We start from the raw sequence: 57,671 nt of genomic DNA on the forward strand, positions 1-57,671 counted from the left end.
GCTAGATTTAGGCTCTAGTGCCTTCGGGCGTAAGGGTTCAAGTCCCTTCTTGCGCACCAGCTTAAGATCAACTTTTAGTTGATTTTTTTATTTTTATAATAATGGTTACATTCCTTTATAAGCCAAAAAATATTAGTTCTGCGACTTTTTTAAGAAAATGAGCAAAAATAAACTCAATCAAAAAAGCAGGTCACTCAGGAACTCTCGATCCTTTTGCATCTGGTCTGTTATTAGTCGCTACTGATGATGATACAAAATTATTGCCTTATTTAGATCAAGAAAACAAAACTTACATTGCGCAAGTTAATTTCGGTTTTTATTCAACAACTTTTGATGTAGATGGGGAAATTTTTGCCTGTAAATCTGGAGCTTGGGTCACAAAAACAATGCTCGAGTCCAAATTGCTTGAATTAGAACAGCTAGAATTACAGGTTCCGCCGATTTTTTCAAGCAAAAAAATTAGCGGCAAACGTGCTTATGAATATGCGCGAAATGGTAAAGATATAGAATTAGCTCCTATTAAAATAAAAATATCTAAAACCATTTTATTAGAATTTAATGAAAAAAAACAAATTGCAACAATACTCTGAGAAGTTTCAAAGGGTTGTTATATTCGTTCACTCGCCAATGATTTAGGTAAAATGTTGAAAACGGGTGGATATTTGTCTGAATTAGAGCGTGTTAAAATCGGTAATTTTGATTTTTCATTTGTGAATTTACCTTTAAAAATACAGAATTTCCTTGATTTTCCACAAATTTTAGTCAATTCGGGTCAACTTATTGAACTTTTAAATGGTAAGAAAATTAATTATTTTACCAAAGACAGCGAATTTATTCAGCTTGTTTTTGATGAACATTTAGTTGGTTTTGGCAAAATAATTAATAATGAACTAATACCAAAAAAAATTTTTGGTAACAAAGTTAAAAACTTAATAAAAATTTAGGCTTATAATGAATAAATTTAAAATTTTTGCAACAGATATTGATGATACAATTGTGCCCCATGGTGGTCAAGAAATTCCTGAAAAAATAAATTTGCTTTTTGCAAAATTAAAAGAGAAAAATATTATCACAACTTTTGTAACTGGCCGTGATTTTGTTACAATTGGGGAATTAATTAATGCAAAAAATGTCGATTACTTCATTGGAGCCAACGGTGCTTTCATTTTTGATTTCAAAAAAAAGCAAATGATTTATGAAAATCCTATTAAAATCAGTGATTTTTTAAAAATTGTTGAGTTTTTCGATCAGCACAAAATTCGCTACATAATTATGGACTCTGAGTGAATTTATACCTCAAACTACTTTCCGGGGCATTCTTCAAAGTTTTTAAGTCCATATTTTGATCGAATGAAACCATTAAAAATGTGTAATTTTAAAAATAATTTCCACATTTTTACAGTTGTTGATGATCAGGACACAACTTCTGAAATACAGTTAAAATTTGAAGAATTTGCCGAAAAAAATAATCTAAATGTTAGCGTCAGCTCAAGGTGATCATGAGGATTTTTCATTGGCGCAAAAAACGTTGACAAAATGCAAACTTTGGAAATTCTTGCAAAAATGCATAATGTTGAAATTCACGAAATTATTGCCTTTGGTGATTCACGAAATGACACAAAAATGCTAAAAAACGTTGGTTTCGGTATTGCAATGGAAAACTCAACAGTTCCAGAGGTAAAAAAAGCTGCAAAAGATATTGCCCCACCTGTTGATTCTTTTGGCGTTTACCTTAAAGCAATAGAATTAAACATAATTGATTAAAATGACAAAAGTCTTTTATTATCCAAGCTCAAAATTTGATTTTGCTGATCCTGTTTTTGTTCTGGGTGGATTTGAATCATTTCATTTAGGTCACCTTGAACTCCTTAAAAATGCAACAATTTTAGGGCAAAATATTATCTTAATGCTGATTAGAGATCCGTCAAAACTACCAAAAAATACAGGCAAAAATTTCACTGATCTTGATGCTCGTATTCAAATGATGGCTAATTCTGGCGTTAAAAATATTTTAATTTTTGACTTTGACTCCAAAATGCAAGAACTTGATGGCCAAGAATTTATTGAAATTTTTTTAAATTATGGTGCTAAATTTTTTGTTGTTGGCAAAAATTTTAGTTTTGGCAAAAACGCTAGTTGAAATTCGAAGAAATTGCAAAATTTCTTCCCCAAAACTAAAATTATTGATCATTTAGCCGAAAATAATAAAAAAATTTCAACAAAAAATTTAAAACTTTTCCTTGAATTTGGTGACTTTGAAAATTTAAATAAGTTTTTGGCTTCAAATTTTTTAGTTAGCACCTCAATTAGTCCAGAAGGAAAATTTACTTGAGATCCAACATTAATTTGTCCTGCTCCAGGGATTTATCTTGGCTATTTTGTTAATATAAATGAAAATATAAAATTTCCGGTCATTATTCATATAGAATTTGATAGCCCGACCGGAAAAGTTCATTTTTTTGAACAGCCAAATGCACATTCATGTTTTCTCGAGATTATCAAACAGATTCGCCTTATTTATTCACAAAAAAACAATGTCTTGAAAGATCAAGACATTGAAAATGCAAAACAATTATTCAAAGAAAAACACACAAAAATTAGTCAAATTTAGTTTTTCTATGTCAAACACGCATAAATTCGGTATATAAATCTGAGCGGTTAACATTTAGTTCTCTTTGAAGTTTTGTAGTTAATAAGTCTGCCACAAAAAGTTGGGATATTTTTGCACCAATTGAAAAAAGACTATTATTTTGCTCTAAATTATCAATATAAACAACTTCTGAATATTGAGTCGGCTCGAGTGAAATATTAGAAGTAATAAAAATAGTGTAAATTTGTTGTTGCTTTAATAGTTTAGCAATCGCAAGTGCACTTTTTGAGGTCATAGAAGTTGAAAAAATAAATAAACAAGTATTCATAGGCGAATCAACTCAGGCAGCAATATCAGTGATTGAATTAGCCCTAAAAGCATTTAAGTGTAAATTTCTTAAATTATGTGTAAATTCAGTTGCGGCAACTACGGATGCGCCCGCACCAAAAACAATAATTTTATCCATTTTTAACATCAAATTAGCAATGCGATTAATTTGATTAACATCTAAAATTGCCAAAGTTTTTTCAATACTGTGAGCATAAAGAAGATTTATGTTCTCAATTTCATCATTTTCGTTATATAAATTGTTTTCTTTATCGATTTTTAGTCATTCAATTACGAATTTTTTTAGTTCTTTAAAATTATTAAAGCCAAGTTTTTTAGTTAATTGAGTAATTGTTCCGACGCTAATAAATAAAATTGCAGCAAGTTCGTTAATTGTCAGTTCCACAAATTTTTGTGGTTTTGTTTCTATGAAACGAATTATTAGTTTTTCAATATGTGTTAATTTAAAATTTTTCGAAATAGTAAGTACACTCATAATAATTTAATTATACTAAAAAAATAAAAAAAATTATATAAATTTTATAAATTTTTATACTATTAAAAAAATTTATAAAATCAAGGGCTAAAACTCCGAAAAAATTATTTTCAAACACAATTATAAAGTAAATTTAGCACATTTTTTTATATTTCATTAAAGTTTATCTCACATTTTATGATTCAACCTTAATTTTTATAAATTTAATATCAGCAAACCATTTTTCAACAAAATTTTCTGAACTAAATTCGCTTTTGATATGATCTTCAGGTTAAATTCACCAAAACTTTTACTCTTTTGGCGCTTCTTTTCCTTTCTTTTTATAAGCTAATGATTTTATTCCTAAAAATTCGTAGTGTTTTTGAAATACGTACGTGGATACAAAATTTCCCTCATTTTTGTAAATCTTATATAGGGCGTCGCGCCCTTTTGCTTTTCGATTTAAAATGAAAGTTTTACGAATTCACTCAAGTAACTTTTCATCATAAATCATTTCCTTTGGTGGTTTTTTCACCCTTATTTTTTCATAAATCGAAGTACGATTAACATTTAAAATACTAGAAATTCTAGTGCTATTTTCGATTTTATCTTTATATTTTTCTTGTTCTTGTTTTCGTTTTTTAAGCTCCTCAACAACAATTGCGTGCTTAATCCCTGATCTTCTAAGAACATTTTCCACTATTTCTTGATAAATTACACGATCATTTTCAGAAAGATCGTTAATTGTATATTTCTTTTTTGGTTTGCGTGGAGATTTGTTTTTCCCACCAGCACTTATTGGACTTTTCATACCATTATTATAATACTTTTTTTGCCAATTTACTATCAAATTATTACCATATATATGCAAATTTCATTCTTTATGCAGATTTTTACTTTTTGATTTATTTTGTAAATTTGTCTAAATTTTTCTTTAAAAGGTAAAATTCAATTTTTAATCCTTTAGTTTTGGCAATTTTAATGTATTTAAATTTCTCTTCAACTGCGAATTTGTATTGTTTCATTTTGACACACCTTTTTTCGAATGCGTCTAAAATTCGTATACTAAATTACTTACTTTTTTTTTTTTTTATTGTATAATTTCTTATTAGAATAAAACAAAATAATACTGACACTACATTTTTACACTTATAGATTTAAGCTATAAATTAGTAAAAAAATGAACAATTTCATAATTTGGAGGACTTAACTAAATAATGAAAACATTTAAAATAAACGAGCGATTATATCTTAAACCTACAGACTCATATCAAGTTGCTTATGAACAGTGGTATGCATTCGAAAAAAAGTTATCGTATTAAAACCTTATAACCTTACTTATCAACAATTACAAAGTACACCTATTAGAATAGCATTTTGTGAGGTTTATTTTGATGGACTTATTGCCGAAGTTAGAATTACCCGCCAAACCCAAATTATCGAACTTTTTAAAATACTTCAACGCTTAAATTTTTCTGGAAATTTAATTACTAATGTTTTAAACGCAATACTAAAGAATTGAGAAGATCAATTTAAAAATAAAGACCTAGAACTTGTAACTTTCGCAAATACACCAGGTGAATTTTACAAATCAGTATTTAATGAAAAACATGAACCTTTTCCAAAAGGTCGTATTGATCTCGAATTCTACTAACGAGCTAGTTATTGCATTCGCTTTTAAAACCCAGACTGTAATAAATAATAAGTAGGCAAAAAGCTATTTAATGAACACTGCATGTAAAGAGGCATATAAGTAGAACCAAACTTACAAAATAGAAATAGACCACATCCAGACTATTAAAAACAGAATATTTTATTTTAATAGTACTAATTTTGACCTAAGTACTATTAAAACATTTTTTGACTATCTATTTCATTTAAGAGCTACACAAAAATAAATATATTTTTTCATAATTTAAAGAATTTTAATGATTTTTTGTGAGTGTTTATAATTTTGTGTTTTAAATTTTTATGCATTTTTCAAATAGAAATCTAATTTAATTTTGCATTATTTAACAAACTAGGGAAAATAATTTCAAATTGTTTTTTAATTATGTGGCAATTTCTTTCCTGCATTTGTCATTTTTTAGATCCGTTTTGGAGCGTTAAATAAGTTATTTTTGAAAGGCAATTCACACTTTGAATTCCCCTTTTATTTTTGTATTTTCCTAATTAATTTATTCACTGATTCAATTGAATTTGTCGTATAAATTCCTTGCCTTAATTCATATGGATATTTAAAAAATGTCGTTAATTCAACCAAATTTACATACCAAGATTTGATAATTTAATTATATTTTTGGTATAATTTTTTCGCAAATTCACCAAGATTTTGCATTGCAAATTCTTGATTATTTGCTTGATAAATCTTTTTCATATAAGAGGTAAAGTTCTTTTTTGTCCTTGTTAGAAACTTTTAAAAGTGGTTTTTAATTTGGTGAACAACACATTTTAACATATGCTTGTGGGAAAACCTCTTCAATTGCTTGACTAATTCCGTTTAGATTATCACAAGAAATTATTAGAACATCTTCCAGACCGCGAGTTTTTAGTTCGCTAAAAACATCAAGTCAATTACTTTCTGATTCGGTATTTTTAATCCAAAATCCCAGTACTTTTTTATTGCCTTGCCAATCAATTGCAAGAATAAGATAAAGTGATTTTTTGACAAAAACACCGTTTTCTTTAACATCAAAAAACATGTCATCAATATACAAAATTGGATAGCAATTCTCAATTTTTTGCGATTTTCACTTTTCAATTTCGGGTAATAATTTGTCAGTAATTGAAGAAATTCAGGTGCTACTTATTTCATTTTTATAGATATTTTTTATTGTGTCAACTATATTTTCATATGACATCCCTGATGCAAAAAGCGAAAAGACTTGCTCTTCGATATCTCCTAAATTCTTTTGGTATTTACCGGTGAATTTATTCTGAAAAGTGCCATTTCGATCTCTTGGTATTTTTAGACGAATATTATTACTATTATAATTCACAGTTTTGACCGAAAACCCGTTTCGCTTATTGGGTCTATGCACACCTTTTTTACTTCGGTTGTGTGTTTCATAGCCTAAATGTTGGCTTAATTCCACATTTAAGAGCATCTCAACAAAAGTTTTAAACATATGCGAAATTTCGTTGTGAAAATCTTCTTTTTTTAATTTTTTATAATCAGCGTATTTGCTAGCAATTTTTTCAACTTTTAACTGCGATGGAGATAAATTTTTTTGCTCTTTTTTCATATTTTGGTCCTTTACATAAATTTTATCAAAAAAGATTTACATTAGAACACAAAATAACTTAATATTATCGAAATTGATGGGCAAAAAATTTCTTTTTTTACTTGATAAGGTAAAAAAAGAAATTTTTTATTTTATACATTGATATTTTTAAAGGGTGTGTTCATAATCTTGTGTTTTAAATTTTTATGGATTTTTCAAATAGAAATGTAATCTAATTTAATTTTACATTATTTAACCGATTAGGGAAAATAATTTCTAATTGTTTTTTAATCATGAATCAATTTCTTACCTTTTGTCATTTTGTAGATGCGTTTTGGAGAGTTAAATAAGTTATTTTTGAAAGGTAATTTACACTTTGAATTCCGCCTTTTGTTTTTGTATTTTTCCTAATTATTCTATTCATTGACTCAATTAAATTTGTCGTATAAATTGCTTGCCTCAATTCATATGGATATTTAAAAAATGTCGTTAGTTCAACGAAATTTGTATACCAAGACTTGATAATTGAAGGATATTTTTGGCCTCATTTTTCCGCAAATTTATCAAGATTTTGCATTGCAAATTCTTGATTAGCCGCTTGATAAATCTTTTTCATATCAAGGACAAACTCTTTTTTGTCTTTGTTAGAAACTTTTAAAAGCGAGTTTCTAATTTGGTGAACAACACATTTTTGAACATCTGTTTGCGGGAAAACCGCTTCAATTGCTTGACTAATTCCGCTTAGATTATCGCAAGAAATTATTAGAACATCTTCCAGCCCGCGAGTTTTTAGTTCGTTAAAAACATCAAGTCAATTACTTGCTGATTCGGTATTTTTAATCCAAAATCCCAGTGCTTTTTTATTTCCGTCCCAATCAATTGCAAGAATAAGATAAAGTGATTTTTTGACAAAAACACCGTTTTCTTTAACATTAAAAAACATCCCATCAATGTACAAAATTGGATAGGAATTCTCAATTTTTCGCGATTTTCACTTTTCAATTTCAGGCAATAATTTGTCAGTAACTGAAGAAATTCAGGCATTACTTATTTCTTTTTTATAGATACTTTTTATCCCGAGTTTCCCAGTTTCATAAGGTAATTTTAAAAAAGTATCCGGTTTTAGGGACTTTTTTAAGTTTTTTGGTAAAAGTTGGTTACAATTTTATTAGTGATTTATTAAGATATCAAAGTAAAAATCATATCTATTTCAAATGTTTGGATCGCTAGGGACACCATCGTGTTTTTTAAATATAATTTGCTGATCTAAAGTGTTAAATTCAACCCTTTGTCTTAATTTTTGCAACATCGATACTAAACCAACTTAGTTAATTTTTGTTTTTTCATAATTTATAATTATACCATAAAATTACTTAAAATGCTACCAAATGCTACTTATAAAATTAAGGTTTTACATTAAAAAAACACCGATTTACGGGTGTTTCTTCATATTTATATTCACTAAAAAGTGAATTTTTGTCTTAAAACTGGGAAACTCGGGAATAAGATAAAGTGATTTTTTGACAAAAACACCGTTTTCTTTAACATTAAAAAACATCCCATCAATGTACAAAATTGGATAGGAATTCTCAATTTTTCGCGATTTTCACTTTTCAATTTCAGGCAATAATTTGTCAGTAACTGAAGAAATTCAGGCATTACTTATTTCTTTTTTATAGATACTTTTTATTGTGTTAACAATATTTTCATATGACATTCCTGATGCAAAAAGTGAAAACACTTGCTCTTCGATATCGCCTAAATTTGTTTCGTATTTACCGAGTAATTTGTTCTCAAAAGTGCCATTTCGATCTCTTGGTATTTTTAGACGAAAACTATTATGATTATAATTCACAGTTTTGTCCGAAAATCCGTTTCGCTTATTTGGCCTATGCACGCCTTTTTTGCTTCGGTTACTTTTTTCATAGCCTAAATGTTGGCTTAATTCCGCCCTTAAGAGCGCCTCAGTAAAAGTTTTAAACATATGCGAAATTTCGTTGTGAAAATCTTCTTTTTTTATTTTTTTATAATCAGCGTATTTGTCAACAAGTTTTTTAGCTTCTAACTCAAATGGGGATAATGTTTTTTGCTGTTTTTTCATATTTTGGTCCTTCATAATAAATTTTATCAAAATAAATTTACTTTAAAAACACAAAATATTTAACATTACCTTTTTAAAATTTTAGACAAAAATCGAATTTTTCAGCTAAATTTTGGTCTAAATTATGCAAAACTAACAAGACGGTAACATCTTGCTCAAGTAGCCAATTTATAAGATTATTAATATTTGATTTGTCAAGATTTGAAAAACCTTCATCAATAATTAATATTTTTTTTGTTTCAAAAACATGACTTGCAAAATTAATTAACTGTTTTTGGCCAACTGATAGATCTGTTTTTTCTTGGTAATTAATTAAATTTTTATTTTTTAGCTCATTTAAATTAACTAAATTAATTAATTCATTGATTTTTCCAAGATCAGTTTTTGAATAAAAACTGATATTTTCAGCTAAATTACCCTCAATTAAGGACGGACTATTATCAATAAAACTTATATTTTGAACAATATTTTTATCAGAAATTGTTTTTAAATTAGTTGAATTGAAAAAAATCTCACCTTCATAATCGCGCTCGATACCCATTAAAATCTTTAAAAATGTCGATTTTCCAGAGCCATTATCGCCTTGAAGCAAATATTTTTTGCCGCCTATAATTTCAAAATTAATATTTTCTAGCACTTTTTTGTCTTCATAGTCAAAATTCAAGTTTTTGACGCTAATTTTATGAATTTTTTCTGTAAAATCATCAAAATTCAAGTTTGTTTTAGGTTTATTTTCATTTAATTTAGAATCTTTAAATTGTTTTTTCAGTGATAAATATTGAACACTCACAACAATAAAGGTGTTAAAATTACTGATAAATAACTGATTGGCACTATTGATAGTTACCAATGCAATAATTGTTGATGCAGGATTTTCATAATAAATTCCCAAAAAAATGATTGCTAAATCCGTTAAAATTAAAAATAATTTGCGAATTGTTAAATTTATATTTGTATTAAATTGATCCCACAATCTATATTTTCTTTGCATAAAACTTGCGTTTTTTGATGTTGGTGTTAGGATTTTTTTTAGTAAATGAATTTTACCGAAAAATAAAAATGCCTCAAATTTATTTAGTTTTTCGCTAAATTCGCTGTTTAAATTTTCAAGCGAATCTAGTTGTTGTCTAATTTTTTCACTAAAAAATTTTCTAAAAAAAACGGGAAAACTAATTCAAGCCAAAGTCAAACCAAAAACTATTGATCCAATTATTGGATTTATATAAAAAATAGTTGCCAAAATTGCTATAATTGGAAAAATTAAAGAAATAATATAAAATAAAAATGCAAAAAGTGTCTCGCCCTTTGTGAAAGCCTCATTAAAAAACAATGAAAAATAGTTTCCAGGCGTATTTTTAACATATTCCTTATATGATAAATTGTTAAATATACTCAATTTTTCTTTAATTAATTTTACCGCACTTAATTGTCCAAAAATTCTTGAAAAAAGTGAATTATAAATAACGGATAAAAGAGAACTAATTATAATTGCAAACATATCTAACCCTAACCAAATTCACATTTTAATTTGATTATTGTCTGATAAAGCCTGGTATAAAAATCTTTTTGTAACTACTGAAAGACCAACGATACAAAATATAAAAAGTGAATAAAAAATATTAAAAATATGCAATTTAACTATTTTTTTCATGATTATTTTTCTCCAGGTTAATTATTTCATCAAAGCCTAATTTTTGCAAATCACTTATATGATGACTAACAAAAATAATAGTTAATTCGGGGGTTTTTTAACAATTGACCTATTAAAATATTTGAATAATCCTTCTGAATATTGTCAAAAGCTTCATCAATTAGTCAAAATTTAATAGGAGAATATTGGAGCCGTGCAAAAACAATTTTTTGTTTTTGGCCTTCTGAAAGACTATTAGTACTAATTTGGGTCTCAAGGTCAAAGTCAATTTCTAGTGATTTCAGAATTGAATTTAGCTTTTGATAATCTGGATTTTCTGCAAATAAAGTAATGTTGTTTTTGAGACTTGTATTAAAAATCAAATTTTGGTTATCAATAAGTCCAATTTGGTCTCTTAGATATTTTTGGCTCAATTCTTTTTGCTCATAGTTATTATTTATTAAGATTTTGCCTTCATAAGTGTCATAAACTCCAGAAATTATTTTAATTAGTGTGGATTTGCCGGCGCCATTTGGTGCTGAAATCAAGTATTTTTTATTTTTTTCGAAAATAAAATTGAAATTATCAACTATAGTTTTATCTTCAAATTTAAAACTAACATTTTGAAAATTAATACTATTAATAGGTTCTTCAATAATTATTTTTTGTTCTGACAAATTATTATCTTCAACAATTTTGTCATACAAAAATGACGATTGTTTGAATGAAAATAATCCGAGGACAATTTCTCCAATGTCAGAATGCAATTGATTTGAGTATAAAAGTAGTGATAGAAAAATCGTCAAACTATAAAAATTATAAAATGTTAAAACTGATATTTCCATTATAATAAATGCTATTGAAATACTAAATAAAAAATTTAATCAAACATTTAACTTTGTCAGTTTTTTATACTCTTTTATTTGTTTTTTGGAAAAATTTTTATAACTTGTGTAAAATAATTGTTTAAATTTTTCTATTTTATTGTGAAAATAGAATGATTTAAATGAATTAAGAAGTCCTAAATTATACTGTGAAAAAATTTCGCTATCTCTTGATAGATTCATGACAGGTTCTGATGCAAAATTGTTAATTTTTTGTTGAAAAAATAGCAAAACGAAACTTAAAATCATGGTCGATAAAATTAAAATTCAACTTCAATTTAATGACAAAACTATCATTAATGAGATTCCGCCAAAAATTGATATAAGTGGAGTTATTATGTTTAAAAAGTTACCAATTATTTCTAAAGCAAGTCTAAGATCGTAATTAAACCAGGAAATCATAGAATTTCTGTTAAATTTCAAGTTAAAATAGTGACTGTTTTGAATTTTTTTAATAATAATATCGCTTAATTTATTCCTGATATCCATTTCTAAAAGACTAAAAATCCAACCTTTTAGAAATGAAAAAAGGATAAAAATTCCAAGTGGTGCTATAAGCATAACCAAGGTGAAACCTAAATTAAGGGTAGGTTTTTCTTCAGCAAAAAATTCAATAACAAATTTATAACTAAAAATGTGAACTAGAAGACCTACTTCTTTTATAAATATTATAAAAATTATTAGTATGAATTTTGCTCTTGCTAGGTTGAATAATTTGAAAATGTTCATTTTTTCTCCACAATTATTCTAATTAAGATAGTATAAACATTTAGGGCAAGTAATTAAGCGAATAGTTCTGAAATTATTATTATAGAGGTATAAATTTTTGACTTATAATTATTAATTTTTAAATTTTTTTGGGGAATATTAACTAAAAAATCAGAAGTTTTATTAAAAAACTTGTCATTAAATAATGAAATTTTACTTAATATTTTTTCTGTTTTAGAACTTAAACATATAAAGTTTCTAGAAAATTTGTCTAACATGCCCAAAAAATGTAGTTTTGTCTGATTGTGGTAATAAAATTAAATGTAGGAATTTCATCGCATACACCCGCAATATTTTTTTGATAATTTTAACATTTTAATATAATTTTAAAAAGAAAAAACTAATAAAATTTTCTATGCTTTTTATTGGTTATAGGCATTAAATAAAACTAACTAAATCAAAAAAACTATGAATCTGTTGCATGTTATTAATCTTTCAGTATTTCAAATTAAAACTTAAAAATAATAAATAATATCTAATTTACTAAAAAACGAGACATTTTTTCTTGGCTTTAATAGTAATTTGTTTTTTTTAATCTTTACTAGTGTGAAGAAAATCTCCTTTTGCTTAAAAATTAAAAAGTTAAATTTTTTGTGCTAATTCAATGCAGCATTTTCGTATTAACTTAAAAATGTTTTCTTACAAATTATTATGCTAATTTTTTAACAATTTATAGGAAAAAATGAAATTTATGGTATAATTTGTTATCAAAGGAAAAATTATGCCAAAATATATTTTTGTCAGCGGTGGAGTTTTATCCGGGATTGGTAAAGGTGTTTCAGTTGCTTCGGTTGCTAATTTATTAAAAAATTGCGGCTATTCGGTTTATATTTTGAAACTGGATCCATATTTAAATGTTGATCCAGGGGTTTTATCACCTTATGAACATGGTGAAGTTTTTGTAACCGCCGATGGTGGTGAAACTGATTTAGATTTAGGTCATTACGAGCGATTTGTTGGTCAAAATTTTTCAAAAGATTCAAATCACACAAGTGGTAAAATTTTACTTTCAATTATTAAGAAAGAAAGAAAAGGTTTTTATCAAGGAAAAACTGTCCAAATAATTCCGCATGTAATTGATGAAATTATTTCGCGAATCAAAAGTGTTGGTAATAAATACCAAAGTGATTTTATTTTAGTTGAAATTGGTGGGACTGTTGGTGATATGGAATCAAATCCGTTTTTCTTTGCAGCTTCACAGATGGCCGCTGAGTCAAATTTTAAAAATGTGTTTTTTATTCACACAACCTACATTCCTTTTTTGAATGCTTCTAATGAATTTAAAACTAAACCGGCTCAGTTTTCTATAGCTGAATTAAATTCGCGCGGAATTCGTGCAAATGCGATTTTTTTGCGTCTTGAACATGATCAAATTGATGATCATGTTGCAAAAAAAGTTGCAAAAAGTGCCTTTTTGCCATTAGAAAATGTTATTGTAATTCCGAATCTTAAAAATATCTACCAACTTCCGTTGTTATTAGAAAAAAGTAACCTATTAAATGCTATTTTTTCACATTTTGAATTAGAACATAGACAACCTAAATTAGACAAATGGCGAGATTTTACTAATTTATTATTAAAAAAATGAGATAAAACAATAAAAATAGGTGCACTTGGAAAATACACACAATTTTTAGATGCTTATAAGTCAATTTTAGAAGCGCTAAAAATAACAGCCGCCTACCAAAAAATAAATTTAGAATTAGAATTTATTAATACCGCTGATCTAAACTTTTCAACTAGTCAGTTAGAAAAATTTGATGGAATAATAATTTTACCAGGTTTTGGTTTTCGTGGATTTGAAAATAAAGTAGAATCTGCTATTTTTACTTATCAAAATAATATTCCAACATTTGGAATTTGCCTTGGAATGCAAGCAATGACAGTTGCAATTGCGCGACTAAATGGGATTAAAAACGCACATTCAGCTGAATTTTTAGCAGAAAAACCTAACCAAACAAGTGTTCTTGATTATAATAAAATTGATGGTTCTAAACTTCAAATTGGTGGAACTCTCAGACTTGGTGAGTATAAGGTTGTTTTTGCGCAAAATTCCAGAATTGCCCAAATTTATGGAACTTCTTTTGCATATGAAAGACACCGTCATCGATTTGAAGTTGTTCAAAAATATGTTAACCAACTTGAGAATTCTGACTTTAGTTTTACTGGCCGAGATTCAGTTTCTAATTTAATTGAAGTTTGTGAATCTAAATCTCATATTTTTTATATTGGTGTCCAATATCATCCTGAATTTGTAACAAGACCGCTAGAATCTCACCCGCTTTTTAATAGCTTCTTTGAAACAATTATTAAAAATAAGTACTAAATTATTGTTTTTTTACTAATTTAAAAACAGGGGCAACATAATAAATCCCAGAAATCACTGATATAATTGCTGCAAAAATAGTTGTTAAATTAAATAAATAATAGTGTTTTATAAAAATTTCAGTACTAATTGAGTATCCAAGGAAAATAATAATAATCGCTAAAATTTGTAAAACTGTCTTTAGTTTTCCTAAAAAATTAGCAGCTACGTTAATATTTTTTTTCGCAAGAAAAATACGAAAGCCATCAACAATAATGTCGCGCAAAACAAAAACCAAAACAAGATATCACGGCGTTAATTCTAAATAAGATAAGAGAAAAAAGGTTGTGGTTGTCAGTATTTTATCAGTTATTGGGTCAAAAATTTTGCCTAATTCTGACTCAAGTCTAAATTTTCGGGCAAGGTAACCATCAAGAAAATCGGTCAAACTTGAAGCAACAAAAAAGAAAAACGCTATATAAAATAGCGAAAAATAATTATATTTGGAAAAAAGAAAGAGTAAAATAAAAATTATTAAGCCGCCAAGAAGACGAAAAAAAGTTAAAAAATTAATAAAATAAAATAAAATATCTATTTTTTTCTTCATTTTTTTCAAAAAGGTAGCTTAATCGGTTTTGTCGGAATGCGATTTTGATCAAAATATTGCTGACTTAATGTTGAGAGATCGTCAATTTTAACTTTTTTTTGTTTTAAATCAGCAATTAAATGACTATAGTATTTCAAAAAGCGGATTTTTTCGTCATTATATAATCCAAGGATAGTTTTGTCAAATTTTTTCAAATAACTAGCAAAATCAGTAAAATAATTAAGTTCCTTAGTATTATGTTTTGCTCATAAATTTGATTTACTTTTGGATAAAATATTTATATTATTGAAAAAAATTTTTTCAGTTTCATACCCTGTTTGAATAATTTGGGACACAACTTGATCATTTTGGAGAACCTCAAGGTGAACGCGTGCTAAATTGTTTACATCTGACATTTTAAGATTAGCGCCAACAACAAAATTTGATACTAAATCAATATTTTTTTCAATTATTACAATAATTCGTGCTAAAAAAATTGCTAAGGTTTTGTTGCTTAATTCCTTAAGTTCAGCTTTTTCTATCTTTAGTCGCCTTAATTTAAGACGATTTGAAATAAAACCATAGGCTAAAAATCCTATGATTAGTGTTGTGAGCAGTGCAATTACGACTATTAAATTAGTATCAACCATAAATAAAAATTAAAAAATATAGCTATCTATTTTGTTTTTTTCTTAAATTTTGCCTTAAAATTATAGGTATTTTTGCTTTCAGGATCAGGTTTTAGAAAGCGACATTTAGGAAAACCACTACATGCAATAAAACGCTGTGAAGTTTTTCGATTGTAACGATAAACCAAATCCATACTGCATTCAGGACATTTTTCACCAGTTGTTTCAATTTCCATAACTATTTTTTCAAGCGGTTTTGATGAATCTGTAATTTGCTCTATTTTTGTCCAAAAATTATCAAGAAATTCTTTATAATCTTGTTTTCCTTGAGCAATCAAGTCAAGTTCTTCTTCAATTTTAGCCGTAAAATTAGTATTAATAATATCTGGTGAAATTTTTAAAAGATTTTCCAAAACTATTCGCCCAAATTCGCTCGGAATTAACGCTTTTGACTCACTTTGAACATATAAGTGATCTTTAAGTTTTTTCACTGAGATTGCAAAAGTTGATGGACGGCCAACTTTGATATCATCTAACTTTTCAATTAAAGTACCATCATTAAATCTTGCCGGTGGTTGGGTTTCATGCCTGGATTCTTTAATAGTTTTCTCAAAATTTGACTCAACTTCAAATTTTGAGTCAACTAAATTATCTAATGATTCAAATTCAGGTTTGAATTTTAATTCAGGAAGTTCAGTTGCCTTGAAGTATCCATCAAATACAAATTCTGAAAATGAATAAGTAAAATTGTGTTTTTTTGAGGATGTTTTAAATAATAGACGGGTAATTTTCCGAACAGGAACTTCCATCATTGCTGCAAGTGTTGTATTATAAACTAATTGGTAAATTTGGAAATCTAGTTGACTTAAAGGATATTTTTCTTTTGCTTGTTCAGGGCTAAGTTCTAAATCTGTTGGTCTAATGGCCTCGTGGGCATCTTGATCACCAGCAAAACCTTTGATTGATTTAGCTATATAATCTTTACCAAAATTTTTTGAAATAAATTCGCGTCCTTTTTGAAGAAAAGTTTCACTAAGACGAGTTGAATCAGTTCTTGGATAGGAAATTAAACCATGATCTCCAAAACCTTCATAAAGTTTTTGTAGTGATAATGAAACAGAAGAAGACGAATACTGCGACATCTTTTTAAAAACAGTCGCTTGTTTTAAAGGTGAAATTTTAGCATCCTTTTTTTGGGAAACCTTAAATTCATCAAGAATTAGAAACGGATTAGCTTTAATTTCATTTGTGATTTCTGCCAGAGATTCTTGGGAAAAAATCCAGTCAGCTTTTTTGGACTCATTTTCAGGATTATAGTAATTAACCTCAAAAGAATTGTGTTTTTCATCTTTTAATAGAATTGAAAGATTAAAATAAACCTCGGGAATAAAAGCTTTAATTTCTTCTTCCCTTTCAACAACTAACTTTAGTCCAATAGATTGGACACGTCCAGCAGCAGGAATTTTAGGTGCATTTTGAATTTTAGTTTTTAACAACGAAGAAAGACGAAAGCCAATAATTCGATCAAGCATTCGTCTAGTTTGCTGGGAATTTACCAAATTTTGATTGATACGATCCGGATTTTCAAGAGCAGAAATAATTGCTGGTTTTGTAATTTCGTTATATTTTATCCGTTCATATTTATCACCGACATCTAGATATTCAACAAGTGAAGCACCAATTGCCTCACCCTCGCGATCAGCATCGGTTGCTATAATGACTGTTTTAGCTTTTTTTGCTAATTTTTTTAATTCAGTTACAGTTTTTCTCTTAGTTTTATCAATTACATAAGAAGGTGTTCAGGTTTTTAAATTAATTCCAAGCCCAAATTCACCGGTTTTAGCCAAATTTGTAATGTGACCAACACAAGATGTTACTGTATAAGATGAATCTAGATAAGATGAAATCGTATTGATTTTATTTGGAGATTCAACAATTATTAGCTTTTCCACGATTTAAGGACAATTTTAACTTTTTAATTCTTTTCTTTTAATTTCTTTAAGACGTGCAGATTTTCCAGAACGTTCCTTCATATAATATAATTTTGCGCGACGAACTTTGTTTGAACGGACAACTTCAATTTTGTCAACAAGTGGAGAATGAAGTAAAAATGTTCTCTCAACACCAACGCCGTGGGAAATTTTACGAACCACAAAGCTTGAAGATAGCCCATTTTTCTTAAATTTAATTACTAAACCTTCAAAAATTTGAATTCTACTTTTATTACCTTCTTGAATTTTAACGTGAACACGAACGTTATCGCCTGGCTGAAAAGTTTGGAAATCACGTATTTGGGTTGCTTCAACAATTTCCATTAATCTTGTTTGCATGTCTTACTCCTTAAAAATTTTTTTGTTGATTTATAAATTATAATAAAAAAAATTTATTTAACTATTTTTTTTCTTTAAATTTTATATACTTCTCTCATAAATCAGGGCGTTTTTTTTGGGTATTAATTTCTCTTTGCTTTTGACGCCAGGATTCAATTTCTTTATGATTGCCTGAAATTAAAACTTCAGGAACTAATAACCCACGAAAATTTGCTGGTCGAGAATATTGAGGATAATCTAATAAAAAATTATTAAAAGTTTCATTATCTAAAGAATTTGGGTTTATTACGTTTGGCTGTAAACGCGAAATTGCATCAATTATTGCCATTGCAGCTATTTCGCCCCCAGTTAAAACAAAATCACCTAAAGACAATTCAAAATCGATGAAATTATCAATAATTCTTTGATCAAAACCTTCATAATGACCACATAAAAGAGTTATTTCTGGCTCTTTTGCTAATTTTTTTGCAATATTTTGGTCAAATTTTTTACCTTGAGGGCTCAGAGCTATTTTTATGCCTCCAACCTTTTCAAGAGCATCAACAACTGGCTGAATTTGCAAAAGTAAACCAGGGCCACCGCCATAAACATAATCATCTACTTTTTGATGCTTATTTTGACTAAAATCGCGAAAATTAATAATATTAACTGATATATCTCCTCTTTGAATTGCCTTTCCAATGATTGATTCAGAAGTAAAGGTTTCAAAATAGCGGGGAAACAATGTTAAAACATTAATTTTCATCTTTTAAGTTTTGAAAGAACTTTATGCTGAATGTTTTTGTTCTAAAAAAGTTTCAAAAATACCTTTTTTAGAAAAAATAGTTCGCACAGTGTTTGTTGTTTGAGCGCCTATATGCAATCAACGATATGTTTTTTCTAAATTAACCCTAGCAACTTTTTTCTGAGGATCATAAAATCCAAGTGATTCAATAAAACGACCATCACGAGGTGCACGCACATCTGCGACAACTATTTTATAAATTGGACTAAATTTAGAGCCCATTCTTTGAAGACGAATTTTTACCATTTTAGTTCCTTTACTAGCTTTTTTGGGTTATTTTCATTAAGCAATTAAATAATTATATCATAAAATAATAAAAAAACAAATTTTTAAATAATTTTTGAGCGTGAAAAATCTAAAAAGATTAGCAAACACAGTTAATTTTATTGTTTCTTGAAATATATTAAATATTTAGTTAAAATATTCTCTAAGAAAAGTGGTTCTAATTTTTTTTAACAGTTGATTGTTGCGTTATAGCGATAAATTTTGTTTTTTTATGGTTATTTACTAAAACAAAGGAACTTTTTTCGAAGCTTTTCATCATAGGATTGATGTGGCTAGTTTTGCAAAAATCTTTGTTGATAAAATTATTTAAATCTAAATTGTTTCATAAATTTCCAAATTAGAATTGAATAAAGATATTTTACCATAAAATCTAAATTTTTTAAATTTAAACATAAAAATTTTAACTTAAAAAGTAAAATTACAAAATTTTTAAACTGCTTTTTAGTTAAAATACTGGCAAAAATCATAAAAAAAACTACTATTTAAACTCAATGCAAATAGAAAACTCGTTTTTATTTGCGTCGAGCCTAAAAAAACATATGAAGTTTTGAAAGAACAAAAACCAAAAGCCATAAATTTGTAGATTTCTAAACGGTTAAATTTAAGGCATTCCATCATATTTAAAAATATAATGGATAATTCGCACTGTCTGATTTTATTAGACAAAAAACATAACTAAGTCCCCCTTAATTCTAAAATCCAAATTTATTAATTATTCTTAGTTAGATTTATTATAACATAATTTTATTTTAGACCAAGCATTTTTTTTTTTTTTTGCAGAAGGTTAATTTTAGAATAATAAAATTAAGATTTTAGCGTCAAAAAACGTGATTTAGCGGTATTTTTGCGTATTTATATTCGCTAAAAAGTGAATTTTTGGCATCAAACTGTAAAACTCAGGAGTTTTGTTAATTATTCTTTTGTGGTTAAATATTAACAAAAGGTCTACTATAATTTCAAGGCGGTAAATTCTTTATTAAATAAAATTTAGTCACCCAATGAAATTAAAAATTCGGAAAAATATTGCAAAAATTTCAAATTGTGCTATAATTATTTTGCATTTTTAAATTAACAGCATTAAATATTGTTAAAAAAAATTCAAAATTTGTCAAGATTTGTGAGTATCCTGCTGTTGGTGAAAACATTAGATTTTGAATTCATTTAATAAATATTTAGTTTTCTCTTTTTAGTCTAAAAATGCAAATTAAATTAGTAAAAGGAGAAAAAATGTCACGCTATACAGGCCCAATTTTTAAAAAATCACGTCGTGTTGGCTTTTCTATTCTTGAAACTGGAAAAGAATTTGCAAAAGGTAAACAACGAAAATACGCACCAGGGCAACATGGTCAAAGACGTTCAAAACTTTCTGACTACGGTGTTCACCTTCGTGAAAAACAAAAAGTCCGTTTTATGTACGGTTTATCAGAAAAACAGTTTAGAAATACATATAAAAAAGCAACTAAAAAAACTGGTATTGCCGGAACTTTATTCTTACAGGCGCTCGAATCTCGACTTGATAATTCCGTATATCGCGCAGGATTTGCCGAAACTCGTCGTCAAGCTCGTCAATTAGTTAGCCACGGTCATTTTTTGGTTAATGGAAAAAAAGTTAATATTCCATCATATCAATTAAGACAAGGTGATACATTTGAATTAACTAAGTTAAAAAATGAAAAAATCCGTAAAAACGAGCAAATTTTAACAGCATTGGAAACAAAAACAGCCGCACCTTGGCTTGAAGTCGATAAACAAAATTTCAAAGTTGTTTTTTCTCGTCGTCCGGAACGTTCTGAGTTAAATCAGGAAATTAAAGAATCACTAATTGTTGAGTTCTACAGTAAATAATCTAATATTCTATATAATTGAAAAATCCAAACCTTGATTAGTTTGGATTTTTTTTGTTAAAAATGGTATAATTTAACAAAAAATAAGGGGGAAAAATGCCAAAAAAATTTGCTATATCTTCTGATCATGCTGGTTTTGAGAGAAAAAAAGAAATAATTCAATATCTTGAATCCTTAGGTCATCAAGTTACCGACCTAGGGCCATATAATGATGAGTCAAGTTCTTATGCAATTTATGGGAAAAAATTAGCTAATTTTTTACTTGAAAATGAAAATCAGATCGGAATTGGAATTTGTGGAACAGGTCTTGGTATGTCTTATGCGCTAAATCGTTTTAAAGGAATTCGTGCCGCAAGAGTAACAAATGAAAATGATGCTTTTTTGGCCAAATTACATAATAATGCAAATGCTCTAGCTCTTTCAGGTAGATTTAATTCCCTTGAAGAATCTAAAAAAATTATTGATAAATTTTTAGAAGCCCACTACGAAGCTGGCCGGCACCAATCTCGAATTGACGAATTGGACAAATAAAATGCCTGAATTGCCAGAAGTTGTAACCGTTGTAAATGCCTTAAAAAACGAGATTATCGGTAAAAAAATAGTCAATGTTTTGGCTAAAGATGAAAGTTTTGTAAAAGAAATTTCATTTGTTGAATTTCAAAAAATATTGAAAAATTCAACTATAATTGATGTTCAAAATAGGGCTAAACATATTTTATTTTTCTTAGATAACCAAAAAGTTTTACTCTCACATTTACGAATGAACGGGAAATATTTTACTTATAAGTACCCAAAATGAAATAAATTTGACTATATTTCCTTTATTTTTTCAGATAATTCAGTTTTAAATTATAATGATAGTCGAAAATTCGGGACTTTTGTTATTAGAGATCGTTTTAATTTATTCAAAACTAAACCCTTAGTCGATTTAGGACCCGAACCTTTTTATATAAATGTTGAGGATTTTTACCAAAAAGTCAAAAAATCAGCTCGCTCAATCAAATCGATTTTACTTGATCAGAAAATAATGAGCGGGCTAGGAAATATTTATGCTGATGAGGTTTGTTTTGCGGCTAAAATTTCTCCAGACAAAATTGCTAACCAAATAACCTTAGAACAAGCAAAAATAATCGTTGAAAAGAGCAAAGAAATTCTGCAAAAATCAATCGAATTAGGCGGCTCAAGTATAAATTCATATACTTCTTTGAATGCTAAAGAAGGTAAATTTCAAAATTTTTTGAAAGTGCACACTAAAAAAAATTTACCTTGTACCAAGTGCAATGAAAAAATTATAAAAGTTGTTGTTGGTGGCAGAGGAACTTATTTTTGTCCAAATTGCCAAATTGAATAAAAAAACCTATAAATTCATAGGTTTTTTTATTCAATTTTACTTTTTATTAGCTCTCAAAATTCCCGAGTTTCCCAGTTTTAAGACAAAAATTCACTTTTTAGTGAATATAAATATGAAGAAACACCCGTAAATCGGTGTTTTTTTAATGTAAAACCTTAATTTTATAAGTAGCATTTGGTAGCATTTTAAGTAATTTTATGGTATAATTATAAATTATGAAAAAACAAAAATTAACTAAGTTGGTTTAGTATCGATGTTGCAAAAATTAAGACAAAGGGTTGAATTTAACACTTTAGATCAGCAAATTATATTTAAAAAACACGATGGTGTCCCTAGCGATCCAAACATTTGAAATAGATATGATTTTTACTTTGATATCTTAATAAATCACTAATAAAATTGTAACCAACTTTTACCAAAAAACTTAAAAAAGTCCCTAAAACCGGATACTTTTTTAAAATTACCTTATGAAACTGGGAAACTCGGGAAGTGCAATGAAAAAATTATAAAAGTTGTTGTTGGTGGCAGAGGAACTTATTTTTGTCCAAATTGCCAAATTGAATAAAAAAACCTATAAATTCATAGGTTTTTTTATTCAATTTTACTTTTTATTAGCTCTCAAAATTCTTCTTCAGAGATTCTTTTAACACCTAATTTAATTGCTTTTTCTATTTTTGATCCGGTCGATTCGCCCGTTACCAAATAAGCCGTTTGTTTTGTTATTGATGTGTGAAAATATGCACCTGTTTGTTCGATAATTTTAACAAATTCGTGTCTTGGTTTGGATAATTTGCCTGAAATTGCAAACGATGTTCAACCAATTGAAGACGGTGAAACAGTTGGGTTTTTAAAATCAAAATTCACATTTTCAAGACAGTCAAGTAGTTTTTGATTTTCTTGATTATTAAAATAATCAGTCAGTGAACTAATTATAACAGGACCAAAATCATTTTGATTTTTTAGTATTTCAAAATCTAATTTTCTTAATTCAGGAATATTTTTGGCATATCTTGCAAGAATTTTAGCGGCTTTTATTCCAACATTTTTTATTCCTAAACCAAAAATTAACCTATGAAAATCGATGTTTTTTGCTTTTTCAACTTCATTAAGCAATTTAATTACTGACTTAATTTGTAAAGATGGAGCGCGTTTATTTTCTGAATTTAATTGACTTGGTTTAAATTCAGAATAAATTTTTTCAAGGTTGTTTTTAAGGTCAAAAATATCACAAATATTAGAAATAATTTTTTTATCTAATAGTGTTTGAATTCTTTTTTCTGCTAAAGTTTCAATATTTAAAGCAGCTTTTGATGAAAAGTGAACAATTTTTTGGAGAATTATGCCAGGACAGTTTTTGTTTTGACAAAATTGATCAATTCCTGATTCGCTAAAAATTAGTTCAGACTGACATTTGGGACAGTTTTTTGCAATTGAAAAGTTAGTTTTTTCATGTTTTTCAACACTTCCGATAATTTGCGGGATAATTTCGCCCGCTTTTTTAACAAAAACATCAGACATTAAGTTTAATTTTAAATTTTCAATATAAGAATAATTAGGCAAAACTGCCGAGGAAATAAGACTACCACCAAGATTTACGGGTTCAATTTTGGCATTATATGTGACTTTTCCCGTTCTGCCAATTGTGGGAAAAATTTCTAGTAGTTTAGTTTTTGCAACGTCATCTTCAAATTTAAAGGCAATAATACTGTGAGGAAATTTTGACGTAAAACCTAACTGATCATAAAGGAAAAACTCATTAATTTTGATAACAACGCCGTCAATATTGTAATTTAGTTGGTCTCTTTTTTGCTTAATTTGAGCAATAAAGTCAAAAACTTCGTTTAAATTATTGCATTTTTTTTGAAAATCATTAGTTTTAAAACCTAATTTTTTTAAAAAAGTGATTGCCTCTGACTGTCTAAATATTTTATGTTTTTCTGGTTCTACAAGTGTGTAAAAAAATCCGCTTAAAAATGAAAAATCATCGCTATTTGAATCTTTTTGGTTCTTTTTATATCGTCTAAGAATTCCGCTTGCGGCATTTCGAGGATTTTTAAAGACATTTGTCTCAGTTTGTAAACTTTCAAAGGCAAAATTATCTATGTAAATTTCCCCTCTTATTTCAAGGTCATCAAAATAATCTATTGACTTAGGGATGAATTCATCTTTAATTTTAAGGACATTAACTAAAACATCCTCGCCAAAAACGCCATCGCCACGAGTCAGTGCTTGAATAAGTTGGCCGTTTTTATAAATTAGTGAAAGTGAAATTCCATCAATTTTTGGCTCGACAAAAAAAGTTACATTTTCTAAAATTACCATTGCTTTTTGGGCTCATTTTTCAAGTTCAGATTTTGTATGAGCCTTATTGAGCGATAACATCGGAACTGAGTGTTTAATTTTGGCAAATTTTGATGTAATTTTGCTGCCAACTTGTTGGCTTGGCGATGAATTAAGTTCGTCTAAAGTAAAAAGATAGTAATATTTTTGCTCCAAATTTATTAATTCTCTCAGCTTTTTGTCATAAATTAAATCATCAACAAGCGGATTTTGCAGTTGATAATAATGATGATTTCAAATTTCAATTTGCTTTCTTAGCTCAAGAATTTCATTGCGAATTTTAGAATTATTTTCCATGATTAAATTTTTTGATTAGTGTAGAGTCATCAAAATGGAAGGCGCGAAATTGGAATAATATTCATTTCCATTAAAACTGTTAAAGTAATAAGGGCAATAAAAATAAGGGCAAAAAGATAATCAAGCTTGTTAAAAACTAGGCGGCGATAACGGCTTCTTTTTGCATAAACATCATAACCGCGGACATCCATAGCATTAGAAAGATCTTCAGCCCGTGAAAAAGCAAGTACAAAAAGTGGGATTACTAAAGTTATTAATGATTTGACTTTATCCTTAATTTTTCCGTGTTTAAAATCAACCCCACGTGAAGACTGGGCCTTCATAATTCGGGTCGCCTCAAGTAACAAAGTCGGAATAAAACGAATTGCGATTGAAATAATCATTGCAATTATATGGGTCGGAATAAATAAAAGTTTTAAGGGTAAAATTAAATCTTCAATTGCACGGGTTAGTAAAAATGGTTTTGTTGAATAAGTTAAAATTGTAGTTGAAATTATCATTCCATAAATTCGAACCGCTAAAACTAGAGAGCGAATTATGCTAACAGTTCCAATTGAAAATTTTATACTTCCAAATAAAACGGTCGGCTCGACTAAATATCAAGAAATAAAATGCGTTGTTTCTTCAGGATTTAGGCCTAAAACTTTATATTTAGGCGGTTCATTATCAGATGAAATGCCTAAAATTGTATTAATATTTTGGTGATCAATAATAAAACCGTAAATTATTAACATAATTATGAAAATGATTATTGGCATTTTCATTAAAGTAAAAATTTGCTTAACTCTTTTTGTTGTTATATAGAAAAAAACAAGTGAAAGTAAAAGCAGAATTGAAATTGTCGCTAAATGGGTAGTAACAAAAAAAAGCACTGCAAAAAGAATGTTAAAAGCTATTTTTAGTCGGGGGTCCATTTTATGAATTATTGTGTTTCTTGGGACATATTTAGCAACACTAATTTGCATTTTTTTCCTTTTTTATTAATAGATTAATTTGACTAATGAGTTCGTCAATTGACTTTACTTTTGAGATTGGATATCCTATTTTTACTAATTTTTCACGGAAATTTAGCAAATTTGTAGGTAACATTTCATTTTCAATAAGAAATTGATTATTATCTAAAATAGGATAAGTTTCACCATCGTATATAATTTTACCATCTTTAAAAAAAATACAACGTTTTGTTCACTCTAAAACACTGTCAAGATCATGAGTTGCTAAAATGATTGTTTTGCCTTTTTTATGAAGAGTGTCCAATATTTCAAGCATTTTTACTGAACCTTGAGGGTCAAGACCTGCCGTTGGTTCGTCAAAAAAAATTATATCCGGATCCATTGCTAAAATTCCGGCAATTGCAACTCTTCGTTTTTGGCCACCTGAAAGTTCAAAAGGTGATTTGTCTAAAAAAGTCTCATCAAGGCCGACTAGTTTTATCATTTCAGCTGCTTTTTTCTTGGCTTCTTCTTTGTTTACTCCCATTGAAACGGCACCAAAAATAATATCTTTTTCAATAGTTTGCTCAAAAAGTTGGTATTCAGCAAATTGAAAGACCACTCCAACTCGACGGCGAATTTGGTTTATAAATTTAAACTTTGATTTTAAAAATCTCGGTCTTTCAACAACTAATTTTTTTTCAGTTTTGGACTCTTGATCAAAATAAAAATACTCAACTTGACCTTTATCAGGGAGCAAAAGAGCGTTCATATGTTGGATAAAAGTCGTTTTTCCTGAGCCAGTTTGACCTATTATTGCGATAAATTCACCTTGATTAATTTCAACAGAGACATTGTCAAGCGCTTTTATTTCAATTGGTAATTTTTGGTCGTAAATTTTTACGATATTTTTTGCTTTAATTTTCATAATTGTTCCAGCAATTCATTTTCATCATAGGTCGGACTAATAAAATCAAGGTTTTTGGAAATTTTATAAATAAAAGGCGAGTCAATTTTGGCTTTTTCAATTATTTCATCATTATTTAAAATTAATTTTGGATCACCTTTTGCAATAATTTGGCCTTTTGCAAAGACAACAACTTCATCGGCCAAAATCGCTTCGTTCATATTGTGCGTTATTGAAATCAAAGTTTTACTTTTATCTTTACGGAGGTCATCTAAAATTTTAACAACATCGCTTTTTCCTTTTGGATCAAGCATTGAAGTTATTTCGTCAAAAATTATTATTTGTGGATTTAGGGCTAAAACTGAAGCAATAGCAACTCTTTGCTTTTGACCGCCAGATAAAAATTGTGGCTCGCGCTCGAGATAAGATTGCATTTGTACTTTTTGTGCCAATTCTGCAATAATTTTAGGCATTTTTTTTGGATCTTCGTTAATATTTTCCAAACTAAAGGCAATATCGTCCTCAACTGTTGCCCCAACAAATTGATTATCTGGGTTTTGAAAAATAATACCGATTTTCTTTCTAATTTTAGGTAGACTTTCTTTATTTAATAAAATTGAATCAACTTCAACTGTACCTTTTTGCGGTTTAGCGATTCCGGAAATAATTTTAGAAAATGTCGACTTTCCTGATCCATTGTGGCCTAAAATTGCATAATATTTGCCTTTTTCAAAAGTTACACTAACATCTTTGAGCGCTAATTGGTTCATATCGTTAGTGTAACTAAAGGAAATATTTGTAACTTTTATCATTTTTTTATTTTATTCCTTTTTGTTTGGATCAAAAATTGCAACAAAAGGTCAATTTCGATATTTTTCCTGATAATCAAGTCCATAACCAACAAGAAAAGCATCGGGAACTTCAAAGCCAAAATAATCAGGCTCAATATCAGTTTTTCTTTTTTCTCTTTTATAAAATAAAGTAATTATTTTTAGTGATTTTGGTTTTTTTAATTTTAAATGTTCACTAATTTTTGTCAAGGTTATCCCTGAATCAAAAATATCATCAATTAAAATAACATCTTTATTTTCAATTTTTAGGTCAATATCAGTAATAACTTTCAATTCGCCACCTGATTGTGTGCCACCAAAATAGGATTTAGCAATTATGCAATCCACCATTGAATCAACTTCGATTTGCTGAATTAAATCAGTAAGAAAAATTAATGAACCTTTAAGAACCGCAACAAAAACAATTTCTTGCGAATTTTTATAGTTTAAATTTATTCACTTTGCAATCTCATCAATTCTAGTTTTAATTTGTTTATTGTCAAACAAAATTTTTACAATATGTTTGTTAATCATTTTAACCCGTCTTTTTAAAATATTTTAATCTAAAATTTTACACTATTTTTAGAAAAATTTTCATATTTATTTGCTTTTAACTTCGGCTTTTCATCGTTTTTTAGCCTTAAAACCATTGTGAATTCTCCTTTGGTAGAATTTTGAAGTTCAGCTAAAACTTTTAAAGGAGAACCAATAAAATATTTTTGATGAATTTTTGTCATTTCCTTAACAAGAAAAATTTCAACTTTGTCGCCATAAAATTCATTAATTACTTCAAGAATATAAATTAATTTATATGGTGAAACGTAAAAAATATAACTATAATTTAGTATAAAATGCTCAATTTGTTTAATTATTTGCTGCTTTTTTGAATTAAAAAAACCCATAAAAACTAACGGTAAATCAAAACCAGAAAGAACAAAAGCGCCAACAAAAGCACATGCACCAGGTAAAAAATCAACTTCAACATCGTTTTCATGTGCTCATTTTATCAAAATTTGACCCGGGTCACTAATTGAAGGTGTGCCTGCATCTGACATTAGAATAATGTTTTGGTTAGTTAAAAATATGTCAGACATTTTGGCGATAGTTGATTTTTCATTAAATTTGTGATAGGAAATTAACTTTTTATCTTTAATTTCCAAAAAATTTAATATTTTTTTGGAAGTTCGGGTATCCTCACACAAAATTAAATCAGCTGATTTTATTGCTTGAATTGCTCGCAAAGTTATATCTTGTAAATTTCCAATTGGAGTTGCGATAACTGTGATTTTTGCCATAATTTTAAGTTAAAATGTTATTTAGACGAACTAAAAAGCCCGATTTTTGAATATTAAAGTTTGCATTTGTCTCAAGTGATGAGAGAAATTTTTTGAACGTCTGATTAATCCTTACCATTTTTTCAGAATCCAAATCGAAAAAATTCCCTTTTTTAGCATCTTTTTTGTTAAGACTAGAATTGCTTAAAAAAAATTGCTTAAAATGAGCGGTTATTATCTGAAGAAAAATAAATGAGTTTTCTTTTGTTAAAACTTGATTTAAAAATAGTAAAAAATCAAATTTTGTTTTAGCTAAATTATTTAGTAATGATTTTAATTTATCTAAATCCAAATCACTAATAGCCTTAATAGCTAAAGTTGCTTGATCAAAATTGGTGAAAATATTTGCATATATAGCATTATAAGGCGATTTTTTTCATGTATCTAACTTTTTTTTCAGTTCATTTTTTCTATTTAAATCATTGAAAAAAAATATTTGACAACGTGAAACAATAGTCGGAATAATTAAGTCTGAAGAAAAAGAAGTTAGTAAAAAATATGTATTCAAAGGAGGATCTTCTAAAATTTTTAGAAATGAATTTAGTACAGAAATATGGGCATTTTCGATGTTTTTTATTAGGAAAATTTTTGAATTATCGCCATAAAGGGAGGAAAAATACAGCTTGTTTACCTCTTCTAAAAATTCTGTTTTTGAAAGGCGATTATCTCCAAAATCATGTTGAAAAATTTGCGGTTTTTGACTAAATATTTCTAAAAAATCAGCTATTTTCTCATCTAGAAAATCTGAGTAACTTGAAACAAGTAAAATTGCATGTGGAATTGTTTTAGTTTTTGACAAATTATCGAGAAAATGGCGCCAATTTGTCGTAATTTGCTTCATAATAGCTCTCAAAAAAATTAATAATATCTGTTAAAACATGATCATAGTCGCCATTACCGTCAATTTTAATGAAATTTTTTCTTGTTTTTAATAAATATTCATATCCTTTAATAACTTGTTTATAAAAATCCTCGCCGCGATTTTCAAGTCGGTCTCGCTTTTCATTTCGATAAATTTCCATTCGCTCGCGAGATTTTGAAATTTTAACATCAAGGAAAATTGTAAGATCTGGAAAAGTGTTTTCAGAAATTAAACTATTTAAATTAAAAACTAAATCTGGGCTTAAATTATTTCCAAACCCTTGATATGCAATCGAAGAATCAATATAGCGATCACAAAGAACAATTTTTCCTGATTTTAAGGCTGGTCAAATTACTTGTTCAAGATGAATTCTTCTTGAGGTTGAAAATAAAAGCATCTCAACATATGGGCTAATTTGATTTTTTTTATTAAGTAAAAATTCGCGGATTTGTTGTGCTTCTTGTGAATCATTGCCGCTATATGGTTCAAAAGTTGTAAGAATTTCTTTTTCTGGAAATTTAATTCTCAAATACTTTGCAAACAAATTCATAACGGTTGATTTTCCGCTTGCATCGATCCCTTCAAAACTTATAAACATATTATTTTTCCATTTCTTGACGATTTTCGAGTGCCTGATTTAAGGTTATATTGTCAATATAATCAATTGCCGCCCCAAAAGGAATGCCAGTAGCTAACCTAGTAATTTTTGATGAGGATAAAAACTTGTGTTTTGCAAGATAATTTGCAAAAATTCAACCTTCCATTGTTGAAGAAAGTGCAATAATAATTTCACTTTTTTCATTAGCAAGGTCTGCAAGTTTTTTTATTTGCAAGTCATGATTTTCGAGCTTTTTGATATCATATTTGCCAAAAACAAAATACTTGCCATCATATTTTCCTAGTTTTTCAAATTTTGTGACCATTTCAGAATTTTCAACCACTAATATTTTAAAAGAACGCTGAAAATCAAGGCATATTTGGCAAACTGAATTAGCATTTAGATATCCGCATCTTTCACAATATTGAAGATTTCGCTTTAAATTATAAATTTGCTCGACAAATGCCTCAATCTGACTGAGCGGCGTATCGATTAGAGAAAATAAAATATTTGTGGCTTGTTTTTTTGTGATTCCGGGAACTTTTCTTAATTGATCAACTAGTTTTTCAAAATTTTCATCTACCATGATTCAAAATTAATGTGATTGAGTTGGGGCAATTTTTTCATTTTCTTCTCTAATTTTCAACAAAGCTTGATTTAATGTGATAGAAATTAAATCTTCTAATGTTTCAATATCGTCTTTGTCGACTAAAAATGGAGCAATTTTTAACTTTTTTAACTCAAATCCTCCTGAAATAGTCAGCGAAATTCCTTGATTTTCAAAGTCAAAATCTGTTTTTTCTAACAAATCTTTTTTTACTTTGTGATCTTTTTGCATTTTTTGTGCTTCTTTTAATAGTTTTTGAAGATTCATGTTTTTTCCTTTCTCTTATTTAAATAAATTATATAAACTATTTTAAAAAGTTTAAAAATTTTTATTCATCAAAGAATAGTTTTTGTAAATCTGTCTTAGAAATAGTGCGTTTTTCTGGTTTTTCAAAAGGTTTTAGCACAAATTTTTCACCACGCGCTTTAATTTCATTTGCCCTTTTCTTTGTTTCTTCAACAAGATTATTACTCAAAGCAAGGCCGTAGATATCCTGGCCAAAAACAGTTTTTAATAATTGGTTAACTCTATCAGCTTCTTTTTGCATTTTCTCGATTAGTAATTCTTCATATTCTGGATTTTTAGTAATAAAACATACAAAATTAGACCCTAATGAAAGAATTTCTGCATGTTTTAACACTCCAACAGTATCTATGAATTCAAAATTATACTGAAAATCTAACAAATTTTTGCTCCATTTTTTACGTAAATCCAAATAAATTTCACGGTTTGTGTCATAAAATTTTTTTCCTAAAAGTATAAGATTCAGAGCATCATCGACGGACAAATAATCATTTGGCAGATTCTTTTTTAAAAATTTATTTACGTATGAATCTCTATCAAATGAAAAATTATCGTCTTTTTCTTCATTTTTATTAAAATATGATGTTTGATTATTTGTTTTTGGACCTGAATCAATAGAGTTAATATTTTTTTTGGCAGTATAATCAGTATTTTTATCATTAGAATTTAAAAATGAGTTTGAAAAATCGATGTTTTCAGCCGAATTAAAATTTGAATTTTCAGTTTTATTTAAAAAATTACTTTGATAACTAGCACCTTCGGGGTCTAACAAAGGATTAAAAGCGTTGTCCCTGTTTTTAAAATTATCGCCTATTTTATTGCTTTTTTCACTTTTTAAGATTTTTGTCTCTAAATTATTTTTGATTTTACGGTCAAAAATTGATCCGAAAGTCAAATCATCGCTACCATGCAAATCTAAATCGCCATCATCGTCTTCAAGAATTGGATCATCATAATCGAATAAATTTTGTGTATTTGTTTTTTGGTTCAAATTATAATTTGAACCAAAATTTTTATCACGGATAGTAACAAACTCTAATTTTTTTGGCGGTTTTTGCTCTTTTTTGGTATTTTCTTCACTTTTTTCGGTTTCTTCAGTGTCGATTTCTAGCTCTTCTTTTGGTTTTTCAGCAAATTTTTGTGAATTTTCTAAAACAGTTTGGCTTTTTTCTTGCAAGTTTTCCTTTTTAAAAGCAAGAATTTTCATGACTAAAATTTCAAGCGCTAAACTTTGAAACTTATCATGATTAATGTCTTTTAAAGTTGAAAAGCCAATATCTAAAAATTTAAAAGCAAAATCGTGGCTAATTTTTAACTTTTCCAAATCAGAAATCGAATAAATTTCAATTAAGTCTTCCTCTTGAGTTTTTTCTCAAATAATTCACTCTTTGACTAAATTTATCAATGACTCAATTAAAATTTGAAAATTTTTGCTTTGCAATAAAAGTTTATCTAATAAATCAAAGGCTTTTTGGGACTGCGCCAAAAAAAGAACGTTTATAAATTCAACAAGTTTTTCACTTGAAACTAGCCCAAAAAGTTCTTCAACACTTGTTTTACTCAAAAAGTTATTGCCAAAAATTACCGCCTGCTCAAGAATTGAAATTGCATCCCGCAAACTGTTGTGACTTAATAAACACACGGATTTTAGGGCTTCTTCTTCATATTCTACGCCTTCATAGTTTAAAATTTGTGAAAGTCGTTGCAAAATTTGCTCTTTATTTAGGCCAAGAAAATTATACCTCTGGACTCTTGAGAGAATTGTCAAAGGGATTTTATGAACTTCGGTAGTTGCTAAAATGAAAATAATATGGCTTGGCGGTTCTTCTAGAGTTTTTAAAAATGCATTAAAAGCTGAAGTTGAAAGCATATGAACTTCATCTAAAATATAAATTTTATATGGGCTAACCTGAGGTAGATTAATAGAATTTTCAACAATTTCACGGATTTCTTTAACACCATTGTGTGAAGCAGCGTCCATTTCGACTATATCAATAGAATTATTTATATTTTTAAGGCAATTTTGACACGGGTCAATAGAATTTTGCTCTTTGTGAGTACAATTTATTGCATTTGCAAATATTTTTGCAAGTGAAGTTTTTCCAGTACCTCTTGGACCTGAAAAAAGATAGGCGTGAAAAAACTTTTTTGATTTAACGATGTTTTTCAAACTTTCAACTAAATATTGTTGGCCGACAACATCGGAAAATTTAGTAGGTCGATATTTTCGATATCAAGCTACATATTCATTTGTATTTTTCATATTTCTCCAAGATTTTCAAAAAAAATCCTTTATAATTTTTAAATTTAATTTTTAAAAATAAAAGTATACTTAAATAGTTTATAATTATAAATTATAATAAAATAAAATAAAAAACAGACTTTATATAATTTAAGGATTTTTTATATGTCAGTTTCATTTAACAAGGAACAAAACTCAGCTCAAAAGAAATGTCCTATAAACGAAAGATTTGTGTTTAATTTTCGAATTTTAAGCTATTCCTTTCGGAAATTAGAAATTTCAGTTGAAGGTCTTGATAGAACAATCGATTATAATTCAGAATATTTTTTTTGGTTTGTTGAAAATTTAATCTACTTTTTATCAAAAAACAAGTATGCACTCCGTTGAGACTATGAAAAAATAACACTTTTTAATTTAGAAAATTTACAATTAGCAGAAAATCTTGATGATTTTAAATCAAAATTCAAATTAATTACAACTTTTGATTTAGAACATAACTAGAATATGGAGGAAATATGAAGATTTATACTACTAAAAAAACAAGCCCATTTTACACGTTAGTTTGTGAGGAACTAATTCTAAAAGATGACCAAAATCAGGACGATATTTTATATTTTTACCAGCATAATAATGCAATAATTATCGGTAAAAATCAAAATATTTACGAGGAAATTAAGCTTGATGAGGTTGAAAAGCAAAGAATTGAAATTTACCGTCGACTTTCTGGAGGTGGTGCTGTTTATCACGATTTAGGAAACATTAATTTTTCATTTATAACTAAAAAACAGAATCACAGTTATCAGAAATTCTTGACACCGATTATAGAATTTTTTAAATCTTTTGGTTTGAATGCTGAATTCAAAGGCAGAAATGATCTCATAGTTAATGGCGCAAAAGTTTCAGGAAATGCTCAAATAATTTACAAAGATAGAATTGTTCACCATGGAACAATTCTATTTAATGCTAATTTGGCAAAATTAGGTCAAGTTTTAAAGCCAAACCGATTAAAAATTGAGTCCAAAGGAATAAAATCAATTCGTCAGCGAGTAACAAATATTTTGCATGAAATTGAAGAACAAATGGAAGATTCTGAGTTTATTTCAAGACTAATCACATTTTTTGAAAATAAATATCAAACAAAAGCACAAGATGTTGAGACTTATTTTCAAGATGAGATGACATTTCAAAAAGATTTTCAAGAAGTTCAAACCTTAAGACAGTCTAGAGAATGAGTTTTTGGTTCAAATCCTTATTTTAGCTATGAAAATATCGCCCGAACTAGCGGCGGAACTTTAAGAGTACTTGCAAATATTGAGAAAAATCACATTGTTAAAATAAAGTTTGAAGGTGATTTTTTATCTCAAAGATCAGTTGAAGATATCCAAGAAATTTTAGAAAATAAGGAATTTACTAGATCAATTATAGAATCACAACTTCTACAAATTACAAATCTTGATGAATATTTTGGCGCAATTCCTCTTAATGAAATTTTGGATACAATTTTTGGAAGCTAATTATTAATGATAGTTCATTCTAAAATTACTGTTGAAAATGAGGATATTTTTTATTTTTTAGAAGAAACTGGAAAGCAAAAAATACTATTTTTACACGGTTTCAATTCAAGTCATAATTTCATTTTTCAACTTAAAAACAAACAAAATCGCAACTATGACATTGTTTCATTTGATTTTCCCGGTTGTGGTCAAAGCACTAATAATAATGAAATTAATGTTAAAAATTACCAAAAAGTTGCGGCTAGTTTTATTAAAAAGCTCAATTTAGATATCCAAATTGTAATCGGTCACTCACTTGGTGGAGCTATTGCTCTTTATATTTTAAGTGAAAATTTAGCAAAAAAAGCAGTTTTAGTCGCTCCACTCAATCCTTTTATTTTAGAGAAAAATTCGCAAAGCGAAGCTGAAAAAATAGGAAATTGACTCTTACCTCAAGACATTGAATCTGCAAAAGATAGTCTTGAACATTTAGTTTTTACTGATAAATTTAGTTATATGAAAAATTTAGCAAAAAATGCTATTAATTTTTTTGAAAATGTCACAAAAAAAAGAGAAATTTTTAAAAAGATTGTTTTTGAAGAAATCCTTAACTTGGAATGACTGAAAACCGAATTGTTACCGCTTTACCAACAGAATAATAATTATTTTTTAATTGCTGGTGTTGAAGATAATTTTGTGCCATTAGAAAGTCTTCACAAAATTAGTGAAAATTTTAATAAAAAACTTATAAAATTTGAACAAACTGGCCATGCAGTTTTCTTTGAAAGAAGTAACGAAATTAATGCTCAAATTGAAAAAATTCTAGAAATTTAAGCCTGAAATCCCTCTCTCATTTTTTCAGCAATTTCTTTTCCCGAGTTTCGCTATTTGTTGGCAAAAATTCACTTTTTAATGACTATAAATACACAAAAATACCCGTAAATCCGGGTTTTTTAACTTAAAATCTTAATTTTTATAGTTTTGAAATTAAGCTTTTGCAAAAAAAAAAAAAATGTTTGGCCTAAGAAAAAATTATGTTATAATTACCCTCACTAAGAATGAATTAATAAATTTTGATATTGAATTAGGGAGGGATTAAGGATGTTTTTGCCATAAAAAAAATCAGATAATGTGAATTATCCATTATATTTTTAAATATGATGGAATGCCTTAAATTTACCCGTTTAGAAATCTTTAAATTTAGGGCTTTTGGTTATTGTTCTTTCAAAACTTCATATGTTTTTTTATGCTCAGTGTAAGTAAAAACGAGTTTTCTATTTACATTGAGTTTAAATAGTAGTTGTATTTTCCCGAGTTTCCCAGTTTGAAGGCAAAAATTCACTTTTTAGTAAATATAAATATGAAAAAAGACCTGTAAATCGGTGTTTTTTGAATGTAAAACCTTAATTTTTATTGGTAGCATTTGGTAGCATTTTAAGTAATTTTATGGTATAATTATACATTATGAAAAAACAAAATTTGTTTTTATTTAGTGTTTGAGGATCTTCAAAAGATAAACCATATAAATATGTTGGCTGAACACAAGGTTATTCCAAAGGTCCAAAACGTTGATTTAGTTTAGGAAATGAGCGGAATTTGGAAAAAATTAATCCAAATGCTGTTCAAATTATCAAAGAAAAATTGAAATTGTTTTCAAATTTAGATGACAAAGATAAAGTCAAGGCTATTTTACTTGATTCTATTAAAAATTCCGCAATAATCGAAGGTTCGGTTTTTGTTGGTGGGGAATTAATTGAAAAACTTATTGAAAAGCACAATATTTTTGAGTCACTTCCTAAAAGTAGACATAAAAATATGAAAGAAATTTTTAACTACTTAATTTCAAAACGGATCACTGATCCTGGCAGCATTATTAATGCTTTTGATAAAAAGGATGACTACTCAAATCAAATAAATGCTTCCAAAAATAGCTTTTATAGACTCCTAGATCTTGTCTTTGAGTCACAAAATCAACTTTTAAATAGTGTCAACAAAATGGTAACAAGCGAACTTGGAAAAAGGGACAGTGAATTTTATTTTGACTCATCAACAATCTATTTTGAGACATTTGAAAGAAATGGATTAAGAATTCCTGGCTATTCTAAAGATGCTAAATTCAAAGAAGACCAAATTGTCATTGGCTTAGCGTGTGATAAAAATGGTATTCCTTTTCATATTAAAGTTTTTAAAGGAAATACCGGCGATTCTAGTACATTAATCCCTTTTGTATTAGATGTTGAATCCAAATATAATATCAAAAATATGACAATAATCGCTGATCGCGGCATGTCAACTGCTGCAAATATTCGATTTCTTGAATCAAGAAACTATAATTTTATTATTTCATATCGTGCAAAGGTAGGGACTCAAAAATTCAAAAATTATTTACTAGATCCAAGGGATTATGTTGATGTAAATGCGGATTTTAAGTATAAAAAAGAAGAATTTTATTCATCTTATAAAAATAAAAGATACACTGAAAATATTAGAAGAAGAATTATTACTTACAGTACAAAAAGAGCGATAAAAGACAGAAAAGCTCGTGAAGAGCAAATCGAAAGTTTTATTAAAAAACAAAATAAAGACGGTTTTATTGAAGTAAACAAATTGTTTGGTAAAAAACCTAAATATTTTAAGGAAATTTCAAACATGAAATTTGAATTAGATCAAAGTAAAATTGACAAAGACAAACAATTTGATGGCTACTATGTTTATGAAACAAATATACTGAATTTAAATGTCTTAGATATAGTTGAAAAATACCAAAAACAGTGGAATATTGAAGCTAATTTTAGAAGTCTAAAAGGTTTGTTGAATATTCGGCCCGTATTTTTAAGAATTGACGAGCACATTCTAGCTCATACACTTTTGTGTTTTATCTCACTAGTTATTTTAAAAACTATAATATTTAAAATCAACAAACATATTAGTGATAACAAGTTATTTGAAAACAATCAATTAACTGAGGTTGGTTTAGTAACGATGTTGCAAAAATTAAGGCAAAGGGTTGAATTTAACACTTTAGATCAGCAAATAACATTTAAAAATCGAGATGGTGTTCCTAGTGATCCGAATATTTGAAATAGGTATGATTTTTACTTTGATATCTTAATAAATCACTAATAAAATTGTTATTAACTTTTACCGAAAAACTTAAAAAAGTGCCTAAAACCAGATGCTTTTTTAAAATTACCTTATCAAACTGGGAAACTCGGGTTTTTGCCATAAAAAAAATCAGATAATGTGAATTATCCATTATATTTTTAAATATGATGGAATGCCTTAAATTTACCCGTTTAGAAATCTTTAAATTTAGGGCTTTTGGTTATTGTTCTTTCAAAACTTCATATGTTTTTTTATGCTCAGTGTAAGTAAAAACGAGTTTTCTATTTACATTGAGTTTAAATAGTAGTTGTATTTTTTTTGTTAGGTTTTCAACTTAGTGTTTTTGGTTTGATAGTTATTTTTTCTTGAGTTTGCCAAAAAAGTTAAAAACAGCCCAAAACCGGGCGCTTTTTAAGATTATCTCATCAAACTGGGAAATTCTAGAAATTTAAGCTTGAAATCCGGCTCTTATTTTTTCAGCAATTTCTTTTGAAGCTAATTTTTCAATAACTTTAAATGCAAATTCAGCTGAAGATGAGGCATTTCTAGCTGAAATATAATTTTTATCAACTGTAACTAAATCGTTTTTTCTTGTTGGTATGTCTGAATTTGTTTCATCAGGGTATGAACTAAATTGATAATTTGGCGCTAAATTACGCTCAAAAATAGCATTTGGCGCATCACAAATTGCAAAAACATGCTTGTTTTGGGCAAAAAATTCATTAATTAATTTTATTGCTGGCTCACAAGTTCGAAGATATTGCGCTGCAACTCCGCCTGGTATAAAAATTGCATCAAAATCATCAGATTTTCAATGATTTTTGGTCTCAATTTGAACAACTCCAAATTGGCCTGTTACTATTTTGTTTTCAGGATTATAAAATTCAATTTTATCGTATAAATCGGCCTTTTTTATCAAAGAAAGAAAAGTTGTAAACTCGATATCCTGAAATTTATCAAGTAAAACTACCAATAATTTTTTCATTATTACTCCTTATTTAATTAAATAAAATAAAATTGTACCATAAAAAATCTATGGTACAATTTTATTCATTAAAAATTTATGTATAAATCTAATTAAAATAAGGTTTTAAAACTTCTGGTATTGTTCAACTACCATCAGGGTTTTGATTCTGTTCGAGTAAAATCGCGACAATTCTATCAATTGCAAGGCCAGATCCGTTAATTGTGTGTGCATAAACGTTATTTTTTTCATCACGGTAGCGAATTTTTGCTCTTCTAGCTTGAAAATCACCACAATAGCTAATTGATGAAACTTCACGGTATGTCTGTTCTGATGGAAGTCATGCTTCTAAATCAATAGTTTTTTTACTTGAAAATCCAAGATCACCACTACACAAAAGCACAGCGCGATAAGGTATGTTTAGCAATTTCAAAATTTTAGCAGCATCTTGAACAACATTGTCAAATTCTTTTATTCCATCAACTTCATTTGTTATTTTAACAAGTTCAACTTTGTGAAATTCATGAAGTCGGATCAAACCTCTTGTGTCTTTACCGCCACTTCCGGCTTCAGATCGATAACATTTACTGTAACCAACAAGCGAAATTGGTTTTTCTAAGTCAATAATTTCATCTTGGTAATAATTTGTCAAAGGAACTTCGGCTGTCGGAATTAGTCAAAGATCAGAATTTTTTAAAGAATACAAATCTTCTGAAAATTTCGGAAGTTGACCTGTTCCATATAGCGAATTTTCAAGAACTAAAGTATTTGGAACAATTTCCTGATAACCTGAATTTACATGAGTGTCAATCATAAAATTTATCAAAGCCCGAACTAATTTAGCCGCTAAATTTTTATAAATTACAAAGCGATTGCCTGAAATTTTTACAGCTCGTTTAAAATCTAAAATGTTTTTAGATTTACCAAATTCATAGTGAGGCTTGATTTTAGGATCGATTTTTTTTGGCTGTCCTCAGTGATAAATTACTTGATTATCAAGTTCAGAATTTCCAAAAGGAACTGAATCATCAGGAAGATTTGGCACTTCAAGAATTTTTTGACTAACTCAGTCATCAAGTTCTTGTCACTCTGTTTCTAAATTTGCAAGTTTATCTTTAATTTGACTTACTTGGTTTTTCAAATCTTCAGCGTCTTTATTTTCACGGACATAAAGGCCTATTTGCTTACTAGTTTTATTTTTTTGGGCTAATAATTCATCAATTTCCTGACGCAAAGAGTTACGTTTTTGGGCTTTTTGATATAAGTCGGCAATTATAGAAATATCAAAACCACGGTCTGATAATTTTTTTTCAACAAAAGATTTGTTGTTTAAAATTAAACGAATATCCATATTTTAAATTAGTTTTTTTAAATTATTTTTTTAGATTGTAAAAAACATCTCTTCCAATATATTCACTTTTTGAATATGTGTCTAAAAATTCTTCAATTACTAGAAGTCGATTATATTTGGCAATTCGGTCAGTTCTTGAAAGTGATCCTGTTTTGATTTGACCAGATGAAACTGCGATTGCAAGATCAGAAATTGTAGTATCTTCAGATTCACCAGAACGGTGTGAAATAACTGCTGTTAATCCTGATTTTTGCGCAAGTTGAATTGCATCAAGTGTTTCAGTTAGTGTTCCAATTTGATTTAATTTAATTAAAATCGAATTAATTGCTTTTGTTTTGATAGCTTCTTTTAGAATTTTTACATTTGTAACAGTTAAGTCATCACCGACAATTTGATGTGTTTGTCCAAATCTTTTGGTAAAAGCAATAAATCCGTCTCAGTCTGATTCGGCAAAACCATCTTCGACTGAAATTATTGGATATTTATCAAAAAGTTGTCCGTAATAATCAAGCAATTCTTCTGATGTAAATTCATATTTTTGGTGATTTTCTTGATCAGCAGAAGCTGCTTTTAATTTTTTAAAGACATATTTTTGGCCATCATAAAATTCACTAGCAGCAGCATCAATTGAAATTGCAATAGCATTTTCACCATCAACAGCCGGATTAAATCCTGCTTCCTTGATTGCTTCAACTAAAAAATCAAGTGCATGCTCGTGAGAACTTAAGTTAGGGGCAAATCCACCTTCATCACCAACTTGAGTTCCAAATCCTGATTTTTTAAGAAGTTTTGCTAAAGTGTGAAATACTTTATTTGATGCTTGCAAAGCTTTTCTAAATGTTGAAAAACCAAGTGGCATAATCATAAACTCTTGAAAATCAAGCGTATTTGAAGCATGCTCGCCTCCGTTTATCACGTTAAGCATTGGAACTGGCATTAAAGTTGGGTTTGGACCACCTAAATAACGGAAAAGCGGAAGTCTCAACTCACTTGCGGCTGCTTTTGCAACTGCTAAAGAAACACCTAAAATAGCATTCGCACCAAGTCTTTCTTTGTTTGGAGTTCCGTCTAAATCAATCATTTTTTGATCAATAAGTCTTTGATTTTTAACACAAAGACCGATAATTTCAGGAGCAATAATATTATTTACATTATTAACTGCGGTCATTACACCTTTTTGACCGAATCAATTATAAGCATATTCTGTATTTGAATCACGTAATTCAAGCGCTTCTCTTGACCCAGTTGAAGCTCCTGATGGAACAATTGCAGACCCAAAACCGCCCGCTTGGGTGTGAACCTCAACTTGAATTGTTGGATTTCCCCGTGAATCAAGAATTTCTCTTGCAAAAATTCTTGTAATTTTTGACATAAAACACCTCGAATTTGTATATATAGTTTAAATTTTTTGAATGTATTATTTGTAAGTAAAGATCAAAAATAATAACATGCTAAAAATTATATCACAAACTATGAATTTAACAAATTCTTAAATAGTAATTTTTGCTTCTTGTTTTATTGTTAATTTAATAACTTTTGGATTTTTGTTTTATTTGGTTTTTGAGCCAAAAAAGTTCCTACAACAATCACATCAGCCCCTGATTCAAAGACTTTTTTTGCATTGTAATCTTTAATTCCACCGTCAACTTGGATTAAAATGCTGTAATTTGACTCACGAATTATTTTTGCTAAGTTGCTAATTTTTTGATATGTTTCTTGGATAAAATCCTGCCCACCTCTTCCAGGTTCAACTGACATTACCAAAATCAGATCAATTTTGGGTAATAAATCTAAAATTTCTTCAATTTTTGTCGAAGGTTTTATTGCAAGTCCTATTTTAATTCTTTCAGAGTATTTTAAAATTATCCTATGAATTTCGTCATAATTTTTACTTTCAAAATGGATTGTGACAAAATCAACATAGCCAATTAGTTCTTCAATTTGACTTTCAGGATCAACTGACATTAAATGAGCATCAGAAATAAACTTTTTTGATTTAGTCACAATTTTTTTAATTTCTGAAAGAGAAATTGCTGTATTTTCAACAAATTTTCCGTCCATAAAATCAAAATGGAATCATTTTATTCCAAGATTCAAAAAAGTTCTAACTAATTTTAGACGGTTATTTTTGCTAACATTCAAAAGTGAAGGGCTAATAATCTTTTTTTTCATATTTTTCTAAAAGATAGAGATAATTTTTATACCTAGTTTCTGAAATTATGCCGTGTTTTACAGCGTTTTTTACTGCACAATTTTCTATTTGCTCATGAAAATGAAAGCATGTTCTAAATTTGCATTTAGGCAAAAACTGACGAAAAATTTCAAAAGAACTTTTAATTTGATCTTTGGGAATTTCATCATAATTAAAGCTAGAAAATCCAGGCGTATCTACTATCTGAAAGTCTCCTTTTCTTATAATTTGGACAACTCGCGTGGTGTGTTTTCCGCGATTTAATGAAAAAGAAATTTCCTGAACCTCAAATTGTGTGCCAAACAAATTATTGATAAAACTTGTTTTTCCAACTCCGCTTTGTCCGATGACAAAATTAAGTTTATTTTTAAGTTTTTCTTGCAAATCGCTAGGAATTTTTTTTTTATTATTATTAATAAAGAAAACAGAATATCCCATTTTTTGATAATCAAGCAACAAATTTTTATAATTTGGTTCAAGATCAACTTTGGTAACTATCAAAATTGGACTAATATTTTTAAATTCAATCATTAACAAAAAAGTATCAAGCAATAAAGGCGAAAAATTAGGCTCTTTTAGCGAAACGAAAATAAGTGCCTGGTCAATATTAGCAACTTTTGGACGTTTTAGTCAGTTTTTTCGTGGAAGAATTTCTTTAATAAATCCACTAGGATCAAACTCAACAAAATCTCCAACTAAAGGAGATATTTGTTTTTGTCTAAGTGATCCAGATCCTCTCAAAAGTGGATAGAGTTTTTGGGTTGATGGTTCAAAAACATCATAAAAACCCGCTATAACTCTAACAATTTGTCCCTTCATCTACAGCTCTTTTATTTCTGTTGTTATAATTTTTTCAATTTCATCGACACATTGTTCTAAATTGTCATTTACAACTTGAAACTTGAATAAATCTTTAATTTTAATTTCAGATTCAGCCTTTTTAAGTCGAAGATCGATTTGATTTGAAGTCTCTGTGAGTCTATTTTCAATTCTATTTTTTAGAACTTCAAGCGAGGGAGGTAAAATAAAAATAGTTAAAATTTTATCTAATTGGTTATTTTTCTTATAGTTTTCAATAATATTTTTAGCACCATTTGTGTCAATTTCTAATAAGGGAATGAAATTTTGCTCTTGAATATATTGAATTTGTGACTCTAGAGTTCCATAATAGTTATCAAGATGACAACTTCACTCAATAAATTCATTATTTTTGATTTTTTCTTTGAAAGTTTCGTGGTCTAAAAAAAAATAACTCACTCCGTCAATTTCATTAGCGCGCTTTTGTCTTGTTGTTGCAGAAATTGCAAGTTTTATAGGCAATTTGTTGTTTTTTAATAAAATTGACTCAATTGTCCCTTTGCCAACACCTGAAGGACCTGAAATTACAATTAGTTTATTCATCTTTTGCTTCATTATTAAATCTTAGGAAAAAAACAGTATTTTTAGCGTATTTTTTTGTTTTTTCAATTGAAAAAAATTTGGGAATTAATTTAGAACCTAAATTAGTTTTGTAAATTATAATTCCAGATTCTTCTAATAAATTATTTTTTGCAATTTTTAAAAAACATTTCTTGGTAATTTCTTCTTCAGCATGTGGCGGATCCAAAAAAATGAAGTCAAACTTTTGCCCACTAAGATCGTTAAGCAAAAATATTGCGTTTTTATTAAATATTTCGTATTTTTTTACGTTATATTTTTTACAAAAATCAACAATATTTTGGTATGCCTGCTGATTTAACTCTGAAGCTACAACTTTTTTTGCCCCACGCGAAGAAGCTTCAAGACCGATTGCACCTGTTCCGGCAAACAAATCTAAAACTTTTGAATTTGGAATTTCAAATTGTAACTGTGAAAAAATCGACTCACGACAACGATCAGACATAGGCCTAACTACTGAAAATTCAGGATTTTTTATTACAGCACGCCTATAATTACCAGAAATTATTCTAATCATAAATATTTATAAAATTATACCAAAAATTTAAAAAATAATATATGAATTTTTTTTTAAAAACATTTTTAAAATTTCAAAAATAGAATAAACATGGTCAAAATTGATTTTTCGCAAATATTCATCAAGCGAAAAATCGGCTCAATACAAAATTTCCAATTCCTTGACATTAAATCTAAAAAAAGGTTTTAAAGTGCGATGATAAATACATTCCATTCCACCATAAAAATCAAAATTTACAAGCCTTTTATTGGTTTTGCAAACTTTACAACTAGTTAAATTGCTGATTCAACCGTTAATTTTAATTCAGTTAATAATTACATAAACTATTATCGCGTCTACATTTTTGTCATTTATTTTGGAAAAGGCGCTTTGAAAAATATTGAAAAGTTCAGAATCATAGTTATTTTCATCACTAAATTGATAAATTACTTTTCAAAACTTATAAATATTTTCGTTAGTTAAATCTAAACGAACAAGGCACTCACCCTTTTTTAGTTTAGATAATTTATTAGGATTTTTGGCCAAAAAAATCTCAAATTCACCAAGGCATCCGGGATTTAATATATAAATATTTTTGCTAGTTGGACGACGTACACCGAGTGCGACCATCTTAAGAATCCCGAAATTTGTTACTAATTTAACTATTAAATCAAAGTCCCTAAAGTTAAATCTTTCGACAACTATCCCTTTAATGATTTTTTCAGCCATTTTCCGTTAAAACTTATTATATGGTATTTAGGTTTAGAGATCTAAAATTAGTTAATTCTATCAAAATGAAATTTATTTTTAAGTAAAAAATGAATTCCTAAAATATTTTGATTATAAATATAATTATACCACAAATTAATTTTTTTTTATTGATTTGTCATTTTTTTTATTCATTTTTTTGATAATGATTCAAAATTGGCGATTAAACAAATGGTTTAGCTTAAAAATTAGCCTTTTTTATGCTATAATTTGGTTAGCAAAACTTAATAAAAATGTATAAGATTTGAATTTAAGTTTGTAAAAATCAAACGGTTTGGTTTATGAAAAAGCTTAGTAAACTTATTTTTTATAATCTGTTTTTTGGCTCAATATCAATAATTTTATTTTCAGCGTGCAATGTAAACAATGATAAATTTGATTCAAAAGAACAAATTAGTCCTAAAATTCATGCAAAAATTGAGAACCAACAGCAAATTAGTCTTGATGATGTCGATTGGAAAAACATTAACTTTGAATATGACAGCGATAAATACAATTTGCAAAAATTGACTTTAAATAAAAACTTTGAACAAAATTCGTTAACAGTTAATGTTTTGCTTGTTGATACTAAAAAGCAACTTTCAATACCAAAAGAGTTTGTTTTTACTTCGTTTTTAAAAGTAAAAGACAAAGCACCAGAACCAAATTTAGATAAAGTTCAAAAACCAGTTAAAGAAGAAAAGGCAAAAAAAGTTGAAAAAAGTCCTAGTTCTCAGCCTGATTTTTCTAAAACTAAAATACAAAAAATTTTAAAACCACCTAGCTCTAATAAACCTGAAATTACGAGAATTATCAAGTCTGAACAAAAACCAAAATCACAAATTGTTAATAATTCTAACCCAAAAATCAATAATGTTCCAACTAATAATTCCCCTATTAATAAAGTAAATTCAAGTCAATTTCAAACTGTAAATTACAATACAAAAACTTATAACCCACTTTTTGAAGCAACTCCAAAATTAAAATACACAAATAAAATTTACAGCGAATCACAAAATCCTGAATATTTTAAAGATGCTCATTATTTTGGCAAAGATTTTTTACTAAATCATTCAGTGATGCAAATTATTCAAAATACACCAAAATATCAAACTGGAGTGCATAATTTATACACTTTTTTGTACAATGGCGATAATAATCAGCCAATTAATTTTCTTGATCCAAATGATCCAAATAGAAATAAAAGATTCTGAGAATTAGCAAAAAATGTCGGTCATTACGGCGATTTTGGTAAAAACAATGATGAAAAATTAATGTTTTATAATCGTGGTATTTCCTATAATGGAATGGCTGAACAAATATATCTTCCAAAGTTTTCTGAGGGTGAATCTTCGGGGGCTTTAAGTAATTCTGAAAATCTAACAGAAATTGTCAAAAAAAATCCTTTTGGTTTTTTGCCGTCCAATTTAAGTCAGTTATTTTATTACATGAAAATCGATGAAATTGGCAAAATTTTTAAAATTTCTAATTTAAAAAAAGTTAGTGCCAATTTTGATGATAAAAAAGGCCAAATTAGTATTCTGTTTGAAAGTGGTGATGGCAAAAAACAAATTTGAAAATCTAATCAAACTAATTCTAATTTAAAAAAAGATATTGACTATGAAAAGTTCATTTATGATCGCTCATTTAGTCTTGGAATTTACGGATTTAAATATTATCAAGATCAATTTTTTGGAAATAGATACGGCACTGAAGCTTTTAAAGAATACGGTACCGCCTGAGTTTTAGATAGAATAACAAATAATGACGCTAATTCTGATAGTTATGAACTTTTAGTTGGGACAAACATCCATGTTTGGAATATGCCACAAATTTTTGACAAAAGCATGTATTTTTTTGATGTAGATAACAAAAGTGAAAAATCAAAAAAGTGAAATGCTGGCTTTGTTAACCAAAACTATCAATTTATCTCTGAAGAGGATGCAAAAAAAGGCAATAAATTAAAGCCTTTTTTTACCGCAGCGCGTTCAGAGCATTTAATTTCAGGCAATAAATACGAAAATACATACCCAAAAATTAAAGAATATCCTGTTTTTGATGCTTATGACAGCTATTTAACCGCTCCATATTACACTCCGCGCTACAAAGTTGAGGGAATAATGGGTCATGATGTCGATGTTGGTCTTAAATATTTAGACAATTATAATGAAACCACCCGAGTTGGAACAACCAAAAACGGCGGTTCAGACTTTGTTATTTTAAGACTAAAAATTAAAAAAACTGATTTAGAACATGTTTTACCTGAATTAAAAAAGGCGATTGATTCTGGTACTGAAAAAGATTGACATATCGGTCTAGGTCGAAATGAAAAATTTAGTCCAATAAAAACACAATTTTATGGCGGATATCCAGTTGCTACTAGCGATAATGAAAATGCTGATTGAGAAAAAGGTGTAAATTTTAAATCTAATAAATCAACAGGTGGAATAATCAACACCCGATCACGTGTAATTAATGATAGTCTTTTTCATGGTCTTTGAGTTCCTTATAATGATGCTGAAAATAAAGACTGAAATGCTAAACATGAAAAGTGAAAAAACTACCAAAAACCATTTCTTGCCAATTTAAAACACGGAATGCTAAAAAAGGTTTTAAATCAGCATTCGAATTTGTACACAAAAGTAAATTCTGAAAATAAATTAGACGCTCTTGGTCCTGGATCTTCTGGATCGATGGCTATTGATTCAAGTTTTAATTTAATTGGTATAAATTATTCCTATTCAACTGATTCAGAAAGTAACACTTTTTCAAATGCAATTTCGTTAATGGAGGGTCAGTCTACTTATCTTGATGGATTTAACGGTAATATTCGCGAAGATTTTAAGAAAAAATTACAAAAAGATGGGTTATATACAGTTAAAATTAATCCTAAATCCTAAAAATTATCTTAGCTAATTTTTTGATTTAATAGTTTTTTGCCCTTTTTTAGATATTTTATTTTGAATTTTTGGCAAAATTCGCGAGAAAAAGTGCCAAATTTGCCCTAGTTTTTTGAGTAAAAACTACTAAAAAAACAAATGTGTGATTTTTTAGTTTAAAACACTAGCAAAATCAATTTATGGATAAAATAACAAAAACCATAAAAAATACAACTACTATTTAAACTCAATGTAAAAAGAAAACTCATTTTTACTTACATTGAGCCTAAAAAACAAAATTTGAAGTTTTGAAAGAGCCATAATTAAAAAGCATAAATTTGTAGATTTCTAAACGGTCAAATTTAAGCCATACCATTATATTTAATATAATGGATAAGTCGCATCTTCTGATTTTTTTATGCAAAAAACATAATTAATTCCCCCTTAATTTTAATCTCAAAATTTATTAATTCATTCTTAGTGAGACAAATTATAACACAATTTTATTTTAGATCAAGCATAAATAAGTAGAAAAATCTCAGACAATTAGTTTTTTACCTATGATTTTGATTACACCGCTTTTGTTAATTTTTTCTAGCATGTTCATTTTAAAAATTTGGACAAATAATTTACCTCATATAATAACTTGGAGTTTTATATGATAAGCAACTTTGAGGCCTTTCATTGTTATACCAATCAATAAATTCACTTATTTTTTGATAAGCAATAGCCACATTTTCAAAATTTTCGCCCTCAATATTAAGCAATTCTCGTTGAAAAACCGCATAAAAATATTCAATAGGACGGTTTGCAAGTGCATTACCTTTTGGCGACATTGATTGTTGGATACCATTTTGCTTTAAAAAATTAGCAAATTTGTAGTTCGCATATTCCACGCCATGATCTGAATGGAAAAATTTTGGTTTAATATTGTACTTTTTGATTGTTTGTTTTACTAAGTTTATAGTTTCTTCTGAAAATCTTGTTTTAGAAATTGAAAAATTGAGCAAGTAATTGGATTTTGTTTCAATAATTGAGTGTAGATAAAATCATTCGTTGTTAATTTTGATAAATTTAATATCAGCAAACCATTTTTCACCAAAATTTTCTGAGCTAAATTCACCTTTGATATGATCTTCAGTCCAAATTCGCGTAAACTTTTTCTCTTTTGGTGCTGGTTTTCCTTGCTTTTTATAAGCTAGTGATTTTAATCCTAAAAATTCGTAGTGTTTTTGAAACACGTACGTGCTTACATAATTTCCCTGATTTATGTAAATATTATATAGGATGTCTCGGCCTTTTACCTTTCGATTTAAAATAAAATTTTCGCGAATTCACTGAAGTAAGTCTTCATCATAAATCATTTTCTTTGGTGGTTTTTTCACCCTAATTTTCTCATAAATAGAAGTGCGATTAACCTTAAAAACGCTACAAATTCTAGTGGAATTTTCGATTTTGTTTTTATCTTTTTCTTGTTCTTGTTTTCGTTTTTTGAGCTCCTCAAGAATAATCCCGGGGTCAACCCCGTATTTTCTAAGAACAGTTTCAATTATTTCTTGGTAAACTTCACGATCGTTTTCAGAAAGATCGTTAATTGTATATTTCTTTTTTGGTTTGCGTGGAGATTTGATTTTTCCACGAGTACTAATTAAACTTTTCATATCATTATTATAAAACTTTTTTTGCCAATTTCTTATCAAATTATTAGCGTATATATGCAACATTCATTCTTTATCCGCTTTTTTACTTTTAGATTTGTTTTTGTAAATTTCTCTAAATTCTTCTGCAAATTGCAAAATTGCGTTTTTTAGCCCTTTAGATTCGGCAATTTTGATGTATTTAAATTTGTCTTCAATTGTAAATCTGTATTGTTTCATTTTGACACACCTTTTTTCGAATAAGTCTGAAATTGGTGTACTAACTTATTTTAGATCAAGCATTTTTTTTTTTTTACAAAAGGTTAATTTAAAAATAATAAAAATTAAGATTTTAGTCTCAAAAAACACGGATTTATGGCTATTTTCCCGTATTTATACTCACTAAAAAGTGATTTTTTGCCATCAAACTGGGAAACACTGGAGCTGTAAATCCAAAATTTTTTTACAGCATTTCTTAGCAAAATTTGACAGTTAAGTTCAAAATCACATATTTTTGAGCTTAAATAAGGTTAGACGGTTGAATCTGGTTTTTGATAAATTTTTAGTATTATAATAAAATTTTTTGTCAATAAAAGTCTTTGCATTTTTGCTAATTTGGGTTAAAATGATACTTTTTTTAAAAATTTTAATAAAAAAGTGCTATTTTTTATATTTTAAATAAATTCAAATTCATAATATTAAATGAATTTTTTAAAAAATAATTTTAAAAATGGTATAATTTGGAAATTAAAAATTTATTTTGGAGAAAACATGGAAAAAAACAAGAAAAAACTTGATCATTTAAACGAATTACAATACAAAGTTACACAAGAAAATTTTACAGAACCACCTTTTGATAATCTTTATAACGATAATTACGAAGAAGGTGTTTATGTTGATATTATCGACGGAACTCCGCTTTTTTTGTCTTCAACTAAATATAATTCAGGATCTGGTTGACCATCTTTTTGAAAACCTTTAAACGAGGACTCAGTTGTTGAAGTTCTTGATTTTAGCCACGCAATGACTAGAGTTGAAGTTCGCTCAAAAAATGCTGATTCCCATTTAGGTCACGTTTTTAATGATGGGCCTAAAGAACAAGGAGGAAGACGTTATTGTATTAATTCAGCTGCCCTTAAATTTATTCCTAAAAATGAATTAAAAAGCAATAATTTAGAGCATCTTTTAAAATACTTTGACTAAAGTTTATTTAAAACAAAAATAAGAAAAAGTATTACTTTTAATAATTAATATTGTAAAATTTTAAATTATGAAATTACTAAGAAAATCAAAATTAAACTTTTTATTTTTTTCAGTAATTTTTTTATTTTTATCAAGTTGTTCAGTTGAGTCAAATTTACCTGATAAAATAAGTAAAGATATTGGTGATTCGCCAAAAATTGCTCCACCACCTGAACAAGAGCAACCATCTCAACCATCAAATCCAGGTCAAAATCCTTCAACCCCAGGCCAAAATCCATCAAATCCTGGAATTAATACAGAAACCCAAATTGATAAGGGTAAAACTCAGGAAGAAAATAAGCCTCCTGTGATTAGTCAAAAACCTGATTCTCCACCCACTGTTATAGAAAACCCTGATGTGATTGAAGAAAAACCGGGCGTAATTAAAATAACAGATGATAAAAAGGATTTAGAAAAGCACAAAATTCCATCTATTACACCTACACCACAAAAACCAAGTGATGAAGAAAAAATTGTTCCCGAGCCTTTTGACCCAAAAAAGGAAGAAAAAGAAGCTGATGTCCAATTAACTCAATTAAAAGGTTATCTTTCAACTTTACCTAGTTCATTTCGCATTACAAAAAGCATGCAAGATTTATACCCACTAACAATAATTGGTAAAGGTAACAGCGATGAATATAAAAATTTTTCTTATGTAAATTTTATTGACCCAATCCAAGATTTGAACGATAAGTATTCTGTTAAATTAGATTTTTCTAACGCTGTTGCTGCTTCCACAGGCGCATCAAACCAAAAAAAACCTATAAATAACGTGCTTTTATCTTTGTATCATAAAGATAATGACTCAATTAAATCGTCAAAAATGGTCAGTCTTTTTTATAAACAAGAAGAGACATCAAAAATAAATTTAATAGCAAAACAATTACCTGATGATTTTAAAAACATTTTTCCATCATTTTTAGCTTTTTCCTTACTAAACTCCAACAATGATGTCATATCCAACCCATTTCTTAATCAAATTGGTCATGTTTTAAATAATCGAAATTTTGGAGTCGGACTTAAAGATACTTTTGCCGAATTTAGCCCTGAAATTAACGATGATGAAAAAGAAAAATATGGATTTGATGTTGTTAGCGCTCAACCTGATGATGAAAATGGAAAATTAAGACTTAATTTACAAATTTGAAAAGTAGATAAAGATACTGAGATAAAAACATTTTTACCAGATAATAAAAGTCTTGAATTTTCGGGTTTAGCTAAAAATTCAGACAATATTTACCAAATCGAATTATCAGAAAAAGATTTAGAAATTGCTGCTTTAAAAAATGATGTTAAAAAAACATTATTAGAAAGAGATTTAAAATCCAACTTTACTAAACATACATTTTTAAAACATTTATTAGAGCACTTATATATAAGGGTTAATGCTGAAATTAATAATAAGTGGATTAAATTATCTGAAGTTAAGCATAACAGATGGCTTATTTTCCCGCAAATTCAGTTTGCAAATTTAGTTACTACTCAATTAATAGATAATTTAACTTTAGAAAAAAATGATAAAAAAATTACTTGAACCTTAGATTTAAAAACAGTTTTACTAAATAACAATCAAATTTTGACCCCTAATGGCGAATTTTTGCTAGGTAAGGAAAAAATTCACAAAATTAGTGGCGTTCTTGAAATTAATTAAAAAAATTTCAAGCAAATTTTTTTAATTAATTATTTTTTCTAGTGGTACAATTTAATACAATTTTGAAAATTAAAGGCCAAAATTATGAAAACTAAATCAAAAAACACACTTACAGAACGACAATTTATTTTTTATGGGCTAAATTATGTTGTAGGATTTGGCTTTATCGCCACTATTTCGAAAGTAATTAATCAAGGAATTTGGGGTGTTTTTGTCTTTATTCTGACATCTTTAATTACTTTAGCGGTTATTTTTGCTTTTGCTCGAGCTGGGCAAAAATACCAAAATGAAGTTGGTGGCTCATATGCATATGCTAAAAAAACCTTTAAAAATGGACTTGTTTTTTTCTCAGGTTGAAATCAAGTTGCCCGAATTATGCTTTTTTCGGCAACAAGCCCGCTATTTTTTTCAACTCTACTAACACAATTTGATCCTGATCGCCAATGAGTTTATGTTTCAATCTCATTAGTAGTTTATATAATTTTAATTCTTGCCGGTAGTTTTGGGTTTAAGCTCTCAAAACAAATAATTTTAGTTACTGCTATTTTTAAATGGGCAACACTTCTTATTGGTTTTGGTTTAATTATTTATTTAATTATTCAATCAAATACATATGGACATACTTTTAGCCAAATCGAACCTTTTAGTGTTACATTATTTGCTAGTACAATTTTATCATTTATTTATTCTTATGGTGGTTTTGAGTCATTAGCGACAATTTCACAAAGTGTCGAAACAAAACGGTTTAAAAAAGTAATAATTCTAATGTTTCTTATAGTAATTTCTTCCTATTTTTTATTTTATATAATTTTTATAGGACTTGGTAAAGAATATCTTTCAAACTTTGGGCTTGAACAAGTCTACAAAACTCTTTGAGGTACCACAGGAGTATCACTTTTTACAATCGGATTATTCTTTAATCGAATGTCAGCAACAATGGGATCAGTTCAACCTTATGCAAGATATATTGCACCACTTGCCGAAGACGGTTTTTTACCTTCCATTTTTGCCAAAAAAAATAAGCATAACGAATACCATCATGCTATTTATCTTTCAGTTTCGCTTGCTATTACTTCAAGTATAATTTTTACAATTATTCCTAGAATTGCCGGTGTTACAGACACATTTGGTACAATTTTAAAGGCAGGAAATATCTCCTTTTTAATTCAGTATTTTCTCACACTCTTTACAGTTTTGATTTGAAAATGACGAAAAAGCGAACAAATACCAATTTGAGAAATTGTAATTTACATTATAGGTATGGTTGTTATTTTATTTACCCTTATTGTTTCACAATTACCATTTATTAGTAGTAGTTCTGAAGAAGTAACTTTTGAGCAGTTTATACCTTTAATAAGTTACGTTGCCGCAATTTTAATTGGGTATATCGTTAAATTTTTAAATTCTTGACTAAAAAAGAGAAAATTGAGAAAAGTAGTTAGTTAATATTGTTTTAATTCCATCAAAACATAAAAAAAGCTATGAATTCATAGCTTTTTTTATGTTTTAGTTTGCTATAAATTCAAAAAATTTCAAGAAAAATAAATACAATAAGTTAAGCCGAATTTAAGTTTATTGACTAAAAAAGCTAAAATTTTAACTTAAAAGGTAAAATTATGAAATTTTTAAACTACTTTTTTAGTTTAAAACACTAACAAAAATCATAAAAAATACAACTATTATTTAAACTCAATGCAAATAGAAAACTCATTTTTATTTATGCTGAGCCTAAAAAAACATATGAAGTTTTGAAAGAACAATAATTCAAAGCCTTAAATTTATAGATTTCTAAACGGGTGAGGTAATGTTAAATATTTTGTGTTTTTAAAGTAAATTTATTTTGATAAAATTTATTATGAAGGACCAAAATATGAAAAAACAGCAAAAAACATTATCCCCATTTGAGTTAGAAGCTAAAAAACTTGTTGACAAATACGCTGATTATAAAAAAATAAAAAAAGAAGATTTTCACAACGAAATTTCGCATATGTTTAAAACTTTTACTGAGGCGCTCTTAAGGGCGGAATTAAGCCAACATTTAGGCTATGAAAAAAGTAACCGAAGCAAAAAAGGCGTGCATAGGCCAAATAAGCGAAACGGATTTTCGGACAAAACTGTGAATTATAATCATAATAGTTTTCGTCTAAAAATACCAAGAGATCGAAATGGCACTTTTGAGAACAAATTACTCGGTAAATACGAAACAAATTTAGGCGATATCGAAGAGCAAGTGTTTTCACTTTTTGCATCAGGAATGTCATATGAAAATATTGTTAACACAATAAAAAGTATCTATAAAAAAGAAATAAGTAATGCCTGAATTTCTTCAGTTACTGACAAATTATTGCCTGAAATTGAAAAGTGAAAATCGCGAAAAATTGAGAATTCCTATCCAATTTTGTACATTGATGGGATGTTTTTTAATGTTAAAGAAAACGGTGTTTTTGTCAAAAAATCACTTTATCTTATTCTTGCAATTGATTGGGACGGAAATAAAAAAGCACTGGGATTTTGGATTAAAAATACCGAATCAGCAAGTAATTGACTTGATGTTTTTAACGAACTAAAAACTCGCGGGCTGGAAGATGTTCTAATAATTTCTTGCGATAATCTAAGCGGAATTAGTCAAGCAATTGAAGCGGTTTTCCCGCAAACAGATGTTCAAAAATGTGTTGTTCACCAAATTAGAAACTCGCTTTTAAAAGTTTCTAACAAAGACAAAAAAGAGTTTGTCCTTGATATGAAAAAGATTTATCAAGCGGCTAATCAAGAATTTGCAATGCAAAATCTTGATAAATTTGCGGAAAAATGAGGCCAAAAATATCCTTCAATTATCAAGTCTTGGTATACAAATTTCGTTGAACTAACGACATTTTTTAAATATCCATATGAATTGAGGCAAGCAATTTATACGACAAATTTAATTGAGTCAATGAATAGAATAATTAGGAAAAATACAAAAACAAAAGGCGGAATTCAAAGTGTAAATTACCTTTCAAAAATAACTTATTTAACTCTCCAAAACGCATCTACAAAATGACAAAAGGTAAGAAATTGATTCATGATTAAAAAACAATTAGAAATTATTTTCCCTAATCGGTTAAATAATGTAAAATTAAATTAGATTACATTTCTATTTGAAAAATCCATAAAAATTTAAAACACAAGATTATGAACACACCCACGGGTGAATTTAAGGCATTCCATCATATTTAAAAACATAATGGAAAATTCGCACTATTTGATTTTTTTCATGCAAAAAAACATAATTAATCCCCCTAATTCAATATCAAAATTTATTAATTAATTCTTAGTGAGGTTTATTATAACATAATTTTTTCTTAGACCAAACATTTTTTTTTTTTTTTTGCAAAAGCTTAGATTTAAAATAATAAAAATTAAGGTTTGCCTCAAAAAACATGGATTTGACGGTATTTTTGCATATTTATACTCAGTAAAAAGTGAATTTTTGACATCAAATTGGAAAACTCAGGAAAAAAATAAAAACAATAAGTTAAGCCAGATTTAGGTTTATTTACTAAAAAAGGACAATAAAAAAACTTTTTAGCTAAAAAGTTTTTTTTAACGTTTTCTTGGGCTTTTTTCTTAATTTAGAGCAGAAGGAGGACGTATGAATAAAAAATTAATCCATTATGCAATCAAATATAAAGGGGATTATTTTTCAATCCAAAAGGCAATTCAACAAAATGAAGAGGTAAGTGATGAGCAAATAGAAAAAGTTGAACAATTAATTAATTCAGGGGAGGTTAGGGCAATTACAATTACAGATAAAAATTACCCTGAATCCTTACGGATTCTTAAAAACCCGCCATATGTGATATTTTATAGTGGCAATATCAAATTTTTAAATGACTTGCAGCCAAAAGCTTCACTAATTGGTGAAAATTACATTCCCCAAGTTCAAAATTTTTTTAATCGTTCACTTGATCAAATAATAAAAAGACACGTTTTAGTAACAAATGCATATAAAGGAGTGGAACAAAAAGTAATGGAATTTTTCCGTTTACATGAAATACCAATTATTGGCGTTTCAGTAAATGGGGTTGAAAATCCTTGAATGTTTGAAAATTTTAAAGACTACGATAAATTATTAATAATTTCTGAATACCCTAAGGGGGTTAATATTAATAAAAAACGACTAATCCAACGGAATCGATTAGTTGCTGCCCTTAGTAATTTTTTAGTGATTTATTCACTCAGACAAAAAGGTGGATCACAAAATCTAGTTAATTATTTTCTCGATCTTGGTAAGGAAATTTATTGCTTTTATGATGATAATTATGAGAATCTAATTGATTTTAAAGGTTCTTTTGACTTAATTTATCAAGGAGCAAATTGGATAACTGAAATCAAAGATGTGCATTACAAAATAGGAATGGGTGAAGAATAATGTATTTTTCAAGTTTATTTCAAGACACAAAAGTTGGAGGTGAGTTATCAACTCTTGCAACTACGTTGCAAAATTGAATAAAATATCTGACACAAATAGGAATGCCTGTTGTTGGCGGAATTTTAGTTGCCGCAATTGTCTTTTTTGCAACAATGCTTTCAATTACCCACGATGTTGAAAAGCGTGACAAGTGAAAAAAAGCATTAATTTGGTCTTCAATTGGATTTGTAATTATTCTAGTTGCCCTTGGATTATCAACAGTAATAATTTCTGTTGCAAGTTCAGCTGCAACTGGCGGAGTTAAAGGGTAATGTTTGGTTGACTTTTTAGTGGACTAATCAATATTATTACTTACCCATTTTTTGTTTTAGGATGGTATTTACTTGTTTATTTACCTTTTTCAGTTATTGCCTTTTTTAATTATATTTTTGAAAAAATTGGCATAAACATTATTGTCCATGCAATTTTTCATAGGCAAACTTTTTCCTTTGAAAGTCTTCCAATCGGATTTTGAATTTTTGCAATTGCCTCGATTTCAATGGGCTTTATTGTTCTTATTTTGCGATATGTTAAATTTTTAATTGTTCGCCGTAATTCTGCAGATACAGAAATTGCGGCAATGTCGAAAGTTAGTGTTGGCTCTTTTATTTTTATTTTCACTTTTCCGGTTATTTTTTTTACTTTACTAATTGGAATTCAGTC

General features: G+C 27.9%; 54 protein-coding genes, 1 tRNA gene and 2 pseudogenes (2 of these 57 running past the window's edge). 23 read left to right on the forward strand and 34 right to left on the reverse strand.

The genetic code is table 4. The features are described from left to right. The 4 genes from V3249_RS03120 to V3249_RS03135 form a co-directional block, all read left to right on the forward strand. Window positions 1-59 (forward strand) — tRNA-Leu (locus tag V3249_RS03120); it begins 25 nt to the left of the window's first position. A gap of 42 nt (window positions 60-101) precedes the next feature. Beyond that, window positions 102-944 (forward strand): tRNA pseudouridine(55) synthase TruB, encoded by an 843-nt coding sequence (gene truB / locus V3249_RS03125; RefSeq protein WP_337896946.1) that lies wholly within the window; start codon window positions 102-104, stop codon window positions 942-944. 7 nt (window positions 945-951) lie between these two features. Then, on the forward strand, window positions 952-1,764 hold the full coding sequence (locus V3249_RS03130; protein WP_337896945.1) for a YcsE-related riboflavin metabolism phosphatase: 813 nt from the start codon (window positions 952-954) through the stop codon (window positions 1,762-1,764). Between the two features lies 1 nt (window position 1,765). Continuing rightward, window positions 1,766-2,611: an FAD synthase gene (locus tag V3249_RS03135; protein WP_337896944.1), complete on the forward strand. Its 846-nt coding sequence runs from the start codon at window positions 1,766-1,768 to the stop codon at window positions 2,609-2,611. On the opposite strand, the gene V3249_RS03140 is transcribed toward V3249_RS03135, so the two are convergent. Together V3249_RS03140 and V3249_RS03145 are read right to left on the reverse strand one after the other, a co-directional pair. Continuing rightward, window positions 2,598-3,413 carry a MurR/RpiR family transcriptional regulator gene (locus V3249_RS03140; RefSeq protein ID WP_337896943.1) on the reverse strand — a complete coding sequence of 272 codons (816 nt, stop codon included), beginning with the start codon at window positions 3,411-3,413 and terminating at the stop codon, window positions 2,598-2,600. The two genes, V3249_RS03135 and V3249_RS03140, sit on opposite strands and share 14 nt — an antisense overlap. A 289-nt stretch (window positions 3,414-3,702) precedes the next feature. Then, window positions 3,703-4,203, reverse strand: coding sequence for a hypothetical protein (locus tag V3249_RS03145; RefSeq protein ID WP_337896942.1), 501 nt, complete (start codon window positions 4,201-4,203; stop codon window positions 3,703-3,705). Between the two features lie 477 nt (window positions 4,204-4,680). On the opposite strand from V3249_RS03145, the gene V3249_RS03150 reads away from it, so the two are divergent. Next, window positions 4,681-5,046 carry a hypothetical protein gene (locus tag V3249_RS03150; protein ID WP_337902468.1) on the forward strand — a complete coding sequence of 122 codons (366 nt, stop codon included), beginning with the start codon at window positions 4,681-4,683 and terminating at the stop codon, window positions 5,044-5,046. 338 nt (window positions 5,047-5,384) lie between these two features. On the opposite strand, the pseudogene V3249_RS04230 reads toward V3249_RS03150, so the two are convergent. From V3249_RS04230 to V3249_RS03185, 6 genes and pseudogenes are all read right to left on the reverse strand, one after another. Continuing rightward, window positions 5,385-6,585, reverse strand: a pseudogene (locus tag V3249_RS04230) (IS256 family transposase). Between the two features lie 263 nt (window positions 6,586-6,848). Next, window positions 6,849-7,628, reverse strand: coding sequence for an IS256 family transposase (locus tag V3249_RS03165; protein WP_341517487.1), 780 nt, complete (start codon window positions 7,626-7,628; stop codon window positions 6,849-6,851). A gap of 156 nt (window positions 7,629-7,784) precedes the next feature. Beyond that, complete coding sequence (locus tag V3249_RS03170) at window positions 7,785-7,925, reverse strand: hypothetical protein (RefSeq protein ID WP_252263094.1); 141 nt, start codon at window positions 7,923-7,925, stop codon at window positions 7,785-7,787. A 192-nt stretch (window positions 7,926-8,117) separates the two neighbouring features. Continuing rightward, a pseudogene (locus V3249_RS03175) lies at window positions 8,118-8,662 on the reverse strand (transposase); the annotation flags it as partial. A gap of 128 nt (window positions 8,663-8,790) precedes the next feature. Further along, window positions 8,791-10,368 carry an ABC transporter ATP-binding protein gene (locus V3249_RS03180; RefSeq protein WP_341517489.1) on the reverse strand — a complete coding sequence of 526 codons (1,578 nt, stop codon included), beginning with the start codon at window positions 10,366-10,368 and terminating at the stop codon, window positions 8,791-8,793. Between the two features lie 65 nt (window positions 10,369-10,433). After that, entirely contained in the window at window positions 10,434-11,960 is a 1,527-nt protein-coding gene (locus tag V3249_RS03185; RefSeq protein WP_341517490.1) for an ABC transporter ATP-binding protein, read from the reverse strand. Window positions 11,961-12,720: 760 nt separating this feature from the next. Here V3249_RS03185 and V3249_RS03190 point away from each other — a divergent pair. Continuing rightward, window positions 12,721-14,325 (forward strand): CTP synthase, encoded by a 1,605-nt coding sequence (locus tag V3249_RS03190; protein WP_337897025.1) that lies wholly within the window; start codon window positions 12,721-12,723, stop codon window positions 14,323-14,325. Window position 14,326: 1 nt separating this feature from the next. On the opposite strand, the gene pgsA is transcribed toward V3249_RS03190, so the two are convergent. From pgsA to rpsP, 6 genes are all read right to left on the reverse strand, one after another. Then, entirely contained in the window at window positions 14,327-14,911 is a 585-nt protein-coding gene (gene pgsA / locus V3249_RS03195) for a CDP-diacylglycerol--glycerol-3-phosphate 3-phosphatidyltransferase (RefSeq protein ID WP_337897024.1), read from the reverse strand. After that, window positions 14,896-15,540, reverse strand: a complete 645-nt coding sequence (locus tag V3249_RS03200) for an MHJ_0274 family protein (protein ID WP_337902633.1) — start codon at window positions 15,538-15,540, stop codon at window positions 14,896-14,898. The genes pgsA and V3249_RS03200 overlap by 16 nt, the downstream gene beginning before the upstream one ends. 26 nt (window positions 15,541-15,566) lie before the next feature. Beyond that, complete coding sequence (gene topA, locus V3249_RS03205; RefSeq protein ID WP_341517491.1) at window positions 15,567-17,471, reverse strand: type I DNA topoisomerase; 1,905 nt, start codon at window positions 17,469-17,471, stop codon at window positions 15,567-15,569. 15 nt (window positions 17,472-17,486) lie between these two features. Continuing rightward, window positions 17,487-17,849 carry a 50S ribosomal protein L19 gene (gene rplS, locus V3249_RS03210; protein WP_010320873.1) on the reverse strand — a complete coding sequence of 121 codons (363 nt, stop codon included), beginning with the start codon at window positions 17,847-17,849 and terminating at the stop codon, window positions 17,487-17,489. Between the two features lie 61 nt (window positions 17,850-17,910). Further along, the gene (gene trmD / locus V3249_RS03215; protein WP_337897021.1) at window positions 17,911-18,594 is read right to left on the reverse strand and encodes a tRNA (guanosine(37)-N1)-methyltransferase TrmD; all 684 of its coding nucleotides are present in this window, start codon (window positions 18,592-18,594) and stop codon (window positions 17,911-17,913) included. 21 nt (window positions 18,595-18,615) lie between these two features. After that, a complete protein-coding gene (gene rpsP / locus V3249_RS03220; RefSeq protein WP_258824858.1) occupies window positions 18,616-18,879 on the reverse strand; it encodes a 30S ribosomal protein S16 in 264 nt (87 codons plus the stop codon). Window positions 18,880-20,145: 1,266 nt separating this feature from the next. On the opposite strand from rpsP, the gene rpsD reads away from it, so the two are divergent. The 5 genes from rpsD (at window position 20,146) to V3249_RS04235 (ending at window position 22,678) form a co-directional block, all read left to right on the forward strand. After that, complete coding sequence (gene rpsD, locus V3249_RS03225) at window positions 20,146-20,763, forward strand: 30S ribosomal protein S4 (protein WP_010320876.1); 618 nt, start codon at window positions 20,146-20,148, stop codon at window positions 20,761-20,763. A 95-nt stretch (window positions 20,764-20,858) separates the two neighbouring features. Next, window positions 20,859-21,293 carry a ribose 5-phosphate isomerase B gene (gene rpiB / locus V3249_RS03230; RefSeq protein WP_341492502.1) on the forward strand — a complete coding sequence of 145 codons (435 nt, stop codon included), beginning with the start codon at window positions 20,859-20,861 and terminating at the stop codon, window positions 21,291-21,293. Window position 21,294: 1 nt separating this feature from the next. Continuing rightward, window positions 21,295-22,113, forward strand: coding sequence for a DNA-formamidopyrimidine glycosylase (gene mutM, locus V3249_RS03235; RefSeq protein ID WP_341517492.1), 819 nt, complete (start codon window positions 21,295-21,297; stop codon window positions 22,111-22,113). A gap of 253 nt (window positions 22,114-22,366) precedes the next feature. Beyond that, the gene (locus V3249_RS03240; protein WP_252263094.1) at window positions 22,367-22,507 is read left to right on the forward strand and encodes a hypothetical protein; all 141 of its coding nucleotides are present in this window, start codon (window positions 22,367-22,369) and stop codon (window positions 22,505-22,507) included. Window positions 22,508-22,618: 111 nt separating this feature from the next. Beyond that, window positions 22,619-22,678: a zinc finger domain-containing protein gene (locus V3249_RS04235; protein WP_425355592.1), complete on the forward strand. Its 60-nt coding sequence runs from the start codon at window positions 22,619-22,621 to the stop codon at window positions 22,676-22,678. Between the two features lie 26 nt (window positions 22,679-22,704). Here the strand turns inward: V3249_RS04235 and ligA are convergent, their stop codons facing one another. From ligA to dnaX, 11 genes are all read right to left on the reverse strand, one after another. After that, on the reverse strand, window positions 22,705-24,750 hold the full coding sequence (gene ligA, locus V3249_RS03245; RefSeq protein WP_341517493.1) for an NAD-dependent DNA ligase LigA: 2,046 nt from the start codon (window positions 24,748-24,750) through the stop codon (window positions 22,705-22,707). A 2-nt stretch (window positions 24,751-24,752) separates the two neighbouring features. Beyond that, a complete protein-coding gene (locus V3249_RS03250; protein WP_069099230.1) occupies window positions 24,753-25,715 on the reverse strand; it encodes an energy-coupling factor transporter transmembrane component T family protein in 963 nt (320 codons plus the stop codon). Beyond that, a complete protein-coding gene (locus V3249_RS03255) occupies window positions 25,705-26,610 on the reverse strand; it encodes an ATP-binding cassette domain-containing protein (RefSeq protein ID WP_337897639.1) in 906 nt (301 codons plus the stop codon). The genes V3249_RS03250 and V3249_RS03255 overlap by 11 nt, the downstream gene beginning before the upstream one ends. Beyond that, the gene (locus V3249_RS03260; protein ID WP_303438358.1) at window positions 26,583-27,401 is read right to left on the reverse strand and encodes an energy-coupling factor transporter ATPase; all 819 of its coding nucleotides are present in this window, start codon (window positions 27,399-27,401) and stop codon (window positions 26,583-26,585) included. The genes V3249_RS03255 and V3249_RS03260 overlap by 28 nt, the downstream gene beginning before the upstream one ends. 9 nt (window positions 27,402-27,410) lie before the next feature. After that, window positions 27,411-27,953: a hypoxanthine phosphoribosyltransferase gene (gene hpt / locus V3249_RS03265; protein WP_318052464.1), complete on the reverse strand. Its 543-nt coding sequence runs from the start codon at window positions 27,951-27,953 to the stop codon at window positions 27,411-27,413. Window positions 27,954-27,982: 29 nt separating this feature from the next. Beyond that, window positions 27,983-28,714, reverse strand: coding sequence for a 16S rRNA (cytidine(1402)-2'-O)-methyltransferase (rsmI, locus tag V3249_RS03270; protein WP_337905112.1), 732 nt, complete (start codon window positions 28,712-28,714; stop codon window positions 27,983-27,985). A 4-nt stretch (window positions 28,715-28,718) separates the two neighbouring features. After that, the gene (locus V3249_RS03275; protein WP_341517494.1) at window positions 28,719-29,594 is read right to left on the reverse strand and encodes a DNA polymerase III subunit delta'; all 876 of its coding nucleotides are present in this window, start codon (window positions 29,592-29,594) and stop codon (window positions 28,719-28,721) included. Next, window positions 29,554-30,213, reverse strand: coding sequence for a dTMP kinase (tmk, locus tag V3249_RS03280; protein WP_337904612.1), 660 nt, complete (start codon window positions 30,211-30,213; stop codon window positions 29,554-29,556). The genes V3249_RS03275 and tmk overlap by 41 nt, the downstream gene beginning before the upstream one ends. Before the next feature lies 1 nt (window position 30,214). Next, window positions 30,215-30,799, reverse strand: coding sequence for a toprim domain-containing protein (locus V3249_RS03285; protein ID WP_341517495.1), 585 nt, complete (start codon window positions 30,797-30,799; stop codon window positions 30,215-30,217). Window positions 30,800-30,808: 9 nt separating this feature from the next. Then, complete coding sequence (locus V3249_RS03290; RefSeq protein WP_044284004.1) at window positions 30,809-31,087, reverse strand: YbaB/EbfC family nucleoid-associated protein; 279 nt, start codon at window positions 31,085-31,087, stop codon at window positions 30,809-30,811. A 61-nt stretch (window positions 31,088-31,148) separates the two neighbouring features. After that, window positions 31,149-33,386 (reverse strand): DNA polymerase III subunit gamma/tau, encoded by a 2,238-nt coding sequence (gene dnaX, locus V3249_RS03295; protein WP_341517496.1) that lies wholly within the window; start codon window positions 33,384-33,386, stop codon window positions 31,149-31,151. A gap of 144 nt (window positions 33,387-33,530) precedes the next feature. On the opposite strand from dnaX, the gene V3249_RS03300 reads away from it, so the two are divergent. The 4 genes from V3249_RS03300 (at window position 33,531) to V3249_RS03315 (ending at window position 37,981) form a co-directional block, all read left to right on the forward strand. Next, a complete protein-coding gene (locus tag V3249_RS03300; RefSeq protein WP_044284006.1) occupies window positions 33,531-33,866 on the forward strand; it encodes a hypothetical protein in 336 nt (111 codons plus the stop codon). Between the two features lie 14 nt (window positions 33,867-33,880). Next, complete coding sequence (locus V3249_RS03305) at window positions 33,881-34,879, forward strand: lipoate--protein ligase (RefSeq protein WP_252263014.1); 999 nt, start codon at window positions 33,881-33,883, stop codon at window positions 34,877-34,879. 6 nt (window positions 34,880-34,885) lie between these two features. Next, window positions 34,886-35,692: an alpha/beta fold hydrolase gene (locus V3249_RS03310; RefSeq protein ID WP_252263013.1), complete on the forward strand. Its 807-nt coding sequence runs from the start codon at window positions 34,886-34,888 to the stop codon at window positions 35,690-35,692. Window positions 35,693-36,322: 630 nt separating this feature from the next. After that, the gene (locus V3249_RS03315) at window positions 36,323-37,981 is read left to right on the forward strand and encodes an IS1634 family transposase (RefSeq protein WP_252263002.1); all 1,659 of its coding nucleotides are present in this window, start codon (window positions 36,323-36,325) and stop codon (window positions 37,979-37,981) included. Window positions 37,982-38,411: 430 nt separating this feature from the next. On the opposite strand, the gene V3249_RS03320 is transcribed toward V3249_RS03315, so the two are convergent. The 8 genes from V3249_RS03320 to recO all read right to left on the reverse strand — a co-directional run bounded on the left by V3249_RS03320 (window position 38,412) and on the right by recO (window position 45,131). Further along, window positions 38,412-38,948, reverse strand: coding sequence for a DJ-1/PfpI family protein (locus V3249_RS03320; RefSeq protein ID WP_252263012.1), 537 nt, complete (start codon window positions 38,946-38,948; stop codon window positions 38,412-38,414). Window positions 38,949-39,036: 88 nt separating this feature from the next. Next, window positions 39,037-40,278 (reverse strand): serine--tRNA ligase, encoded by a 1,242-nt coding sequence (gene serS / locus V3249_RS03325; protein WP_252263011.1) that lies wholly within the window; start codon window positions 40,276-40,278, stop codon window positions 39,037-39,039. A 22-nt stretch (window positions 40,279-40,300) separates the two neighbouring features. Further along, window positions 40,301-41,650 (reverse strand): phosphopyruvate hydratase, encoded by a 1,350-nt coding sequence (eno, locus tag V3249_RS03330; protein WP_252263010.1) that lies wholly within the window; start codon window positions 41,648-41,650, stop codon window positions 40,301-40,303. 149 nt (window positions 41,651-41,799) lie between these two features. Next, window positions 41,800-42,450 carry a ribulose-phosphate 3-epimerase gene (locus V3249_RS03335; protein WP_252263009.1) on the reverse strand — a complete coding sequence of 217 codons (651 nt, stop codon included), beginning with the start codon at window positions 42,448-42,450 and terminating at the stop codon, window positions 41,800-41,802. Further along, complete coding sequence (gene rsgA, locus V3249_RS03340; protein ID WP_341517497.1) at window positions 42,431-43,288, reverse strand: ribosome small subunit-dependent GTPase A; 858 nt, start codon at window positions 43,286-43,288, stop codon at window positions 42,431-42,433. The genes V3249_RS03335 and rsgA overlap by 20 nt, the downstream gene beginning before the upstream one ends. Continuing rightward, window positions 43,289-43,882 carry a guanylate kinase gene (gene gmk, locus V3249_RS03345; protein ID WP_252263007.1) on the reverse strand — a complete coding sequence of 198 codons (594 nt, stop codon included), beginning with the start codon at window positions 43,880-43,882 and terminating at the stop codon, window positions 43,289-43,291. Beyond that, window positions 43,863-44,423, reverse strand: coding sequence for a 16S rRNA (guanine(966)-N(2))-methyltransferase RsmD (rsmD, locus tag V3249_RS03350; protein ID WP_069099356.1), 561 nt, complete (start codon window positions 44,421-44,423; stop codon window positions 43,863-43,865). Before rsmD ends, gmk begins: the two co-directional genes overlap by 20 nt. 27 nt (window positions 44,424-44,450) lie before the next feature. Then, entirely contained in the window at window positions 44,451-45,131 is a 681-nt protein-coding gene (gene recO, locus V3249_RS03355; RefSeq protein WP_069099355.1) for a DNA repair protein RecO, read from the reverse strand. 320 nt (window positions 45,132-45,451) lie between these two features. Here recO and V3249_RS03360 point away from each other — a divergent pair, with 320 nt between their 5' ends. Further along, entirely contained in the window at window positions 45,452-48,049 is a 2,598-nt protein-coding gene (locus tag V3249_RS03360; RefSeq protein ID WP_341508172.1) for an MAG2960 family serine endopeptidase lipoprotein, read from the forward strand. A 608-nt stretch (window positions 48,050-48,657) separates the two neighbouring features. Here V3249_RS03360 and V3249_RS03365 read toward each other — a convergent pair. Beyond that, on the reverse strand, window positions 48,658-49,905 hold the full coding sequence (locus V3249_RS03365) for an IS3 family transposase (protein ID WP_341517498.1): 1,248 nt from the start codon (window positions 49,903-49,905) through the stop codon (window positions 48,658-48,660). 531 nt (window positions 49,906-50,436) lie between these two features. Between V3249_RS03365 and msrB the strand changes: the two genes are divergently transcribed. The 7 genes from msrB to V3249_RS03400 all read left to right on the forward strand — a co-directional run. Continuing rightward, window positions 50,437-50,868: a peptide-methionine (R)-S-oxide reductase MsrB gene (gene msrB / locus V3249_RS03370; protein ID WP_318085743.1), complete on the forward strand. Its 432-nt coding sequence runs from the start codon at window positions 50,437-50,439 to the stop codon at window positions 50,866-50,868. 67 nt (window positions 50,869-50,935) lie between these two features. Beyond that, window positions 50,936-52,558: an LppA-related lipoprotein gene (locus V3249_RS03375; protein WP_337896967.1), complete on the forward strand. Its 1,623-nt coding sequence runs from the start codon at window positions 50,936-50,938 to the stop codon at window positions 52,556-52,558. An 81-nt stretch (window positions 52,559-52,639) separates the two neighbouring features. Further along, on the forward strand, window positions 52,640-54,004 hold the full coding sequence (locus tag V3249_RS03380; RefSeq protein WP_332976954.1) for an APC family permease: 1,365 nt from the start codon (window positions 52,640-52,642) through the stop codon (window positions 54,002-54,004). 424 nt (window positions 54,005-54,428) lie between these two features. Beyond that, window positions 54,429-55,682: an IS256 family transposase gene (locus V3249_RS03385; RefSeq protein WP_341517461.1), complete on the forward strand. Its 1,254-nt coding sequence runs from the start codon at window positions 54,429-54,431 to the stop codon at window positions 55,680-55,682. A gap of 507 nt (window positions 55,683-56,189) precedes the next feature. After that, entirely contained in the window at window positions 56,190-56,969 is a 780-nt protein-coding gene (locus V3249_RS03390; protein WP_303438921.1) for a DNA-processing protein DprA, read from the forward strand. Continuing rightward, entirely contained in the window at window positions 56,969-57,280 is a 312-nt protein-coding gene (locus V3249_RS03395; protein WP_341517499.1) for an Mbov_0395 family pilin-like conjugal transfer protein, read from the forward strand. Before V3249_RS03390 ends, V3249_RS03395 begins: the two co-directional genes overlap by 1 nt. Further along, a protein-coding gene (locus V3249_RS03400; RefSeq protein ID WP_341517500.1) for an Mbov_0396 family ICE element transmembrane protein crosses the window boundary here: on the forward strand, window positions 57,280-57,671 show its beginning. The gene runs 1,912 nt beyond the window's last position; the window shows 392 of its 2,304 coding nt (coding positions 1-392); it begins with the start codon at window positions 57,280-57,282; the stop codon falls past the right edge of the window. Before V3249_RS03395 ends, V3249_RS03400 begins: the two co-directional genes overlap by 1 nt.

The sequence above is a fragment of the Mesomycoplasma ovipneumoniae genome (genome assembly GCF_038095995.1).
In the GTDB taxonomy this organism is placed as follows: Bacteria; Bacillota_I; Bacilli_A; order Mycoplasmatales; family Metamycoplasmataceae; genus Mesomycoplasma; species Mesomycoplasma ovipneumoniae_F.